The following is a 56,053-nucleotide window of genomic DNA, read 5'->3' as shown; positions in this document are numbered from 1 at the left end:
CGGGGTCGCGCGCGTCCCTCGTTCAGGATGCGGCGGATGCCCGTGAGGCGCTTCGTCGTGCCGCCGTCGAGGAGGCCAAGCGCGAGCGTGCGGAGCAGGCTGCACCGCCGTCGATCGACACCGCGCGGGTCGCCAAGGTACCCGAGGAGTCGCCCTTCGCGCGGATGGGATACGTCGACGATGCGGAGATCGAGGATCACGTTCGCCGGCTGCTTTCCACCCGCCGCGCAGCGGGCTGACGAGGTTCATTCGCCTCTTCGGGCCGTGATAGGCTCGTTGAGTTCCGGGCCTGTGGCGCAGTTGGTAGCGCGCTTCGTTCGCAATGAAGAGGTCAGGGGTTCGAATCCCCTCAGGTCCACCGGAAAGGCCCCCGCTCAGCGGGGGCCTTCGTCGTTCTCGGCGTTGTCGAGAGGATGCGGGAGGAGCCTCAGCGGTCGGCGCCAACCGGGGCGGTGGGCAGGGCGCGGGAGGGCGTGGAGCGTGACGCATCCGTCGCACTCGCTCCGGGCCGCCGCAGCCGGTCGGCGAGAACGTACCCCGGCACCGCGCACCCGACCACGGCGAGGTGCATCAGCATCAGTGCGACGACCGCGGGCGTGTTCGTCCCGGGGATGACCGGGGCGATCAGCAGTAGCGCATCCGGAACGAGCGTCAGGACGGTGACGAGGGGCACGAGCAGCAGGAGGAGGCGGCGGGGGTCGCGGGCGCGGTGGGAGATCGCGCGCCAGCACAGCCACCCGACCACGATCCCAGCCACGGTGAAGATGCCTTGCGCCGGGAGGGACAGGGGACCGTAGCCGGCGGGCGCTCCCCAGGAGACGGCGGCCCAGGCGATGGCTGCGTTGATGGCGATGGAAACCGCCGCCGCCGCACCCAGCGCCAGGGTGATTCGGGCGATGTGCTGTCGTCGGGATTGCGTCTGTTCGGTCATGGTCACTGCTCCCATCGAAGACGTGAGCCAGCTTTTACGGTTCTAGCTGGTCCCGTTATTGGGGATACGGTACTGCCGAGACCCGATACATACAATGGCTGCATGCTCGAGGAAGCAGCCGCTGTCAGGTCGGGTCGACCGCGCGACCCCGAAGTGGAGCGGAGCATTCTCGCGGCGACCCAGGACCTGCTCATTGAGGGTGGCTACAGCGCGACGACGATCGCAGCCGTGGCGGCTCGCGCGCGCTGCGGAAAGTCGGCGATCTACCGGCGCTGGAGCACGAAGCCCGATCTCGTCGTCGCCGCGGTGCGCGCGGCGCAGCGCTCACACGATGCGCCCGACACGGGCAGTCTCCGAGGCGACTTCCTCGCTGCGGCCCTGCACTTCGCGGATGCGGGGGACCGGGCCGCCGACCTGCTCGCGCGCGTGCTGAGCGAGATCGGGCGGGATTCGGAGCTCTACCGCGCGGCGCGCGAGAGAATCGGCGCACCGCCGGTGGCGATGCTGGTAGAGGTCATCGAGCGCTGGATTCGCCGCGGTGTCGTGTCCGCGGATGTCCCGGTCGCACTGATCGCCGACATCGTGCCGACGGCGGCGTTCGGGAGCGTGGTGCTGCAACAGCGCGGGCTCCCGCGGCAGAGCGTCGTCGATCTCGTAGACCACGTGGTGCTTCCCGCGCTCATGGTCGGGGCGAAGCAGCGACCCATCTGACGCGATGCCGCACGTCGGTGCTCCTCGTTCTGGTCGTTCACCCTCCCCGCCACCCGCGAGACTGCATCTCTCGCACGAGATCACTGTCATTACCCGTGATCTCGTCACGCACATGCAGTCTCGTGGCCGTGGCCGTGGCCGTGGCCGTGGCCGTGGCCGTGGTGGTGGCGGCGGTGGGAGTGGCGGTGGGAGGCGCGGGGAGGGGCGGGGAGGAGCGGGACGTCATCGGCCGGAAACATGCGCGACACGCCCGGGGTGTGCGCTCGAGTTGGCAGACGCCCGGAACCCACGTAACTTATTACTTGTTCGCCCCACAGGGAAGAACGGAGAGGCTGAAGCCCCGTTCCCCTCAAGCGGAGAACACACTCCCACACAAGCGAGAAGATCTCGGATCCGACGTGCGTGTGGGGTGCCGATCGTTCCGTCGATCGCCGCCTCGGCGGTGAGAACGATCCGCCCCGGCGGATTTGACACGGCGAGCGAAATGGCTAAGATGGAGAAGTTGCCCTGCGGGCGAGGCTGAGAGGCCGAGCGGCAGGAGCATCCGTTCCTTGAGAACTCAACAGCGTGCACTTGTCAAATGCCAAATAACCTCGTTCCAGCTTCGGCTGGGTGAGATTCCTTTGGATCAAGTCCAACCCTTTGGGGTTGGCGTTATGGATTGTCAGTATTGACATCTTTTTGGTCAGTTCAAACTCGCTGCGCACTTCTTTTTCCGTTGTGTGTATGCATTTTTCTTTTACGGAGAGTTTGATCCTGGCTCAGGATGAACGCTGGCGGCGTGCTTAACACATGCAAGTCGAACGGTGAAGCAGAGCTTGCTCTGTGGATCAGTGGCGAACGGGTGAGTAACACGTGAGCAACCTGCCCTGGACTCTGGGATAAGCGCTGGAAACGGCGTCTAATACTGGATACGAGACGTGGCCGCATGGTCAACGTTTGGAAAGATTTTTTGGTTCAGGATGGGCTCGCGGCCTATCAGCTTGTTGGTGAGGTAATGGCTCACCAAGGCGTCGACGGGTAGCCGGCCTGAGAGGGTGACCGGCCACACTGGGACTGAGACACGGCCCAGACTCCTACGGGAGGCAGCAGTGGGGAATATTGCACAATGGGCGAAAGCCTGATGCAGCAACGCCGCGTGAGGGATGACGGCCTTCGGGTTGTAAACCTCTTTTAGCAAGGAAGAAGCGAAAGTGACGGTACTTGCAGAAAAAGCGCCGGCTAACTACGTGCCAGCAGCCGCGGTAATACGTAGGGCGCAAGCGTTATCCGGAATTATTGGGCGTAAAGAGCTCGTAGGCGGTTTGTCGCGTCTGCTGTGAAAACTGGAGGCTCAACCTCCAGCCTGCAGTGGGTACGGGCAGACTAGAGTGCGGTAGGGGAGATTGGAATTCCTGGTGTAGCGGTGGAATGCGCAGATATCAGGAGGAACACCGATGGCGAAGGCAGATCTCTGGGCCGTAACTGACGCTGAGGAGCGAAAGGGTGGGGAGCAAACAGGCTTAGATACCCTGGTAGTCCACCCCGTAAACGTTGGGAACTAGTTGTGGGGACCATTCCACGGTTTCCGTGACGCAGCTAACGCATTAAGTTCCCCGCCTGGGGAGTACGGCCGCAAGGCTAAAACTCAAAGGAATTGACGGGGACCCGCACAAGCGGCGGAGCATGCGGATTAATTCGATGCAACGCGAAGAACCTTACCAAGGCTTGACATATACGAGAACGCTGCAGAAATGTAGAACTCTTTGGACACTCGTATACAGGTGGTGCATGGTTGTCGTCAGCTCGTGTCGTGAGATGTTGGGTTAAGTCCCGCAACGAGCGCAACCCTCGTTCTATGTTGCCAGCACGTAATGGTGGGAACTCATGGGATACTGCCGGGGTCAACTCGGAGGAAGGTGGGGATGACGTCAAATCATCATGCCCCTTATGTCTTGGGCTTCACGCATGCTACAATGGCCGGTACAAAGGGCTGCAATACCGTGAGGTGGAGCGAATCCCAAAAAGCCGGTCCCAGTTCGGATTGAGGTCTGCAACTCGACCTCATGAAGTCGGAGTCGCTAGTAATCGCAGATCAGCAACGCTGCGGTGAATACGTTCCCGGGTCTTGTACACACCGCCCGTCAAGTCATGAAAGTCGGTAACACCTGAAGCCGGTGGCCTAACCCTTGTGGAGGGAGCCGTCGAAGGTGGGATCGGTAATTAGGACTAAGTCGTAACAAGGTAGCCGTACCGGAAGGTGCGGCTGGATCACCTCCTTTCTAAGGAGCATCTGGCACTTCGGTGTCCAGGCCCCTGATCAGAGCGAATGTCTCTGCAGGGTGCTCATGGGTGGAACATTTGACGAGGCATCAGGGTCTGAGGATTCTGCTGAGTACGCCGCTTACGGTTGGAAAGGTGGGGTTGGAGGGTTCTGGTGCATGCACGCTGTTGGGTCCTGAGGGACCGGGTGTGACTCCTTTGGGGGTTGCGGCTGTACCTCTGGGCCTTCTTCTGCTGCCTTTGGTGGTGGGGGTTGGTACCGCCCGTACTTTGAGAACTACACAGTGGACGCGAGCATCTTAGAGATGAATCTTCGGATTCATTTCACAGGTGATCTTTTTTTAGATCATTTAGTCAATTTTCGAGTTGACGATTCAAACTCATGTGATTTCAAGTCTTTAAGAGCAAACGGTGGATGCCTTGGCATCTGGAGCCGAAGAAGGACGTAGCAATCTGCGATAAGCCTCGGGGAGTGGATAAGCACACTTTGATCCGAGGGTCTCCGAATGGGGAAACCCCGCTGGGCGGCGTGCCGACCTAGTGACTCCCGCCTGAATATATAGGGCGGGTAGAGGGAACGTGGGGAAGTGAAACATCTCAGTACCCACAGGAAGAGAAAACAACCGTGATTCCGTGAGTAGTGGCGAGCGAAATCGGAAGAGGCTAAACCTAGCGTGTGTGATAGCCGGCAGGCGTTGCACGTTGGGGGTTGTGGGACTTTCTTGATCATCCTGCCGGGTGATCGACGTGACAGAAGCGTATAGACGAATGGTCTTGAAAGGCCAGCCATAGTGGGTGCCAGCCCCGTAGTCGAAATGCGTGTTCTGGCGTGGAGAGTATCCCAAGTAGCACGGGGCCCGAGAAATCCCGTGTGAATCTGTCAGGACCACCTGATAAGCCTAAATACTCCCAGATGACCGATAGCGGACAAGTACCGTGAGGGAAAGGTGAAAAGTACCCCGGGAGGGGAGTGAAATAGTACCTGAAACCGTTTGCTTACAAACCGTTGGAGCCTCCTTAGTAGGGGTGACAGCGTGCCTTTTGAAGAATGAGCCTGCGAGTTAGCGATACGTGGCGAGGTTAACCCGTGTGGGGTAGCCGTAGCGAAAGCGAGTCTGAATAGGGCGATTCAGTCGCGTGTCCTAGACCCGAAGCGAAGTGATCTATCCATGGCCAGGTTGAAGCGACGGTAAGACGTCGTGGAGGACCGAACCCACTTAGGTTGAAAACTGAGGGGATGAGCTGTGGATAGGGGTGAAAGGCCAATCAAACTTCGTGATAGCTGGTTCTCTCCGAAATGCATTTAGGTGCAGCGTTGCGTGTTTCTTGCCGGAGGTAGAGCTACTGGATGGCCGATGGGCCCTACAAGGTTACTGACGTCAGCCAAACTCCGAATGCCGGTAAGTGAGAGCGCAGCAGTGAGACTGTGGGGGATAAGCTTCATAGTCGAGAGGGAAACAACCCAGACCACCAACTAAGGTCCCTAAGCGCGTGCTAAGTGGGAAAGGATGTGGAGTTGCTGTGACAACCAGGAGGTTGGCTTAGAAGCAGCCACCCTTGAAAGAGTGCGTAATAGCTCACTGGTCAAGTGATTCCGCGCCGACAATGTAACGGGGCTCAAGCACGCCACCGAAGTTGTGGCATTGACATTATTGGTAGGCCTTCGTGGTCCAGCCGTGTTGATGGGTAGGAGAGCGTCGTGTGGCCAGCGAAGCGGCGGTGTGAACCAGCCGTGGAGGCTACACGAGTGAGAATGCAGGCATGAGTAGCGAAAGACGTGTGAGAAACACGTCCTCCGAAAGACCAAGGGTTCCAGGGTCAAGCTAATCTTCCCTGGGTAAGTCGGGACCTAAGGCGAGGCCGACAGGCGTAGTCGATGGACAACGGGTTGATATTCCCGTACCGGCGAAGAACCGCCCAAGCTAATCCAGTGGTGCTAAGAGTCCTAGCCAGGAATGTGTGGATCCCTTCGGGGTGATGCCGTCTTGGTGAACGCTCGACCCCATGCTGGTGCGGTTAGCGTATTAACAGGTGTGACGCAGGAAGGTAGCCCAACCCGGGCGATGGTTGTCCCGGGGCAAGTGCGTAGGCTGAGTCGTAGGCAAATCCGCGACTCGTTCGGCTGAGACACGATGCGGATAAAAAGTGGGTGATCCTATGCTGCCGAGAAAAGCATCGACGCGAGGTTCTAGCTGCCCGTACCCCAAACCGACTCAGGTGGTCAGGTAGAGAATACCAAGGAGATCGAGAGAATCGTGGTTAAGGAACTCGGCAAAATGCCCCCGTAACTTCGGGAGAAGGGGGGCCATCCGCTTATACCAGCTTGCCTGGAAAAGGGTGTGGTGGCCGCAGAGACTAGTGGGTAGCGACTGTTTACTAAAAACACAGGTCCGTGCCAAGTCGCAAGACGATGTATACGGACTGACGCCTGCCCGGTGCTGGAAGGTTAAGAGGAGCGGTTAGCGTAAGCGAAGCTGCGAATTTAAGCCCCAGTAAACGGCGGTGGTAACTATAACCATCCTAAGGTAGCGAAATTCCTTGTCGGGTAAGTTCCGACCTGCACGAATGGCGTAACGACTTCCCAACTGTCTCAACCGCGAACTCGGCGAAATTGCATTACGAGTAAAGATGCTCGTTACGCGCAGCAGGACGGAAAGACCCCGTGACCTTTACTACAGCTTGGTATTGGTGTTCGGTGTGGCTTGTGTAGGATAGGTGGGAGACTGTGAAGCAGACACGCCAGTGTTTGTGGAGTCATTGTTGAAATACCACTCTGGTCACTCTGGATATCTAACTTCGAACCGTAATCCGGTTCAGGGACAGTGCCTGGTGGGTAGTTTAACTGGGGCGGTTGCCTCCCAAAAAGTAACGGAGGCGCCCAAAGGTTCCCTCAACCTGGTTGGCAATCAGGTGGCGAGTGTAAGTGCACAAGGGAGCTTGACTGTGAGACTGACAGGTCGAGCAGGGACGAAAGTCGGGACTAGTGATCCGGCAGTGGCTTGTGGAAGCGCTGTCGCTCAACGGATAAAAGGTACCTCGGGGATAACAGGCTGATCTTGCCCAAGAGTCCATATCGACGGCATGGTTTGGCACCTCGATGTCGGCTCGTCGCATCCTGGGGCTGGAGTAGGTCCCAAGGGTTGGGCTGTTCGCCCATTAAAGCGGTACGCGAGCTGGGTTTAGAACGTCGTGAGACAGTTCGGTCCCTATCCGCTGCGCGCGTAGGAAGTTTGAGAGGATCTGACCCTAGTACGAGAGGACCGGGTTGGACGAACCTCTGGTGTGTCAGTTGTTCCGCCAGGAGCACCGCTGATTAGCTACGTTCGGGATGGATAACCGCTGAAAGCATCTAAGCGGGAAGCCGGCCTCAAGATGAGACTTCCATACCTTCGGGTGAGAGGCTCCCAGCCAGACTACTGGGTTGATAGGCCAGATGTGGAAGCGCAGTAATGCGTGTAGCTGACTGGTACTAATAAGCCGATGACTTGATAACACTTCGTTTGAACTGAAGCTGTTCGCGTCCACTGAGTGGTTCTCGATGTACGGTCGAGAACCGCAGACAACATTCTTTTGTTGTGTGCATGACTTGAAACATCAATAGTGTTTCGGCGGCCATAGCGAGAGGGAAACGCCCGGTCCCATTCCGAACCCGGAAGCTAAGCCTCTCAGCGCCGATGGTACTGCAGGGGGGACCCTGTGGGAGAGTAGGACACCGCCGGACTCCTTTTAGAAAGGGCCACCCAACGCTGGGTGGCCCTTTCGTGTTTCTGGAGCCAAGTGCCGTCGCCGAACGCGCCTCTGATCGTGACACACGGTGCGGTCGGGTTGCGAAGCTGGACATCTTCTAGCGAGGAGCGAGGAGTTCCCACTCGTCGACGACGGGCACGGCCGAGGGCCAGTGATCTCCTGCGATGGGGAACGTGGCCACGGCGCAGGTCGTCATCGTCACCTCGCGCCCGGCAAGCGTGGTCGCGAGGTCGCTCAGTCCTGGGTCGTGCGCGATGATGAGGACGTTCTGAGCCCCTGTCGTGGCAGCGGAACACCAGATGTCGCGGGCCGACGCGGCGTAGAGATCGCTCTCGGTCTCCAGCGGAACGTCGAGTGCGCGTGCGAACGCTTCCGCCGTCGTGCGTGCGCGGACCGCAGTGCTGCTGAGCAGGCGATCGGGGCGGAAGCCCGTGCGCGCGAGGACCCCGGCCATCAGGGGAGCGTCGCGTTGACCGCGGTCGTTCAGGGGGCGTTCGTGATCGCTGAGACCCGCTGCGGCCCAATCGGACTTGGCGTGGCGGACCAGGACGAGAGTGACCATGTCTTTCGCGTCCTATCCCACGTAGACCCAGGCGTCGCGCCCACTCTGCAGCACGACGGCCACCCGCGTGTACAGCGAGACTTCGTATTCGTCGGCCGCGTCGAGCTCGTCCAGTGTCAGCTCCAAGACCTGTCCGGAGACCTTGTCGCTCCTGCTCCCGGTACGTCGCAGCACAGGGTGCGTGGCGAGACCCGAGAGGGCTACGACACGGGTGTCCTCGATGTCGGCTTGCTGCACGTGGTAGCCCGCGAGCACGTCGTCCGTCGATTCGACACGGCGGCCGAAGACGTCCAGCTGTACTTGCGGCAGCAGGAGAGTCCCATAGGAGAACAGGCGCTCGGTCGTCGCCGTGCTGCTCATCCCGCCCCCTAGGCTCCGAAGATCGCGTGTGCGACCGCGAAGATCGTCAGCCCCGCGAGAGAGCCGACGATCGTGCCATTGAGGCGAATGTACTGCAGATCGCGGCCGACCATGAGTTCGATCTTCTCGGTGGTCTCCTCAGGATCCCAGCGCTCCACTGTGTCGGTGATGACGGAGGCGATGTCGTGCCGGTAACGCTCGATGACGAACACCGCCGCATCCGTCACCCAGCCATCGACGCGGGCGCGCAGGGTCTCATCGCGCTCGAGGCGCCGGCCGACGTCCGTCAACGTCTCGACCAGGCGTCGGCGCAGCCCGCTCTCCGGGTCGCGCAGACCGCGTGTCAGGCCGTTCTTGGCCGTGCGCCAGGCTTCACCTGCCAGCTCGCGGACCCGGGGCGAGTCGAACACCGTCGTCTTCGCGTCTTCGAATCGTCCGATGGTCGCGGGGTCGTGCTGCAGGTTGTCCGCGAGGCGTGCGAGGTAGCCGTCCACCGCGTGCCGCGCCGGGTGATCGGGATCCGCGCGGACGGCGGCGACGAACTTGACCGCCTCGTGGTAGGCGGCCTCATCGATCAGCGTGTGCACCATCGACGGAACCCACGAGGGGAGGCGCCGGGAGATGAGGCCCGTGAAAGCCGAGCGGTTCGCTCGCAGCCAGGCGGCCATACTGTCGGCTGCGAGATCCACGGCGCCATGGTGTGCGCCGGTGTCGACCATGCGCTCGAGCCAGCCGCCGAGCGGTGGGCCCCACTCGGGCATGACCAGGTGTTCGCGGGCCAAGTCGCCCAGCAGCTGTTGCACGTCGTCGTCGCTCAACGCCTCGATGACATTCGTCGCGATCGTCGCTCCCTCCGAAGCGACCCGCTCGGCATGGGTGGGCTGCGCCAGCCAGGCACCGAGGCGGGCAGAAAGCGAGAAGGATTCGAGTTTGCCGCGGATGACGGGAGCCGCGAGGAAGTTCGTCTCGACGAACTCGCCGAGGGTGCGTCCGATCTCGTCCTTGCGCGTCGGGATGATCGCGGTGTGCGGGATAGGGAGTCCGAGCGGGCGACGGAACAGTGCGGTCACCGCGAACCAATCCGCGAGCGCTCCGACCATGCCTCCCTCCGCCGCGGCACGCACGTACGAGAGCCACGGATAGCGGCTCTGCAGAGCGAACGCGATCACGAAGACGACGGCGAGCACGATGAGGGCGCCGAGCGCGATCCCCTTCATCAGTCGCAGCCCGCGCAACCGCTCTCGATCGGCGTCGCTCAGCAGTGCTGTCGGGGTGCGGGGCATGTCGTCATCCTTCCACGGCGTACTCTGTCAGCGTGATCGACGACATCAAGAAGCGCGCCCTGCACCGCACGAGCATCCTGGAAGGGCAGCTGCGCGGGGTGACCAAGATGATCGAGTCCGAGGAGTACTGCATGGACATCATCACGCAGTCTCGTGCGATCCAGCGCTCCCTGGAGTCGTTGAACCGTCTTCTTCTCGAGAACCATCTGCGCACTCATGTGGCCCACATGTTCGAGGAGGGCGGCGAGGACCGCGAGCGTGCCGTCGAGGAGCTGCTGCGCGCCTTCGATTTCTCCGGTAAATGATCCCGCCGGTCAGCTCGCAAGATCCTCGCGCTGACTCGTCCAACCGATATCGAAGCTCCGATTGCCGCTGATCGCCGTCGCGAACGGCTCGAGAGCGGCCATCGTGTCCGCGTCCAGCACGAGGCCGGATGCGGGCAGCCACTCGTCCACGTGCCGCGCGAAGCGCGAGCCGGGGATGGGAGCAGAGGCGATCCCCAACTGCGCGGCACGCGTGAACAGCCAGCCGAGCGCGAGCTGCGCACCCGTCAGGCCGCGCTGGTGCGCGAGGGCGAGGTAATCGGCGCGGAGACCGGCGTTGGCGGCCAGGTTCTCTGCGGAGAACCTCGGGAACCGCGGCCGACCGTCGCCGGCGCCGATGTGCGCGGGGGAGAACTCGTCCGTCAACCAGGCGCGGCTGAGCGGCGAGTACGGCACGAAGCCGATCCCGAGCTCGGCCGCCGTCGGCACCACGGCGCGCTCCACGTCACGGCTGACGACGCTCCACTCCGTCTGCACGGCGGCGATCGGATGCACCGCGTGCGCGCGACGGATCTCATCCGCGGTGGCCTCAGACAACCCGATGTGCCGCACTTTGCCCGCGGTCACGAGCTCTGACATCGCACCGACCGTCTCCTCGATGGGAACGTGCGGATCGACGCGGTGCTGGTAGTACAGGTCGACGTGATCGGTGCCCAGCCGGGACAGGCTCTCATCGATCTGCTCGCGCACGTAGGCGGCATCGCCGCGGATGCCGCGCGAGCCGATCGCGCCGCCGGAGATGCCGAACTTGGTCGCCAGCGTGATCTCGTCGCGCCGGGCGGCGAGCAGCCGTGCGATCGTGCGCTCACTGCGCCCCGCGCCGTAGATGTTGGCCGTGTCGACGAACGTGAGTCCCGCATCCACCGCGTGCGTCAACGTTGCCAGCGCCGCCTCGTCGTCAACCGGACCATACACGTCGCTGAGGCTCATCCCGCCGAAGCCGAGCGCGCTGACGTCGAGACCGTCGCCGAGGAGGACGCGACCCACGGCACTCATTCCGGCGCTCCCTGTTCGATGGGGCCGAGCCATGCGGAGGCGACGGTCGCGTGCGCGGACTCGGGGTCGGAAGGGTGGAACTGTCCGGCGAGCACGTCGCGATACAGCCGGCCCAGTTCGCTGGACGAGAAGTACGAAGAGCCGCCGGCCACGAGGATCGCCTCGTCGACGATCCGCTTGGCCCCCACGGCGGCGCGGTGCTTCAGCCCGGACAGCAAGGAGAACCACCGCGCGCCGTGATCGACTCCGGCGTCCACGTCGTGAGCGAGCGTGGCGATCTGGGGGACGAGCGCGTCGTAGGCCAGCGCCATCTCGGCCACGCGCCAGCGGATGTCAGGGTCCTGGCTGTAGGCCAGACCGGTCTTGCGCGAGCGTCGCCGTGCGGCCGTCGAGACGGCGACATCCAGGGCGCGTCGACCGATGCCGGTGTACACCGAGGCGAGCAGGATCTCGAAGACGCTGAAGATGCCGAACACGATCGGATCGGGCTGCGGGCCGGGGGCGACCCTGCGCACGATCCGGTCGGCCGGAGCGACGGCGCCGTGGAGTTCCGTGGTGCGAGACTGCGTCCCCCTCATGCCCACCGTGTCCCAGTCGTCTCGGGTGTGCACCGCATCCGAGCGGGGCACGAAGCCGTAGACGAGTCGGGGCGCGTCGGGGGAAGTGGTGTCGAGACCGTGCACGCCGAGGTGCGTCCACACCGGGGCGAGCGAGGTGAAGATCTTCGTGCCGGTGAACGTGTACCCGCCGTCCGGAAGCGGCACGGCCTCGGTCGCACTGTCGAAGAGCACGAGGTCGTTGCCGACCTCGCTGATCCCGAAGGCGAAGACCTCCCCGGACGCGGCACCGGTCTGAACGAACGCGAGGTCGTCGATACCCCGGTCGCGCAGCACTTTGGCGACACCCGTCCAGACGAGATGCATGTTGACGGCGAGGGCCGTCGCGGGCGCGGCGGTCGCAAGACGCTGCTGCAGGATCGAGGCCTCGGCGAGCGTCAGCCCCGCGCCTCCCCGATCTGCGGGCACGAGGATGCCGAGGTATCCGGCCGCACGCAGCTCGGTGAGATCCTCGTCCGGGAAGACGTTCTCGCGGTCGATGTCCGCTGCGCGCCCGCGGATGCGCTCGATCAGGTCATCGGGCAGATAGATGCTCGGATCGAAGGTCATGCCAGTGCCTCGCGCAGCGCCGCTACCGTGGCTTCCGGGCGATCGCGATGCGGCGAGTGCCCCGCTCCGGCCACGATCGAACGTGTGATGCGGGCGTTGCCGGCGAGCACCTCGTCGGCGCGAGGGCCGGTGAACAGGCTGTAGACGGCGGGGTCGGAGGCGATGACATGCGTGGGCACCGTGAGGCGTGCGGCCGCATCCGTCACATCCCAGTCGGGGTTCTGCTCCAGAGTCTGCTCGATGGCCCAGGGGCTCGCGAGCTGCGCCGCCTGCGCCTTCAGCTCGACGTCCTGCGGGTGCCAGTGGGGATGCGCGGCGCGCACCTCCTCGATCGTCGGCGAGTCGAACGCATCCTGCTGACTGCGTTCGACGACCGCGCGGTCGGCGGGCAGGAGGTACAGCGCGGGGTCGACGAGGACGAGCCGTTTCGCCCACTGCGGATGATCCGCGGAGGCGAGCGTGGCCGACGCACCGCCGAGCGAGTGGCCGATGACGAGGTCCCAGGCGCCGCCGGGGTCGGGAGTCGTCTGGCTCAGATCGGCGGCGTAGGCGGCGATCGTGTAGTCGAGCGCTCGCGGTGCCAGGCCGTGACCGCGCAGGTCGACGGCGACGGTTCGCCATCCCGCCTCGGCCAGGGCCGTCCCGAAGCGCCACATCAGAGCGCCGGACGATCCCAGCCCGTGCACAAGGAGGGCATGATGAGCGGATGCGGGGGAGCCCCACGCGAGGGTGGGAAGCGCGACGGATGCGGGCATGTGTACGAGCGTAGAACCCCTGCCGCTCACCTCGCCCGTCTGCGTCCGCTTATGGCGCTGTGCGAACGCCGAACGGCGCTCAGGTGATGATCGGCGTGGGCTCGGTGTCGGGGATGGGACTCGGGTCGCGGTGGCGCAGATCCGGGAAGGCGCGCACGCACACGATGGCGACGATCGCGCCGGCGGCGGCGAAGCCCGCGGCCGCGATGAAGGCGCCGGGCGCCTCGACCGCGTCGATGAGGAAGCCGGCGACGGCGGAGCCCGCAGCGGCGCCGATCAGCTGACCGGTCCCGATCCATCCGTAGGCCTCGGCGGTGTCGGAGAACTTGACGCTCACGGAGGTGATCGCGAACAGCACGGCGAGGGCGGGGGCGATGCCGATCCCGGCGAGGAACAGGGTGCCCGAGAGCCACCAGATGTTGAGGGAGAACATCGTCAGCACCAGGCCCACGGCGACGATGCCCATGCGTCGCGCCATCGCCCAGGGGCCCATGGGCACATGACCGAAGGAGAGGCCTCCGGTGAGGCTGCCGATCGAGAAGACGGCGAGCACGATGCCCGCCTCGAGCCCGCCGTGGTCGAAGGTCGCGACGACACCCGCCTCGACCGCCGCACAGGCGCCGATGAGCAGGAATCCGATGATCGTGGCCAGCAGCACGGTGGGGCGGGTCAGAACCTTGCCGAAGCGCCGCTTGCTGCGGGGGATGCGCACCCGGCCGACCTCGGGGGAGAGGATGAACCAGGTTCCACCGCCGACGAGGATGACCGCGATCAGCACGAGCGCTTCCCAGGTGCCGATCTGCGTCGCGATGAACGTGATGACCACGGGGGCGATGATCCAGATGATCTCCTGCAGCGATGCATCCAGCGAGTAGAGCGGGGTGAGCTGGCGGGAGTTGACCATCTTGGGATAGATCGTGCGCACCGCGGACTGCACCGGCGGGGTGGACAGGCCCGCGATGAGCCCGAACGCCATGAAGCCGGCGACCGGCAGATCCAGCAGGCCGATGGCGAGGATCGCCAGCGCACAGACGATCATCGTCAGGCTCAGCACGCGCCGCATCCCCCACCGACCCATCCACCGACTGGTGACGGGGCCCGAGACCGCCTGCCCCACGGATGCGGCCGCGAGAACGAGGCCCGCGTATCCGTAGGAGCCGGTCACGTGCTCGACGTGGAGCAGGATCGCCAGGCTCGTCATCCCGTTCGGGAAGCGCGCCGTGAGCTGTGCGGCGATGATGCGCGCCACCCCCGGGGTGCGCAGCAATTCCTGGTATCCGGCCATCCCTTCAGGATATCCCGGAGAGCGCTTCGGCCGCCGAGTGGATGCGGCGGCGCGACACGCCGCGACACGCCGAAGACGGTTATCCACCGAGCGGGATCGAGCGGACGACGCCCCGGTGTGGATGGTTGCGTCGTTCATCCAGGATTCGCCCGCGATTCAGGGTTTTTTCAGGTCCGGCGACGCGCCGCAGCTGTGGATGAAACGGTGGACAACCTGTGTTGTATCTGGGGAGAGCGGCACGAAAATCACACGGATGTAACTACTACCCCTTGTGGTGCTATCCGATGTCCGTACCCATATGTAGTATTGAGGTCCCGGCGACGAGAAGTGCTGGGAACAGGTCCGTCCGAGGGGAGAAAGAGGTCGAAATGGCGATCACCGTCTACACCAAGCCGTCGTGCGTGCAGTGCAATGCCACCTACCGTGCGCTGGATTCAAAGGGCATCGAGTACGAGGTCCTCGACGTCTCGCAGGACCCCGCGGCCCTCGAGCAGGTCAAGGCCCTCGGCTACCTGCAGGCTCCCGTCGTGATCACCGACGAGGACCACTGGTCGGGCTTCCGTCCCGACAAGATCGACGAGCTGGCCGCGCGCCTGGCTTGACCGATGGCAACCGCTGTCGCAGATCACGTCGGCGCGGTTGCCCACTCCCTCCGTGAGCCCGCCCCGTCGGCTCCGCTCCTCGTCTACTTCTCGAGCGTCTCAGGTAACACCGCGCGTTTCATCGAGAAGCTCGGGATGCGGGCCGTGCGGATTCCGCTGCGGCCCACGGACCCGACCCCCCTCGTCGACGAACCTTTCGTCCTGATCACCCCCACCTACGGGGGAGGCCAGGGAAGGGGCGAGGAGCGGGGCGCGGTTCCCAAGCAGGTGATCCGGTTCCTCAACGACGAGGCCAACCGTTCCCTGCTTCGCGGCGTGATCGCCGCGGGCAACACCAACTTCGGTGAGCACTACGGGCTCGCCGGAGAGATCATCAGCCGAAAGTGTCGTGTGCCGCACTTGGATCGGTTCGAATTGTTCGGCACGCCAGAGGACGTCGAGCGCATCGGCGAAGGATTGGAACGATGGTGGAAGCAGCACTGAAGGACTTGAGCTTCAAGACCGAGGCGCGTTTCGAGGGACTGGACTATCACGCCCTCAACGCGATGCTCAATCTGTACGACGCGAACGGGCAGATCCAGTTCGACGCCGACAAGCGTGCTGCGCGGGAGTACTTCCTGCAGCACGTGAACCAGAACACGGTGTTCTTCCACTCGCTCAAGGAGCGTCTCGACTATCTGGTCGAGAAGGAGTACTACGAGCCCGGTGTGCTCGCGAAGTACCCGCACGAGTTCATCCAGGAGCTCAACGACCGGGCCTACGGCAAGAAGTTCCGCTTCGAGACCTTCCTCGGAGCCTTCAAGTACTACACGAGCTACACGCTGAAGACCTTCGACGGCAAGCGCTACCTCGAGCGCTTCGAGGACCGCGTCGTGATGACCGCCCTGGCACTCGCCGACGGCGACCAGAAGCTCGCCGTGCAGCTGGTCGACGAGATCATCTCCGGCCGCTTCCAGCCTGCGACTCCGACGTTCCTCAACGCAGGCAAGGCGCAGCGGGGCGAGCTCGTCTCGTGCTTCCTGCTGCGCATCGAAGACAACATGGAGTCGATCGCCCGTGGCATCAACTCCGCTCTTCAGCTGTCCAAGCGCGGCGGCGGCGTGGCGCTGCTGCTGTCCAACATCCGCGAGTCGGGTGCGCCGATCAAGCAGATCGAGAACCAGTCCAGCGGCATCATCCCCGTCATGAAGCTGCTCGAAGACAGCTTCAGCTACGCGAACCAGCTCGGTGCGCGTCAGGGCGCCGGTGCCGTCTACCTGTCGGCGCACCACCCCGACATCATGCGTTTCCTCGACACGAAGCGTGAGAACGCCGACGAGAAGATCCGCATCAAGACGCTCTCGCTCGGTGTCGTCGTTCCCGACATCACCTTCGAGCTCGCCAAGAACGGTGAGGACATGTACCTGTTCTCGCCGTACGACGTGGAGAAGGTCTACGGCGTGCCCTTCGGCGATATCTCGGTCACCGAGAAGTACCGCGAGATGGTCGACGACCCGCGCATCAAGAAGACGAAGATCAACGCGCGCGACTTCTTCCAGACCCTCGCCGAGATCCAGTTCGAGTCGGGTTATCCGTACATCATGTTCGAGGACACGGTGAACCGGGCGAACCCGATCAAGGGTCGCATCAACATGTCCAACCTCTGCAGCGAGATCCTGCAGGTGAATACGCCGACGACGTTCAACGAGGACCTCTCGTACGACCAGATCGGCAAGGACATCTCCTGCAACCTGGGCTCGATGAACATCGCTCTGGCGATGGACGGTGGCGACCTCGGTGAGACGGTCGAGGCCGCGATCCGTGCGCTGAGCGCGGTGAGCGACCAGAGCCACATCCGCTCGGTGCGCTCGATCGAGGACGGCAACGACCGCTCCCACGCGATCGGCCTCGGCCAGATGAACCTGCACGGATACCTGGCGCGCGAGCACGTGCACTACGGCTCCGAAGAGGGTCTCGACTTCACCAACATCTACTTCTACACGGTGCTGTTCCACGCGCTGCGCGCCTCCAACGCGCTCGCGATCGAGCGTGGTCACGCGTTCGACGGCTTCGAGGACTCGACGTACGCGTCGGGCGCGTTCTTCGACAAGTACCTCGAGCAGGAGTGGGTGCCGCAGACGGAGAAGGTCAAGGAGCTGTTCGCCGGGCACCACATCCCCACGCAGGGCGACTGGGCCGAGCTGAAGGCGTCGATCCAGAAGCACGGCATCTACAACCAGAACCTGCAGGCGGTTCCGCCGACCGGTTCGATTTCCTACATCAACAACTCGACGTCGTCGATCCACCCGATCGCGTCGAAGATCGAGATCCGCAAGGAAGGCAAGCTCGGCCGCGTCTACTACCCGGCGCCGTTCATGACGAACGACAACCTGGAGTACTACCAGGACGCGTACGAGATCGGCTACGAGAAGGTCATCGACACGTACGCCGCCGCGACCCAGCACGTCGACCAGGGCCTGTCGCTGACGCTGTTCTTCAAGGACACCGCCACCACGCGCGACATCAACAAGGCGCAGATCTACGCATGGCGCAAGGGCATCAAGACGATCTACTACATCCGCCTGCGGCAGATGGCGCTCGAGGGCACCGACATGTCCGAGTGCGTCAGTTGCATGCTCTGACGCCCAGCGCGTTTCGACTCGCTCCGCTCGCTCAACGACCGATCTCTGCAAGGACACTGATATGACTCCCGAGAAGCTGAAGCTGATCGACCACGTCCAGGCGATCAACTGGAACCGCATCCAGGACGACAAGGACCTCGAGGTCTGGAATCGCCTCGTGAACAACTTCTGGCTGCCCGAGAAGGTGCCGCTGTCCAACGACATCCAGTCGTGGAACACGCTGACGCCCGATGAGCAGACGCTCACGATGCGCGTGTTCACCGGCCTTACCCTGCTCGACACGATCCAAGGCACGGTCGGCGCGGTCTCGCTCATCCCGGACGCGCTGACCCCGCACGAGGAGGCGGTGTACACCAACATCGCGTTCATGGAGTCGGTTCACGCCAAGAGCTACTCGTCGATCTTCTCGACTCTCGCGTCGACGCCGGAGATCGACGACGCGTTCCGGTGGTCGGTGGAGAACGAGAACCTTCAGAAGAAGGCCCACATCGTCATGGACTACTACCGTGGCGACGAGCCCCTCAAGCGCAAGGTCGCCTCGACCCTGCTCGAGTCGTTCCTGTTCTACTCGGGCTTCTACCTGCCGCTGCACTGGTCGGCCAAGGCGAAGCTCACGAACACCGCCGACATCATCCGCCTCATCATCCGCGACGAGGCCGTGCACGGCTACTACATCGGCTACAAGTTCCAGAAGGGCATGGAGCTGATCACGCAGACCGAGCGCGACGAGATCAAGGACTACACGTTCTCGCTGCTCTACGAGCTCTACGACAACGAGGTGCAGTACACGCAGGACCTCTACGACGCCGTCGGCCTCACCGAGGACGTCAAAAAGTTCCTGCACTACAACGCGAACAAGGCGCTCATGAACCTCGGCTTCGAGGCCATGTTCCCCTCGACGGTCACGAACGTGAACCCGGCGATCCTGTCGGCGCTCTCGCCCAACGCGGACGAGAACCACGACTTCTTCTCGGGGTCTGGCTCCTCCTACGTCATCGGCAAGGCCGAGGCCACCGAGGACGAGGACTGGGACTTCTGATCTCTGCGTAACTCCGCGGATCTGCCGCACCGACAAGGCCCCGGCCGGTCGCCCTCTCGGGCGATGTGCCGGGGCCTTCTCGTTGTCGGGGCGCCGCTCCGCCGTCGTTGTCTCTGCAGAAAAAGTCCCGGCCAGCGATGATTTGACTTCCCTCAGAAGCGGGCTATGGTCGAAGGTCATCCGCCAGCCAGTCAGGGGAAGCGAGACCACATGTCCAAGAAGACGCCGAACACGCGAGGTGCCAAGAAAGCCCCGCAGCTTCTCGATCAAGCAGAAGCGAGCAGCGAAGCGTGAGAAGCGCGAGCCCGACCTGTTCCTCAAGCCGCGTAAGGATGCCGGCCGCTGATCGAAGGGCGCGTGAGAAAGGGGCGGGTGTTCATCATCCGCCCCTTTCGCGTCTCCCGCCTGGGTTCTACCGTGGTCGTGTGGACAGGGAAACGCTGGACGTCGTGTACTTCCTGGTCGGCATCATCAGCCTGTTCGTCTTCGCCTGCGCGGTGGGGGTGGCGGCGGCGCTGCGGCGGCGCTGAGCGGGGCTGCTGGGGTCCCGCCGCTGATCGACTGAGCGTGGGAAGGGGGCGGTGTTCGCGTCCGCCTCTTCTTCTTGCACAGGCGCTGAGCGACTGTGATCCAACGTCCCGCGGCGACCCGTCATCATGGATCGATGCGATCGCCCGCTCCTGCCGTCTTCGTCCACGGGCTGTTCGGTCCTTTCGCGGAACCTGCCGCATTCCGTCAGCTCAGCGAGAGGGAGTGCACGGCGCCGGATCTCGACCGCTACGGCGCATTCGCCGGACGCAGGGTGAGCCTCGAAGGACAGGTTCGAGCGCTTCGCGAACACGTCGTGACCCGCCATTCCGGGGCACCCGTGCACCTCGTCGCGCATTCGATCGGCGCCGTCTACGCCTTTGCAGTGGCCGATCGGGCGCCCGAGCTGGTCCAGTCGGTCACGACGGTCGGGGGGAACTTCTCGCTGGCGGATGCCTTCTGGTCCCGATCCATCGCGGCTCTCGGCGAGAGGGAGGCGCAGCGCGTGATCACGCAGAGACTCAGCGACCCCGAGGCCCTCCTCGCCGCCGACGGAGTACCCGTCACCGTCGGGAACCTCGCCAAAGCGGAGGAAGCGCTCGCTTACCAGCCCTGGCGGACGGTGTGGGACTCGGCGTCCGTGATCGTGGAGGTGACCGGCCGAGCTGACTACGACGCGCTACTGAAGCGGGTCTTCGCCAGCAAGCCGGTGCACTTGGTCGCGGGTGAGCGCAGCATCGGTGGATGGGATGTCCCCGACTGGGCTCGGCGCGAAGCCGCCTCATCCACGGTCATCCCGGAGGCCGGCCACATGATGACGCTGGAGCGACCCGAAGCGGTCGGTCTCGCGATCAGGGAGCTCCTGGCCGGTTGACTGGACGTTGCCGTCAGGCGCCCTACGACGCGCGGATCGGGCGCAGGATGCGGGCGGGGTTCCCCGCCGCGAGCACGCCGGCGGGGATGTCATGGGTGACGACGGAGCCCGCTCCGATGATGCTGTTGTCGCCGATCGTGACGCCCGGGGTGAGCGTCACCGACCCGCCCAGCCAGACGTTGGAGCCGATCGTCACGGGTTGGGGGAGCTCCCACCCGGCGAGGCGCCGTTCGATGTCCTCGGCGTGGTTCGGGGTGTAGATGCTGCAACGCGGTCCGATGAGGCAGTCCTCGCCGATCGTGACGGCGCCGCCGCCGATCACCATGAAGTCGGCGTTGATGAAGGTACGGTCGCCGATCGTCAGCCGCGCCCCGTAGTCGATCGTGACCGGCGGCCGCACGTCGACGCCGGCACCCGCACCGGGGACGAGCTGAGCGAACAGTGCGCGCGCTTCGTCGGGTGAGGTGTTGTACAGGAGGTTGAAGCGCGCGCAGGCGGCGTGCGCATCCCGCGTCAGCGTCTGGAGCGCGGGGGATGTGCGGTACCGCAGCCAGTCGTGCGCGAGAAGGGCGCGCAGATCGTCGTCGTCCTCCGCCAGCCGGGTGAGGTCGTCGAGCGCTTCCTGCAGGGCGGGGGTCATACCGTCTCCTCATTTGTTGTCAGTCACAACTTATCTGCTGAGGGAGGTCGCGTCAACGCGCACGGGCACGGCCCGCGGACGATGTTTCCGCGAACAGATGGAGCTAGCTTTGATGCCGATGGATGAATCATCGCGACACCAATCCGCCGCGCGCACGACGCTGGGCGGATTCTTGCGCGCGCGGCGGGAGGAGCGTCAGCCCGAGCAAGTCGGGCTGGTACGTCAGGTCGGCCGGCGCGTGCCGGGCCTGCGTCGCGACGAGGTCGCGACCCTCGCTGGCGTCAGCAGCGAGTACTACCTCCGACTCGAACAGGGCCGTGGCAGCGCGCCGTCCATGCAGGTGCTCGCGGGGCTCGCTCGCGCGCTGCGGCTGAGTGCCGCGGAGTCGGACTACCTCCACCGACTCGCGGGGCATGCGTCACCGCGTCGGGTCGCGTCGTTCGAACGCCCGCGCGCGGAGATCGAGGCGATCCTGCGCTGGTGGCCGGGCATCCCGGCCTACATCTCCGACGCGAACCTCGACGTCGTGGCCGCCAACGATCTCATGGTCGCGATCACCGACGGCCGCTTCAGGCCGGGTGCGAATGTGCTGGAGGAGACCTTCAACGCCTCGGGACGGGGAAGGCTCGAGACCTGGGAGTCGCAGGCCCGCGACGCCGTCGCGCTCTTTCGCTACTCGGGTGACGAGACGTCGGCGCGCTACGAGGCCATCCTGCGACGGCTGAGCGCGGATGCGGACTTCCGCCGCTTCTGGAACCTGCTGGAGGTCGCGCTGCCGGATCCGTCGGAGATCACCGCGACGATCGACGGCGTCGGGCAGCTCTCGATCTCGGTCCGGGACTTCTTCGTTCCCGAGCTCCACGGCTACATGGTCACCGTCTTCGACGCCTTGCCGGGCTCCACGGCGGACGTCTTCTTCCGCCGGCTCTCCGATACCCTCCGGGCATCAGCCGATGCGACTCACGCACCAAGCGATGACGAGCTGACGGACCCGCAGTGAACCACTCGGTACTCACTCGTCGAAGATGAACGACTCCCAGTTCGCAGGCACACGGGCGGAGGGGCCGGGAACGCTCTGCGCCTCGGGGTGGCTCGTCGGCTCAGGCAGCTGCCCGCCGTCGACCTCGCGCTCCTCGACGTAGTCCCACCACCAGCTTCTCCTGCGGCTCGAAGCTCTGCACGAATCGGTGCCCGGTGAGCTCGAAGTGCTGCGCCGCATGGTGGTGGGGAGAGACCTCGCAGCAGCCGATGTGCCCGCAGGTGATGCAACGGCGCAGATGCAGCCACCACGATCCCGAGGCGAGACAGTCCTCGCATCCGGCTGCGCTCGGCGGTGGTGCGAGAAGTGCGGCGGCGTGAGGTGCGTCCATCATGCCCTTCCGATCCGTGGTGTCTGATCCCTCGCCACGCTACGCCGTGCACCACCGGCCGATTCGGACGCCTGACGAGGATGTGTTCGTCTGCCGTTCTCCTCTCCGCTGCGTGTCGATGTGCGTTCCGACACGCAGACGAGTGCGGGCGGGCGCGCTGACCGTACGTTCGCCTCAATCCCGGAGGAGGCGGACATGGACGACACCCAGAGGACGGCGATGGCCGGCATCCACACACTCGAGCGCGAACTCATCGTGCGCGACTTCATCACGGTGGTGAACGAGGGGCAACTCTGCGACATGCAGGCGTTCCTCACCGAGAACGTGCGGTATCAGCCGTCGGCTCGCATGGTGGTCGAGGGGAGGGAGGCGGTGATGTCGATGCTCCGCGACCTCAAGGGCGCCTTCGAGTCCTGGAGCCTTTCGCTCGTGCACGTGGCGGTGTGCGGCGAGACCGTGCTGACCGAGCAACGCCTCGACGTCGCGCTGCCCGGAACGAGGGCTCGCTGTCTTACGGGCTTCGGGAGCTTTCGTCTCGACGAGTTCCGTATCGCCGCCTGGCATCAGGTGTTCGCCTGATCGCGTGCTCGCGTGCTCGCGTCAAGCCCTGCGCTCTCGCGCGCCACGGCTCATACAGTGCTCGCATGGAAATGAGCGACGAAGAGAAGCGGCGCGATCAGCTGACGAGTGCGCCCAACGCCACGGAAGAGGACGCGAAGCCTCGCATCGTCGTGTCGGAGCACGACGGCGTGACCCGCATCGACATCGCCGAGGATGCTCCCGTGCGCCCGAGCGATCCTCGCGACTGACGGGCGCGGTGTGATGGGTGTCAACCCCGTCGGTGACTCGGTCTGACACGCGTGTACTGGGACGCATGAACAACGACAAGCAGAACGCGCCTGGCGCGGACGACGCGGACACCGCATCCGGAGTCTCGCCCGTCGAGCAGGATGCCGGCGAGGACATCACGACCGACGAAGACGGCACCCCCGTCGACAACCCGTCGGGAGGCTGACGATGTCGATCCCTGAAGATCGCGCAGACGTGACCCCGGGACCTGAGCCCGACACGACCACCGCGGCTGAGCCCGACGATCCGCAATCGGACGGGGCGGAGTCGGTCATCGACGGCAGCGGCGAGGACTCCTGAGGCCGACTACTTCGCGAGCTCGGCCTTTGCGTAGGCGACGATCGCGTTCGCGTGACCGTGGCCCATCCCGTGGGCGCTCTTGAGCTCCGACACGACGGCCATGTGCGTCTCGCCCGCCGTCAGTCCCGCCACGGCAACATCCAGCCACTCCTGAATGGGGCGTCCATACGTCTTCTCGATGCTCGGGAAGTAGGAGGCCGGACCTTTGGGCTTGCTGTCCGGGTTCAGAGACGGGGCGACGACGCGCTTCGCGGGCATGCGCCCAGCGTAGGCCCGGGCCCACCGTGTCACGAAGCGTCACCCGAATTTGCCGGTCGCCGAGCGCGCGGGATGCTGGGAGCTCCACCGATCCGGAAGAGTCATGAGCACGCCCACCACCGCATCCGCGCACGACGACACCATCCGCAGTCTGCTCGAGGAGCACCGTACCTTCGCGCCGCGGGCCGCGTTCGCTGAGCGCGCGAACGTGACCGAGGAGTGGATCCGGCGCGAGTGGGTCGAGCGCGCGGGTCAGGATCCCGAGACCTTCTGGGCGCACCGGGCCGAGATCCTCGACTGGGCCGAGCCCTGGCACACCGCGCATCGCTGGCAGCCCACGGACGGTGAGAGCATCCCGTCTGCGGAGTGGTTCGTCGGCGGACGCCTGAACGCCTCGGTCAATGCCGTGGACCGGCACGTCTCCGCCGGGCACGGTGACCGGGTCGCCTTCCATTTCGAGGGCGAACCCGGCGATCGGCGGACGATCACGTATGCCGAACTGCAGCGCGAGGTCGCGAAAGCGGCGAACGCGCTGACCGCGATGGGGGTCGGCAAGGGAGATCGGGTCGTGGTCTATCTCCCGGTGCTGGTGGAGACGGTGATCATCCAGCTCGCCGTGGCGCGCATCGGCGCCATCCATTCGCTCGTGTTCGGCGGCTTCTCCGCGGAGGCCGTCCGTTTCCGCGTCGAGGACACGGGCGCCAAGCTCCTCGTCACGACCGACGGCCAGTATCGCCGCGGAGCCGCCGTGCCCGTCAAGCACCAGGCGGATGCGGCGGTCGCCGGCGTCGCCTCGATCGAGCACGTGCTCGTCATCCGCCGCACCGGCGACGAGGTCGCCTGGACCGAGGGGCGCGATCTCTGGTGGCATGAGACGGTCGACACCGCGCCGGACACGCACGAGCCGGAGTTCTTCGACGCCGAGACGCCGCTGTTCATCATCTACACGAGCGGAACCACCGGCAAGCCCAAGGGACTGGTGCACACGACCGGCGGCTGGCTGACGCACGTCGCGTGGACGTACTGGGCGGTGTTCGACGCGAAGCCCGAGACCGACGTCTACTGGTGCACCGCCGACCTCGCCTGGGTCACCGCGCACAGCTACGAGACGTACGGCCCCCTGCTCAACGGGGTCACGAGCATCCTCTACGAGGGCACGCCGAACACCCCCGACTGGGAGCGGCACTTCCAGATCCTGGAACGTTACGCGGTGACGACCTACTACACGGCGCCGACTCTCATCCGTTCGCTCATGAGCAGGTTCCCCGACGGCCCGCCGGCGCGTTACGAGCTCTCCGCGCTGCGGCTGCTGGGCACGGTGGGCGAGGCGATCAACCCGGAGGCGTGGATCTGGTTCCATCGCCACCTCGGCCGCGGCGAGACGCCCGTGGTCGACACGTGGTGGCAGTCGGAGACGGGCGGCGCGATCGCGGCCCCGCTGCCGGGCGTCTCCACCCTCAAGCCGGGTTCGGCGCTCACGGCGCTTCCGGGATTGCGCGTGCGTGTGGTCGACGCCGACGGCGTTGATGTGGGTCCCGGCGGCGGCGGGCTGCTCGTCGTGGACGGGACCTGGCCGGGGATGTCGCGCACCGTGTGGGGTAACCCCGAGCGGTACCGGGACTCCTACTGGAAGCGTTTCGCGGCGCACGGGTACTTCCTCGCCGGAGACGGCGCGAAGCTCGACGCCGACGGCGATCTGTGGGTGCTGGGTCGGGTGGACGACGTGATCAATGTCTCGGGACACCGGCTGTCGACGATCGAGATCGAGTCCGCACTCGTCGCGCACCCCGCCGTCGGGGAGGCCGCGGTCGTGGGCGTCGCCGACGAGCTCACCGGGCAGGCCATCGCCGCCTTCGTCACCAATGCGCAGGATGCGGCGGCGCTCCGCAAGCATGTGCGCACCGCGATCGGGCCGGTAGCGCAGCCGACCTACGTCTTCACGGTGCCCGATCTCCCCAAGACGCGCAGCGGAAAGATCATGCGTCGCCTGCTTGTGGACCTCGTCGACGGACGGCCGTTGGGCGACACGACGTCGCTGCAGGATGAGACGGTCCCGCCGCGGATCGAGGCGATCGTCCGCGAGGCACTCGGTCGCTGACCGGTTGCCGGTGCCGGTCCTGCGCAGCATCCTGCCGGGTTGCTGAGCGCGCCAGAACCCCGGTTCGCCTGTCACAGATCGGCGCTGGCGCTGCGATCTGTGACAGGCGAACCGAGAAGGCGACTATTCCCCTGTCACAGATCGGCGCTGGCGCTGCGATCTGTGACAGGCGAGCCGAGAAGGCGAAGAAGGCCGGGGCCGCCGAAGGCGGAGGTCAGGGGCGGGTGGAGACCGTGACGGTGAACTTCGTGTTGCGGGCGACTTGCCGCGTCGGGCCGACGAGGCGCTCGAGCGCCGGACGATAGCGCAGTGCCGAGTTCCACACGGTCCACAGCTCGCCGCCGGAGCGGAGGGTCCGCGCCGCATCCTGGAACAGGGGCGCGGCGAGGTCCGTCGTGACAGCGGCGCCCGAGTGGAAGGGCGGGTTCAGGGCGATGAAGGAGACGCTGGCGTCCGGGACGGCGCCGAGACGGTCATCCCGCACGACGCGGACGCGGTCCGAAACGCCGTTCGCCTCGGCCGTCGCCCGCGCCGAGGCGACGGCGGCCGCGGAGCGATCGGACGCGTAGACCTCGCGATCGGGATGCCGCAGCGCGAGGAATGCGGCGACCACGCCTGTTCCGCACGCGAGGTCGACGAGCGGGCCGCCCTCGGGGACGCGGGCGGGAAGGTGCGCGAGCAGGAACCGGGTGCCGATATCGATCGACGTTCCGGCGAACGCTCCTCCGTAGGCGCACACCGTGATGCCGTCGTGCACGGCGCGTCGAGGCTCGGGATCGTGGCCGTCGAGAGGGTCGCGGGCGATCAGGACACGCGATTTCTGGCGGGCGTGGGTCACATCGAGCGTGCCGAAGAAGCGGCGGAGTACCTCGTTCATCGCCGTCGACATGTGCTTGATGCGTCCACCGGCGAACACGACGACATCCGGTGCCGCGTGCGCGGCGATCAGGGCCGCAGCATCCTCCAAGGCGTCGAGCGAGCGGGGGAGTCGAAGAAGGACCACCCGCGCGCCCGCCACGAGCGCACCCGTCAGCTCCATCGACCGGTAGCGATCGGTGAGGCCCACTCGTGGCGCGTTGGCGGCGAGGGCCAGCTCGCCGGTGAGCGCGTCCTGATGCACCCGGACGACGCCGGAGGAGGCGGCCGCTGCGCCGAGCGTGAGCGCGCCGTACTCGTCGCCGATGACCGCGACGTCATCCGCGCTCAGTCCGGCGCGGCAGACGGCGGACTCGTCCAGCAGGAGCCGGTCGGCCGCATCGACCGCCACGAGATCGGGCGACTCGACATCGGGCCAGCGTCGCAGCGCGTCGAACCGGAACTCCACCCCCTTCACGCTACCGGCCGCGGTGGGGTGACGACGGATACGATGATCAGATGGCCGATAAGACGCACGGGGCGACGCAGCCCTCCGGGCAGCGCCCGCCGTTCAGTCCGGTCATCGCGCTTCTGACGGTCTCCGCCGTGTGGGACGCTCGCTTGAACGCGGCCCTGAAGGACCTCGGGCTCACGACCCGCAAGTACGGTCTTCTCGCCCACGTGCAGGCGACACCGGGCATCTCGTTCTCCGAACTCGCCCGCCGCTCCCAGATCACGGTGCAGACGGCGCACACCGCCGTCAAGACGCTCGCCGGCGAGGGACTGGTCGAGGACGCCACCGCGCACGCGGGCGCCGCATCCGATCTGCGTGTGACGACGAAGGGCGCGGCTGCGCTCGCCGAGGCGGATGCGCGTCTCGCGGCACTCGATGAGGTGTTCGGCGCGGGTGTTCCCGCGCTCTCATCCGCCCTGCACGGACTTCATGAGCAGCCGTTCGGAGAGATCCTTCAGCAAGACTGAAGATTTTCGGTCTAGGCTGCGGAGAGCGCCGACTCGAGCGCGCAGATCCACCTCCGGAGTCGCCCGTGTTCCGCACGCCCTACGCCCTGTTCCGCACTCTCGCCATCGCCGAGATGGTCTCGTGGACCCTGCTCATCGGAGGGCTCATCGTCCGCGCCGTCACGGGCTTCGCGCCCGCCGTGACGATCGGCGGCGGCATCCACGGGTTCATCTTCCTGTCGTACGGCGCGACGGTGATCCTGGTCGCGAAGAACCAGCGATGGAGCGGCGGGGTGACCATCCTGGCACTCGTCAGTGCGGTCGTGCCCTACGCGACGCTGCCGGTCGAGCTGTGGCTGTCGAGAACCGGTCGACTGCTCGGCGTATGGCGAATGCACGCGGGCTCCGACCCGCGTGATGCGGTATGGCACGACCGTCTGCTGCGTTCCGTGCTGCGTCGACCGGTGCTGTCGGCCGTGGTGATCGCCGCCGCCGTGGTGGTGACCTTCGCGGCGCTGCTCGTGATCGGCCCTCCCGGCGGTCGGGCCTGAGCGGACTTACTTCGCGCGAGCCCGCAGATGGATCGGCAGCGCCATCGCGGCCGAGATGAGCAGGATGCCGGCGACGAAGATGACGGCCTGGAAGCCGGGCACCGAGAACGAGATGCCGAACGCGAACATCCCGAGCAGGAACAGCAGCAGGGACACGATGTACATGGCACTCCTTCGGAAGACTCCCACCAGAGTACCGGGTCGCCTGCGCGCGGACCGACCGCATCCGCGCGGCTGAGCGGGTCTACGCCTCGGTCTCCCGCACGCTCGCGGCGAGGCGGGTCGCCCCCACGACGGCCGCGGGCATCGTGAACACCGCGCCGAGGGGGATCAGGAAGCACAGCTGCGTCATGATGCCGAAGCCCAATGCCCGGCCGCGGGCCGCTCGCAGCAGGCGGCGCCGGCTGCGGCGATCGATGCCGCGCGCGGTCAATGCGCGTCCCGAGAGCTCGTCCGCGAGGATCCAGCCCGATAGCAAGACGCCGGTCACCGTGCCGACCAGGCCGCCGATGAGAGGGATGAAGCCGAGTGCGAAAGCGAGCATGGCCGCGAGCGCGCCGCGCACGATGAGGCTCGTCGCATCTGCCAGGGCTGCTCGCCAGCCTGGGTCGTGTTCGGGCACGGTGCCCGTGTCGGCGATCTCGACGCTGCGCCAGATCCTGTCGTAGAACGGTTCGCCGACGATCAAGGTCAGTGCGGTGAAGGTCGTCGCTGCCAGCAGGAGTGCTCCGGTGAACACCGCCAGGCCGAGCGCGACGCGCAACACCACGGTCCAGACCGCCGGCCAGTCATCAGCGAACGGGGTGATGGCCTCCGTGAGCGGCGCCAGGACCGATGCGAGTGCCACAAGGGCCACCGTGAGGGCGGCGCTCACGATGAGTGCGGGCACGAGGCCGAGGAGCATCAGCCCCGGGCGTCGCGTGAACCACCCGAATCCGCCGAGCAGCAGACGCGCGCCGCGCAGCATCTCGTTCACCCGATCTCCTTCCCGCTCGCGCTGGGACGAGCGTAACGGGAATACCGTCGCCCTCCGGGTGTTGAAGTTGATGTGTCGCCGCTCAACTCCGTTTTGCAGAGCGGCACCCCGAACCCGATCAGGAGAACAGATGCCTGAAGATTTCACCCCCGACGAAGGCCGCGACGCCTTCGACGACTTCCTCTCGCGCTACCTCGCAGGTGAGCGCGGGCGTGCGGCGCGGTCGATCGACCTGTCGCGCTACCTCAGCGCGCGCACGCAGGAGACGCTGCAGGATGCCGGGCGCTTCGCGCTCGCGCGTGGACAGCACGAACTCGACGCGTTGCACGTGCTCCGCGAGATCGTACGCGTCGACCAGGTGCGCGATGCGATCGCGCGCCTCGGCGTCGACCCGGAGAACATCGTGCGCGAGTCCGAGCAGCGCCTGCCGGCCAGTGCCGACGTCGCCGACGTCGACAGCGCGGTGGTGACCACCTCCGTGCAGCGCGCGCTGTTCCACGCGTTCCAGGTGGCGCGCTCCTCCGGATCGACCTACATCGACCCGGAGCACCTGTTCTTCGCGCTCGTGCTCGCGCAGGACACGCCCGCCGGGCAGATCCTCGCCCGTGCCGGAGTCACGGCGGAGGCGCTCACGCAGAGCGTGCGCGAGACCGTCACCGGCACCGAGCGCTCTCCTGAGCAGGCGGCCGCATCCGAGCCCGCGACCATGCTGGAGCGGTACGGGCGTGACCTCACCTCGCTCGCCGAGGCGGGAGAGCTGGACCCGGTGATCGGCCGTGCGGACGAGATCGAGCAGACCATCGAGATCCTCAGCCGCCGCACGAAGAACAACCCCGTGCTGATCGGTGAAGCAGGCGTCGGAAAGACCGCCATCGTCGAGGGGCTCGCCCAGGCGATCGTGTCGGGTGAGGTGCCCGAGCAGCTGCGCGGCAGCCGCGTCGTGTCGCTGGATCTTCCGGCGATGCTCGCGGGCGCCCGCTACCGTGGCGATTTCGAGGAGCGGTTGACCGCGACCATGAGCGAGATCGCCGAGCGCAAGGGCGAGCTGATCGTCTTCATCGACGAGGTGCACACCGTCGTCGGCGCGGGCGCCGGCAGCGACGGCGCCATGGACGCCGGCAACATCCTGAAGCCGCGCCTGGCTCGTGGCGACCTGCACCTGGTGGGTGCGACGACGCTGGCCGAGTACCGCACCATCGAGAAGGACCCGGCGCTCGAGCGCCGGTTCCAGCCGGTGAAGGTGGGGGAGCCGTCGATCGAGGATGCGGTGCGGATCCTGCATGGGCTGCGTCCCGCCTACGAGCAGCACCACGCCATCACCTACACCGACGACGCGCTGCGCGCCGCGGTCGAGTTGAGCGATCGCTACCTGAGCGACCGTGTCCTTCCGGACAAGGCGATCGATCTCATCGACCAGGCCGGAGCACGACTCCGCCTGCGCTTGGGTGTCGCGGTCGACGTGTCCGACCTGATGGCTCAGCTGGCCACGCTCGAAGCCGACAAGAACGCCGCCGTGGCGGCCGAGCGCTACGAGGACGCGATGCGTCTGCGCGACGAGATCGCCGATGTGCAGCGTCGTATCGACGACGCGACGCGACGCGACGCGGTGCGGGGGGAGCAGGTCGTGGACGCCGAGCACATCGCCGCCGTCATCAGCCGCAGCACCGGCATCCCGGTGTCGCGTCTGACCGAGAGCGAGCGTGGACGCCTGGCGGGACTCGAGTCCGAGCTGCACGCCCGGGTGATCGGTCAGGATGCGGCGGTCACCGCCGTCGCGACGGCCGTCCGGCGTAACCGCACCGGGATGGGCGACAGTCGCCGACCGGTGGGGTCGTTCCTGTTCCTCGGCCCCACGGGCGTCGGTAAGACCGAGCTCGCGAAGACTCTGGCATCCTCCCTCTTCGAGGACGAGAACGCCGTGATCCGCTTCGACATGAGCGAGTTCGGCGAGCGTCACACCGTCTCGCGTCTCGTGGGTGCCCCTCCCGGGTACGTCGGATACGACGAGGCGGGGCAGCTGACCGAGCGGGTGCGTCGCGCACCGTACTCCGTGGTGCTGTTCGACGAGATCGAGAAGGCGCACCCCGACGTGTTCAACCTGCTGCTGCAGGTGCTCGACGACGGACGCCTGACCGACGGTCAGGGTCGCACGGTCGACTTCCGCAACACCGTCGTCATCATGACCTCGAACATCGGCAGCGAGTTCCTCGCATCGCGCTCCGGTGCGATCGGGTTCATCGCCGACGGCGGCGGAGCCACCGGCTTCGGCGACGAGAGCGAGCTGCGCGCCCGTGTCATGGGCAAGCTCCGCGAAGCGATGCGTCCCGAGTTCTTGAACCGCATCGACGAGATCGTCCTGTTCCGCAAGCTCGAGAAGGCCCAGCTGCGCAGCATCGTTTCGCTCCTGCTCGAGCAGAGCGCGTCCCGCCTGGCGCGGCGCGAGATCTCGTTCGAGGCGACGGATGCCGTCGTGGACTGGCTGGCCGAGCACGGGTACGAGCCCGAGTACGGAGCGCGCCCGCTGCGCCGGCTCATCCAGCGGGAGATCGATGACCGCATCGCCGACCTGCTCGTCTCCGGCGAACTGACCGACCAGGGTGGCGTGCGTATCGACGTCGTCGACGGTCGGCCGGTCGCCGCTGCCCTCAGCCGCAGCGCCGTCGCCGCCTGATTCGACCAGACCGCCACTCCCTGCCGTGCGCAGGGGGTGGCGGTCGTCGCATGCGCGGGGCAGGCTGGAGGGATGGTGGCTCCCGCTCGACTCTCCCTCGGACTGGCAGGGGCCCTCGGTCCCGATCTCATCGCTCGTCTGGCTCCCGCCGCAGAGCAGGCCGGCTTTGCGACGCTCTGGGTCAACGACACTCCGGGCGGCGACGCGGTGGCAGCGCTCGCGGCTGCGGCGAGGATGACCGAGCGGATCGCGCTGGCCACCGGGGTGGTGCCGCTGGATCGCCGGGGACCGGATACGCTCGTGTCCGCACTGCAGGCCGCGGACCTTCCCGTGGACAGGCTCACCGTGGGCATCGGCTCCGGGTCGGCGCGCGCGCATCAACTCGCACTCGTGGAGCGGGGGATCGCGGCGCTGCGCGTGGGCGTTCCCGGCGTACAGGTCGTGGTGGGCGCCCTCGGCCCGCGGATGCGGAGTCTCGCCGTCTCGGTCGGCGACGGTCAGCTGCTGAACTGGTTGACCCCCGCCGCCGCAGCCGCGCAACGCGAGTCGGATGCCCGCACCATCCTCTACGTGAGAACGGCGCTGGATGCGGCGGCGCAGCCACGGTTGTCGGCCGAGGCCGACGCGTATGCCGGTTACCCCGCGTACGCCGCGAACTTCGCCCGCCTCGGCTTCAGCGCGCCCGACACGGTGATCACGTCGCGCGACGACACGGCGCGCGTGACGGCGTACCGGGCCGCCGTCGACGAGGTCGTCCTGCGGGCGATCGTCGAAAAGGACGACCCGGAGCACTATCTCGACTTCATCCGGAACGCAGCGGGCTTCATCGACGCTGACGCGTGATGCGGGCGGTGCGCGATCGAGGATCCGGGCTGACCGGCAGGGGCTCGACAGGGGCTCCGGAGCGAGGTGGAATCAGATCATGAGGACATTCGCACGCTGGGCGCTGGGCGCCGCCATGGTGTTCGCCGGTATCAGCCACCTGTTCTGGGCGCGGAAGGAGTTCCGCGCGCAGGTGCCCGATTGGGTCGTGGACGCCACGCCCCTCGACGAGGACGCGGTCGTGCTCGCCTCGGGCGCCGTCGAGATCGCGCTCGGCACCGCACTGGTGGCACTGCCGTCCCAACGCCGGCGCATGGGGGCACTGCTGGCGGCGTTCTTCGTCGCCGTCCTTCCCGGCAACTGGGCTCAGTTCACGCACCGCCGCGACGGCTTCGGTCTCGACACCGACGTCAAGCGACTGGTCCGGCTCTTCTTCCAGCCGGCGCTCGTCGCCTGGGCGCTGTGGAGCACGCGCACCCCGCGCGACTGAACGCGGACCGGATGCGGCCGGTCAGCGCTTTGCTTCGACCAGCCGCATCCGCACGATGTTGTCGGTCTCGTCCATCTCGGCGATGTCGGGATGTGCGGCGACGAACTCGGTGAAGCTGCGGTGACCCAGCGCCTTCTCGCTGAACGAGGAGTCCAAGCGTGTGATCAGGCTCTTCACGGCAGACGCATGCTGCCACTGCGACGGATCCTTGTCGTTCTCCAGACGCAGGGCGCGCTCGAGCAGGTCGGCCGCGGGATCCACGGACCGCTTGCGGGAGCGCGGCGCGTTCGAGGCCGCATCCTTCTTCGCGGGCTCCGGCACCTGCACGCCGGGAAGCGAGTCGTAGGCGTCGAAACGGTCGCACGCCGCCGCGAGGGACTTGGCGGTGGAGCCGGCCACGCCCACACCGACGACGAATCGTCCGAGGCGCTTGCACCGCTGCGCGAGGGGGACGTAGTCCGAATCGCCCGCGACGATCACGACGTGCGTCAGATCCGGCAGGCGGAACATGTCTTCCACGGTGTCGACCGCGAGGCGGATGTCGGCGCCGTTCTTGGCGTAGGCGGCGGCGGGGAAGAGCTGCACGAGGTCGACCGCCCGCGCCACGAGCTGCGACCGGTACTCGGCGTTGACCGGCGACGACCAGTCGGCGTAGGCCCGCGTGAGCACGAGCGTGCCGAAGGACGCGGCGTAATCGATGATCGCGCCCACGTCGACCGTGGCACGTGCCAGCTTCTCTGTGATCTCCGCATCGTGCGGCTGCTCCGCGATGCGTGACCGATCGCGTGAATAGGCGTTGCGGCCGTGCACGCGGTCGTACCAGCTCATGACGATGTTGTCGAAGTCCAGATAGACGGCCACGCGGCTCGTAGACAGATCAGCCATGTCAGTGCTCGCTCGGGTAGCGCACGCCGATCTGCGCGCGGATGTCGTCGAGCTGGCGCATGATCGCGACCGTCTCGGCGATGGGCAGGCGGTCGCTGTCACGACGACCCTCCGCGATGATCTGCTCGGCGGCCAGCGCCTGGTACTGCATACCGCGACCGACATCCGGGCAATGGAACGTCTCGACGACATCGCCGGAACGGTCGGTCAGCGTGAAGCCCGTCGCGTTGTACCAGGTCGGGTCGATCTCGATGCGGGCATCCGTGCCGATGATGGCCGCACGGTTCGGACCGACCCCCTGGGCGGAGGACACCGTGGTCGCCAGCGCGCCGTTCGCATACGAGGCGACGGTGGCGACATCGATGTCGGCACCGGTCTCACCCAGCCGCGCGCTCGCCGTGAGCGAGACGGGCGCCCCCAGCACATCCCAGGCGAAGGACAGCGGGTAGATCCCGAGATCGAGCAGGGCGCCCCCGCCGAGCTCGAGCGCGTTCAGACGGTGCGTGGGATCGGTCGAGATGAACTGGGTGTGATCCGCGGTGACGGCGCGCACCTCGCCCAGCGCACCGGCGGCGAGCAGCTCCTGAATGCGCATCATGTGCGGCAGGTAGCGCGTCCACATGGCCTCCATGGCCAACAGCCCCGCCTCCTCGGCGGCGACCCGCACGCGTTCGGCCTCCTCGCCCGTCAGCGTGAACGGCTTCTCGACGAGCACGTGCTTGCCCGCGGCGAGGGCCTCGAGCGCGTTCTCGGCGTGCATCGGATGCGGCGTCGCGATGTAGACGATGTCGATGTCATCGTCGGCGAGCAGAGATGCGTAGTCACCGTGTGCGCGCGGGATGTCGAACTGCGTCGCGAAGCGCTGGGCGCTTTCGAGCGAGCGCGAACCGACGGCGCGGACGTCGAGCCCGGCGGTGCGCAGGTCGCTCGTGAACATGTGGGCGATACCGCCCGTGGCGAGGATGCCCCAACGCAGGCGAGAACTCGAGTCAGTGGTCATGCGACCACCGTACCCAAGGGGTGCCGCACTAGGCTCGGGGCGTGGCGACGGCACTGGACAGACTGCGTGAGCTCCTCAGAATCGCGACGGTCTCCTACGCGGACGAGTCACGAGTGGACACGTCGGCGTTCGACGAGTTCCACGCGGCACTCGAGCGCCTGTACCCGCTCGTCCACTCCCGGTTGGAGCGGGAAGTCGTCGTCGGTCACGCGCTCCTTCTCCGATGGCCGGGGCGTACCGCGGAGCGCCCGCTCGTCCTCATGGCGCATCAGGACGTGGTCCCCGTGGTCGAGGAGGACTGGGATCGCGATCCGTTCGGTGCCGAACTGGTCGGCGCGGGCGCCGACCAAGCCGTCTACGCGCGGGGCGCGATCGACGACAAGGGCGCGCTCGTGGCCATCTTGGAGGCCGTCGAAGAACTGCTGATGCGCGAGGTCGTGCCCGAGAACGACGTGTACCTGGCTTTCGGACACAACGAGGAGACGGCAGGCGACGGTGCACGCGCGATCGCGGAGGCGCTGCGCTCGCGCGGTGTTCGGCCGGCGCTCGTCGTCGACGAGGGCGGCGCCGTCGTCGACGGGGTGCTTCCGGGGATCGCGCGTCCGACGGCGATGATCGGCGTCGCCGAGCGGGGCACGATGACGGTCTGGCTCACGGCGCGCGAGCAGGGCGGCCACGCATCCACGCCGCCGGCGCGTCCGGCGACGGCGCGGCTGGCGCGCGCGGTGGACAGGCTGGCTCGGCATCCGTTCCCGGTACGGCTCGTGCCGCCGGTGCGCGCGATGCTCCGCACCCTGGCACCGCACGCCCCGAGGCCGCTCGGCGCCGCCCTGCGCTCCGTCGCGTTCACGCGGCCCCTGATCGCGAACGTGCTGGCGAGGCTCGGCCCCGAGACGAACGCGCTCGTGCGCACGACCGCCGTGGCGACCGAGCTGAAGGGGGCGCCGGGGGAGAACGTGCTGGCGGCGACCGCGCAGGCGGCGATCAACGTGCGCCTGCTCACCGGAGACACGGCCGCCTCCGCCGTCGCGCGGATCCGCCGCGTCATCGCCGACGAGACGATCGAGATCGAGGTGCGCGCGGCGAGCGAGCCCTCGCCCGTCTCGCCGTGGCGCGGCGAACCATGGCGCCGCATCGCACGCGCGATCGACTCGTCACTCGGCAGCGAGATCGTGGCCACGCCCTACATCCAGTTGGGCGCGAGCGACAGCCGCTGGTTCACGGGCATCTGCGACAACGTCTACCGCTTCACGCCCTTCCACCTCACCCGCGCCGAGCGCGAGGCGTTGCATGCGCACAACGAACGCATCCGCGTTCAGGTGTGGCTGCGGGGGATCGGCTTCTACCGCGACCTGATCACCGGGGACTGACGGGGCGCGGCGCCACGTCGTCGAGCGCCAGCACGAAGCGCAGGATGGCGCGACCCGTATCGGTGATCACGGGGCCGCGTCCGAACTCCCACTCCTCGTCGCTCGCGCGCACCGTGTGGCCGCGCAGAGCCGCGCGGCGGTCGAACGGCGCCGTGGTCGCGGCGTAGAGGGCTACGGCTCCCGACACTCCCGCCGCCACGTGCGGCGTGACCGCGAGCGCGTCACCGAGCACCAGAAGCGCCCGGATGACGCGGGTGAGCATCCGGATGCTGCGCTTGCGTCCCTGGCGGACCGCGGCCGCGAGAGCACGGAGCTCGTCCGGATTTCCCCCCGCGGCCCCCGTGCCGAGCCCTGCTTCCTCCAAGAACCGGCGCGCCTTGGCGCAGTGCTCCGCGTCGTCGGCTGTGGTCTCGCCCAGCAGGCGTGCGGCCTCGTCCAGCGCATCGCCGATGGCTGCACGCCGGTCACCGGTCACGGCGGACTCGTCCCGGCGCTCCCTGTTGCTCAGGGGGAGACGTCCGAGGAAATCCGCCATGCGTCCACAGTAGACCGTGCTCCTCGGCCCGTGTCGATGCGTCGTCCGATGGGGCGATGTGACTGTCACACGGCTGCAGAAAAGGGGTGGAACCGGGCGCGGCGTGCATAATGGCAACGGGCGTGTGACCGTGCGCACGGCCCAGGAGATCCAATGAGCGACGATGCGACGGGGCGACGGCCCAGTATCCGAGATGTGGCGCGCTTGGCCGAGGTCTCCCATCAGACCGTCTCCCGGGTGATCAACAACCACCCCAGCATCCGCCCGGAGACGCGCGAACGGGTGCTCGCCGTCATGGCGCAGGTGCAGTACCGGCCCAATCGGGCGGCGCGGGCGCTGGTGACCAGCCGTTCGCAGACCATCGGGATCCTGTCCGCCTCCAGCACGCAGTACGGGCCCGCCTCCAGCATCGCGGCCATCGAATCCGCCGCCCGTGAGCGCGGCTACTGGGTGAGCACCGCGAACATCTCGCCCCACGACCCCGATTCGATCCCCGACGGCATCGCGCACCTGATGGCCCAGTCGGTCGAGGGACTGGTCGTCATCGCGCCGCAGGTCCGCGTCTTCCGCGCGCTCGCCGAGCAGCAGCTCGACGTGCCCTACGTCACGCTGCAGTCGACCGAGCTCGACCCGCAGCACGCGCTGTCCGTCGACCAGATCGCGGGCGCCCGGCTCGCCACGCGGCATCTCATCCAGCTCGGCCATCGCTGGATCTACCACCTCGCGGGTCCGCAGGACTGGATCGAGGCGGAGGCGCGGATGCGAGGCTTCCTCGAGGAGATGAGTGCGAACGACGTGCCCACCACCGCCCCCATCCTGGGGGACTGGACTGCGGAGTTCGGCTATTACGCGGGTCGGGAGCTGCTCCGGGTGCGCGACTTCACCGCGGTCTTCGCCTCCAACGATCAGATGGCTCTGGGCCTGATGCACGCGATCCGCGACGAGGGCCTCGACGTCCCGGGTGACATCAGCGTGGTCGGCTTCGACGACATCCCCGAATCGGCGCACTTCTGGCCGCCGTTGACCACGGTTCGCCAGGACTTCGCCGATCTCGGACGGCGCTGCGTCGACATCCTGCTGGGCCCGGCAGACGGCTCGGATGCGGTCGTCGCGCCGATTGTGCCCGAGCTCATCGTCCGGGATTCCTCGGGGGCGGTCAGTCCCATCTGACGGGCGTTACCAACCCGAGATCTCTCAGCGGGTTGACAGGAAGCCGATCGGTGGCGTTACACTTGCGCAGCAATGTGAACGGTCACATCGATCGTCACAACGGGGTTTCGAGAGACGAAGGAGTCGAGGCGTGTCCGCAATCGATGCCGCTCGAGGCGAGGGCTATGCCACGGGGGTGAAGACCGAGGTCGTGATCGCACGCGTGCGTGCCGAGGTCGCAGCCCTTCACGGCGAGCTCGTTCGCAACGGGCTGGTCGTGTGGACCGGCGGCAACATCTCGGAGCGTGTACCCGGGGCGGATCTGTTCGTCATCAAGCCGTCGGGGGTCGCCTACGACGATCTGGCGCCCGAGAACATGATCCTCTGCCACCTCGACGGCACCGTCGTCGCCGACACCCCCGGCAGCGACCGGCAGCCCTCCAGCGACACCGCCGCGCACGCATACGTCTACCGGAACATGCCGGCGGTCGGCGGCATCGTGCACACGCACTCCGACTACGCGACGGCCTGGGCCGCACGCGGCGAAGAGATCCCGTGCGTCATCACGGCGATGGCAGATGAGTTCGGCGGTCCGATCCCTGTCGGGCCGTTCGCGATCATCGGCGACGACTCGATCGGCCGGGGCATCGTCGACACGCTCACCGATCATCGCTCGCCGGCGGTGCTGATGGCGGGCCACGGCCCGTTCACGATCGGAGCGACGGCGCGGGATGCGGTCAAGGCCGCCGTCATGCTCGAAGACGTCGCGCGCACCGTGCACATCGCCGGCCAGCGCGGTCCGCTCACGCCGCTGCCGCAACAGGCGATCGATCGCCTCTACGAGCGCTACCAGCACGTGTACGGCCAGCACGGCGATCCTCGCCGGACGCCTCGCTCGGCCGCCTGAAGACTTCCCCCTACGTACAACTGAACACAGCAGACAGAGACGTCTTACGAAAGGACACACTGTGAAGAGCACCAAGTTCCTGTTCGCCGCGGCAACCGTTGCCGCCGGCGCGCTCATGCTCTCGGGCTGCGGCAGCAGCGCGGGCGGCAGCGGCGGGGACAGCGGCGGAGACGGCGGACTCATCGGCGTCGCCATGCCCACCAAGAGCTCCGAGCGCTGGATTCAGGACGGCAACGCCGTCAAGAAGCAGCTCGAGGACCAGGGCTACACCGTCGACCTGCAGTACGCAGAGGACGACATCCCCACGCAGGTCTCGCAGATCGAGAACATGATCACCAAGGGTGCCAAGGCCCTGATCATCGCCTCGATCGACGGCACGACGCTCACCAGCGTCCTGCAGGAGGCCGCCGACGGCGACATCCCCGTCATCGCGTACGACCGCCTCATCCGCGACAGCGAGAACGTCAACTACTACGCGTCGTTCGACAACTACAAGGTCGGCGTGCAGCAGGCCAACTCGCTGCTGAACGGTCTGGGTCTCACCGACCTCGACGGCAAGGCCGCGGCGTCGGCTCCGGCCGGCCCGTTCAACATCGAACTGTTCGCCGGTTCGCCCGACGACAACAACGCGACGTTCTTCTGGAACGGCGCGATCGACACGCTCCAGCCGTACATCGACAAGAAGATCCTGGTCGTCAAGAGCGGCCAGACCGAGTTCCAGCAGGCGGCGACGCTGCGCTGGGACGGCGAGACGGCGCAGAAGCGCATGGAGAACATCCTGACCTCGACGTACTCCGACGGCTCGAAGGTCAACGCGGTGCTCTCGCCCTACGACGGCATCTCGCGCGGCATCATCTCGGCTCTCACCGACGCGGGCTACTCGGTCGGTGCCGAGTGGCCGATCATCTCGGGTCAGGACGCCGAGATCGACTCCGTGAAGGCCATCGTCGCCGGTGAGCAGTACGCGACCATCTTCAAGGACACCCGCAAGCTCGCCGAGGTCGCCGTCAAGATGGCCTCCGCTCTGCTGAAGGGCGAGGAGCCCGAGGTGAACAACACCGAGGACTACGACAACGGCAAGAAGGTCGTCCCGTCCTACCTGCTCGAATCGCAGATCGTGGTCAAGGACAACATCAAGGAGGTCCTGGTCGACAGCGGCTACTGGACCGAAGACGAGATCAACGGCTGACACCCGCGGATCCGTGCCGGGCGGCCCCGTGCCGCCCGGCACACTCCCGTCGGCGACAGGAAAGAGGAGCAACGATGTCCCAGAACATCCTCGAGATGCGTGGGATCACCAAGACATTCCCGGGAGTCAAGGCACTCTCGAACGTGAATCTCGCCGTTCAGCGCGGTGAGGTGCACGCCATCTGCGGTGAGAACGGCGCCGGTAAGTCGACGCTCATGAAGGTGCTGTCGGGTGTGTACCCCCACGGCACGTACGACGGACAGATCGTCTACAACGGCGAGGAGGTCGCGTTCCGCAACCTTCGCGACAGCGAGGCCAAGGGCATCGTGATCATCCACCAGGAGCTGGCCCTGAGCCCGTACCTGTCGATCGCCGAGAACATCTTCCTCAACAACGAGCAGCGCGGCCCGCTCGGTCTCATCGACTGGAACGCGACGAACTTCGAGGCGGGCAAGCTCCTCGCCCGGGTCGGTCTGCGGGAGAACCCCACGACGAAGATCAACCAGATCGGCGTGGGCAAGCAGCAGCTCGTCGAGATCGCGAAGGCGCTCTCGAAGGAGGTCAAGCTGCTGATCCTCGACGAGCCGACCGCCGCACTGAACGACGAGGACTCGGCCCACCTGCTGGATCTGATCCTGCACCTGAAGGGTCAGGGGATCACGTCGATCATCATCAGCCACAAGCTCAACGAGATCAAGAAGGTCGCCGACACCGTCACGGTCATCCGCGACGGCAAGACGATCGAGACGATCGCGAAGAACGACGTCACCGAGGACCGCATCATCAAGGACATGGTGGGTCGAGACCTCGAGCACCGCTACCCGGACCACGAGCCCCACATTGGCGAAGAGCTGCTACGGGTCGAGAACTGGACGGCTCACCATCCCGTCGACACCTCCCGCGTCGTCGTCGATGACGTGTCGATCACGGTGCGTGCGGGGGAGATCGTCGGAATCGCCGGCCTCATGGGAGCCGGTCGCACCGAGTTCGCGATGAGCCTGTTCGGCCACAGCTACGGGACGCGGATCTCGGGCCGGGTGTTCATGCGCGGCAAGGAGATCAAGACGCGCACCGTCTCGGAGGCCATCGACAACGGCCTCGCCTACGCGACCGAGGACCGCAAGACGTACGGTCTGAACCTCATCGAGGACATCAAGCGCAACGTCTCCATGGCGTCGCTCAAGAAGCTCGAGAAGGCCGGCCTCGTCAACGACAACGAGGAGTACCGGGTCGCGAACGAGTACCGCCGCGACATGAATATCAAGGCGCCGAGCGTGCTGGTCAAGACCGGGAAGCTCTCCGGCGGCAACCAGCAGAAGGTCGTGCTGTCGAAGTGGATCTACTCGGATCCCGAGGTGCTGATCCTCGACGAGCCGACCCGCGGCATCGACGTGGGGGCGAAGTACGAGATCTACACGATCATCAACAAGCTCGCCGCATCGGGCAAGGGCATCATCGTCATCTCGTCCGAGCTGCCCGAACTGCTCGGCATCTCCGACCGCGTCTACGCGCTGTCGGAGGGTCGCATCACGGGAGAGCTGCCGATCGCCGAGGCGAGCCCCGAATCCGTTCTCAAGCTCATGACCATGGAGAAGCCCCGCTGACGGGGCTCGCAGGAGACAACGACATGTCGAACAACGACACCGCTGCCGGGGCGACGATCAACCCGGTCGACAACAAGGCCACCCGCTGGATCACGCACGTGCTGACGGATCTCGGCAAGAACGGCATCTTCATCGCGCTGCTCGCGGTCGTGGTGCTGTTCGCCGTCCTGACCGACGGCATCCTGCTGCGTCCGCAGAACATCTCGAATCTGGTCGTGCAGAACGGCTACATCCTCGTCCTCGCGATCGGCATGGTGATGGTCATCATCGCCGGCCACATCGACCTGTCCGTCGGATCCGTGGCCGCCTTCATCGGCGCGGTCTCGGGCGTCTTCGCGGTGCAGGGGGGACTTCCCTGGTGGCTCGCGATCGTCCTGTCGCTCGCGATCGGCGCGCTCGTGGGCGCGTGGCAGGGCTTCTGGGTCGCCTTCGTCGGCATCCCCGCCTTCATCGTGACCCTCGCGGGCATGCTCATCTTCCGCGGACTCGCGCTCGTCGTGCTGGGCAACGCGAACATCGGCTCCTTCCCCGACGAGTACCGGGCCCTCGGCAACGGCTTCCTCGACGGCATCTTCGGGGGCGACCCCGACGTGTTCACGCTGCTCATCGGCGCGGTCGGCATCATCGCCCTCGTCGTTCAGCAGTGGCGCACCCGTGCCGGACGTCGCAAGTACGGACAGGATGTCGAGCCGATCGTCTGGTTCATCGCCAAGCTCGTGCTGATCTCCGCCGCGATCGCGTTCTTCACGTACTCCCTCGCCGCATACAAGGGCATCCCGGTCACGCTCATCGTGCTCGCCGTGCTCGTGCTGGTCTACGGCATCGTCATGAACCGTTCCGTGTTCGGCCGTCACATCTACGCGATCGGCGGCAACCGCCACGCGGCGGAGCTGTCGGGCATCAAGACGCGACGGGTCGATTTCTGGCTGTTCGTGAACATGGGACTGCTCGCCGCGCTGGCCGGCCTCATCTTCACCGCTCGCCTGAACCTCGCCGGGCCCAAGGCCGGTGACGGCTTCGAGCTCGAGGCCATCTCTGCCGCCTTCATCGGCGGAGCGGCGGTGCAGGGCGGCGTCGGAACCATCGGCGGCGCGATCATCGGTGGTCTGATCATCGGTGTGTTGAACAACGGTATGTCGATCATGGGTATCGGCATCGAGTGGCAGCAGGCCGTGAAGGGCCTCGTGCTTCTTCTCGCCGTCGCCTTCGATGTGTACAACAAGCGGCGCTCCGGCAACTGAGCGCAGCAGCAGAAGAAGGGCCTCGCCGATCGGCGGGGCCCTTCTTCGTGCGCTCGTCAGCGAACAGCGAGCCGCTCGGCGATGCGCGAGGGCAGGGTGCCGTCCGCGGCGCTCGCGCCGTCGGCGAACGCCCCGCGGTAACGCGCGGCCGGATGCGTGTCCGCGACCCGCGCGTGGCCGGCGCCGTAGAGCGACTCGCGCAGCGTCGAGCCCGCGTACTCGGTCTGCGCCCGCCCGCGGCGCTGGAGCTCGGGCACGACGAACTCCACCAGATCCTCGAAGGAGCCGGGGGTGATCGCGTAGGCGAAGTTGAAGCCGTCGATCTCACCCTCGTCGACCCATCGCTCCAGCTCGTCGGCGACGGTTTCGGGGCCGCCCACGATCACCGGCCCCATCCCGCCGATCGAACGCTGCGCGACGATGTCCGCCGGAGTCCACCGGCGTTCGGGATCGATCTTCGCAAGGGAGGAGAGCACCGAGCGCAGGCTGTCGTTCTCCACCTCTTCGAGCGGCTGATCCGGGTCCCACTGCCCGAAGTCGATGCCGGTCCAGCCGCCGTAGAAGGCGAGCATCCCCTCACCCGAGGCGTAGGACAGATAGTCCTCGTACTTGGCATGAGCCGCCTCATCAGACTCGGCCGTGATGACGGTCACCAGCGCGAAGGTCTTCACGTCGTCGGGGTCACGCCCCTCCGCCGCGGCGCGAGAGCGGATGTCGCGGACGATCTCGCGAGCCTGCGCGGGGTTCGCGGGGCTGATGAAGACACCCTCGCCGTGCCGGGCGGCGAAGGCGCGCCCGCGCGGAGAGGCGCCGGCCTGGAAGATCACCGGAGTGCGCTGCGGCGAGGGCTCGCTCAGGTGGATGCCGGGGACGGAGTAGTACGTGCCCTGGTGGCCGATCGGATGCACCTTCGCGGCGTCGGTGTACACCCCGCGTTCCCGGTCGGCCACGACGGCGTCCTCCTCCCACGAACTCTCCCAGAGCTTGTAGGTGACGTCGACGAACTCCTCCGCGATCTCGTACCGGTCGTCGTGGGCGATCTGCTTGCTCAGGCCAAGGTTGATCGCGGCGCTGTTCAGGTAGCTCGTCACGACGTTCCAGGCGACGCGCCCCTTGGTCAGATGATCGAGCGTCGAGAACTTGCGCGCGAGCGCGTACGGCTGCTCGTACGTCAGCGCCGCCGTGACGCCGAAGCCGAGGTGCTCCGTGACGAGCGCCATCGCCGGCACCTGGAGGAACGGGTCGTTCACCGGTACCTGGTCGGCATCGCCGAGCGCCGTGGCCGCGGAGCCCCGGTACACGTCGTACGTGCCCAGCACGTCCGCGATGAACAACGAGTCGAACCGGCCGCGTTCCAGGAGCTTCGCGAGCTCGGTCCAGTACTCGAGGTCCTTGTAGGTCGTGGCCCGGCTGTCGGGGTGGCGCCAGGTGCCGGCGGATTGGTGACTGACGCACGTCATGTCGAAGGCGTTCAGGATGATGCGCTTTGCCATGCGGCGAGTCTCACACCGCGATCCGCCCGCATCCAGCACGCCGACATTCGGCGTCATGGACGCGGGGACGTCAGGGCACCAGTGTGATCTTGCCCGGCGAATGGGCCTCGACGAGACGGTGCGCCTGCGGTGCTTCGGCCAGCGGAAGCTGCGCGCCGAGCTCGACCGAGAAGTGACCCGTCGACAGCAGCGCCAGCACGACCGGCACGGCCTCGGCCCGCCACGCGAGTTGCTGGTCGGTGAGCGGCTCGGGGGAGCCGCCGGAGAACGCCCGGATGCCGAATCCCGCCGCATCCGCGCCGCGCACGATCGTGGCGATACGCGAACGATCGTCGACGAGAGCGAGCGAGGCGGCGATCGCCTCATCCGTGCCCGCCGCGTCGAACGCGGCCGTGTAGCCCTGGGGTGCAGCCTCGCGCAGGCGCTGTTCGAGTCCTTCGCCATAGGCCACAGGGATCGCGCCGAGTTCGCGGAGACGATCGAAGCGCGACGGCGACGAGGTGGCCACGACTGTGGCGCCCCACAGCACGGCGAACTGCACCGCGGCCTGGCCGACGGCGCCCGAGCCCGCGTGCACGACGAGGGTGCCACCGCTGCGCACGTCGAGCGAGCGCAGCACCTGGTACGCCGTGCCGACCGGGATGCCGAGGGCGGCTCCCGTCGCCGCGTCCACCTGCGGCGGTCGCGGCTGGATCGAGCCGACTTTGACGATCGCCTGCTCGGCGTAGAGACCACCGGCGGAGAAGATCACGACGGGGTCGCCGACGCGGAACCCGTCGACCCCTTCGCCAACGGCCGTCACCACACCGGCGCCGTCGCTGCCGATGCGGCGGGGATGGGTCATCGGGACGGGGCCGCGCAGACCCGCGCGCAGCTTCGCATCGATTGGATTGACGCCGGCCGCTTCGATCCGCACCGCCACCTGGCCCGCCTCCGGGGAGGGGACATCGATGTCGGTGAGCGTGAGGACGTCGGGGCCGCCGTGTTCGGAGTAGACGATCGCGTGTGTCATGGTGCTCGCCACTCTGCCCGGTGTCGCGGCCCGGCGCAATGCGCCCCGCGGCGGACGGGCGATCGACTCGCCGGTCCGCCACGGGGCGGGAGGTGACAACTCAGCCGCAGGCGAGCGATGCGTACGGTGCGGTGAGGCTCGCGCTCGCACCCGCCTGGGTCACCGAGACCGTGGCCGTTCCCGCGGGCATCGCGCCGAGCCGCGTCGTGAAGGCGGTCGACGCGCTCGCGCCCGCGGCGACCGTGACGGTCTTCGCGCCGTACACCGTCGTGATCGTCGCCACCGCGGGGCCGTCGCCCGTGTTGCTGAGAGCGACCGAGATCACGGCCTTGCCGGCCAGGCACCGTGCGCTGGTCGTGGCCTGCACGGACACCGCGGGGGTGACGGTGACGGTCGCCTCCACCGGCATGCGCGAGTCGTCCTGCGCGATGCCGGCAACCGTGAACTCTCCCGCGGTGGCGTAGGCGGCCGGAGGGACGGCGTCCCAGGCGACGTCGACGCTCTGCTGGGAACCGTCCGCCTTCGTCAGGTGCGCCTGAGGCAGCGTCGGAGCGACGCCCGCCCGCGTCGTCACCGCGATCTCATCGACCGAGGCGACCGCGATGTCCGCCGCGTAGGCCTCGAGCACGCGCTGGTACTCGGAGCGCGTGATCGGGATCACCGTGCCGTGGCGCGGCTTGCCGCCGTCGGCGTTCTGGGGGAGCGACTGGCGCAGTTTCGCGCCGAGCGGCTGCCACGCGTTCCCGTCCTCGAGGTTCGTCGTGCCGAACGGGACGTAGTGGTTGGGCCCGCCGTGGTAGTTGGGCTGGTCGATGAAGAGGAACCAGTCCAGCCCGTTCACATCGCCCGCGTTGGCGGGGAAGATGTTGGCGCCCTCGCCGCTGGTGAACGTGCCCCCGGGCTCACCGTTGGGCAGACCGCTGGCGACGCGCTCCTTCACGAGCGTCCACTCGTCCGCCGGCCCGGTGGCGCCGGGGAGCGTGCCCGTGACCGTGGCCAGCAGATCGGCCGACTTCTCGTGGCGGATCGTCATGCTCGCCTCGTCCTTCGTGAAGCGGTGGTAGACGCCGTCGACCTTCGCGACGGTGGAGTCGATGAGGCCGAGTCCCGCACCCCGGCGCACGTCGCTCCAGATCCGCGGTTCTGAGAAGGTCACGAAGTCATCGGTCGTCGCGTACATCATCCGGTTATAGGTGACGGCCGTACGGTCGGCGGCGTTCGTGGTCGGGTAGAGGTTGGACGCCCAGAAGACGACGAACGTGTCCAGCTCGTCATCCCAGTAGGCCTCGGGCGCCCACGTGTTCCCCGCGTAGTCGCTCGACACCTTCACGTGACGCTGCTCGGACCAGTTCACCAGGTCGTTCGACTCCCAGACCTCGATGTAGCGCGAGCCGGAGATCTGCGCGGTCGTGAATCCACCGGCCAGGCCGTCGATCTTCAGATCCGTGGCGATCATGTAGAACTTGTCGCCCTCGGGCGCGCGGATGATGAACGGATCGCGCAATCCCTCGGTGCCGACGGTGGAGGTGAACACCGGCTGTCCGTCGTTCAGGGTGTTCCAGCTCAGCGCGTCGTTGCCCTTCGATGCGGCGATGCTCACGCGCTCGGCGCCCTCGCCCTCGCCCGTGAAGAACGTCCAGAAGTACGCCTCGGTCTCCTCGTCGCCTGCCGGCAGCGGCTGGATGCGGGCGGAGAAGGTGCGGCTGGCGGTCGCCTGGCCGTGCGTGACGACCGCGGTCAGCTGCGCCACGATCTCGGGGGACCCGTGTGCGGGCCGCGTCACCTCGATGGTGCGCGAGTCGTCGCGCACGCCCGCCCGAAGCGCCGCGGACGCCGCGTGCGCCGCATCCACCGTCCACGTGATCGTGGATCCCTGCGCGCCGGCGGCGGGCACGGAGAAGTTGGTGCGGATGTCGTCGAGATTCGCGATCTGGATCGCCGCGAGGTCTGCTGCCACGCGTTCGGCGTCCGAGAGAAGCTGGGGCACCCGCGCCGAGTAGGTCTGGACGCGGGTCGCTCCGCCGACGGTGAAGGTGGCGGTCAGAGTGACGTTCGCGTCGCCCGCGCCCGCCGTGGGCCGGGTGACGGTTGCCGTGCCGTTGCTGACGGCGATCGCCGGGTTGTTCGATCCCCAGCTCACGGCGACGCCCGCGCTTGCGGTGGGTACGGCGAAGTCGGCATCCGCGGTCGCAGGGACCGACACGGAGGCGACGGCGCGATCGAGAGCCTCCGCGTGGTAGAGCGCCAGCACGTCGGCGTCACTGAGCGCCTGTCCGTAGATCGCGAAGTCGTCGACCAATCCACTCCAGCTCGCGTCGTTGTACGTCGAGCGGCCGAGGGCCGCCACGAGGTTCGAGCCGAACGCGGCGACGTCGCGGGCGATCGCGTTCTGCGAGATACGGGCGCCGTTCACGTAGACGCGCAACTGGCCCGTCGTTCCGTCGATGACCGTCGTGTAGTGACTGAGGCCGGCGGGCGTTCGGATGCCGGAGGCGGCGGCATTGGTGGCGCCGGGCCCGACCTCGGTGCTCCAGGGCGAGCCGGGGGAGACCGCGTTGGTGACGACCGACTTGACGTAGCCGTTGGGGTTGGCGGGGTTGAGCAGCCAGTACCCCGACGAATAGGAGGCGCCGGACGCGACAGGCGCTCCGATGAAGGCGGCGGCGGTGTTGCCTGCTCCCGAGCGCGGCGAGAGCCACGTGGAGATGGTCAGGTCCTTCTTGCCGACGAGGCCCGTCGTGGGGATGTCGAGGTAGGCGGCCGTGCCGCGGGCTCCTCCGGGCAGCGAGAGGCTGCCGTCGGCGACGGCACCGCCGCTCTGCTGCAGCGTCGCGTCGAACCCGTTGCCGCTCGTGTCCGGGATCGTCGTGCTCGTGGCGCTGTCGAAGGTGTAGTGCAAGAGAGGTGCAGGAGTCGCGGCCTGCGCCGCGGAGGGGACGACCGCTCCGGCGACGGCGAGCGCGAGAGCGGTCCATACCGCTCCGCCCCTGGTCAGCATTCGGGATCTGTGGCGCGTGCTCACGCGGAGGCTCCTCGCTCTCATCGATGGGCGAGACACGGCGGAGCGTGCGCGGGGACGTCACGGTCCCCGCGGCGATCGGTTGAGCGTCTTCGCGCAATCGTGTGCCGCGGATGCGGCGGTCGGCAGTCGTTGTTACCGAGAACATTCTCGGCCTTCGATCACCGTATTAGCTGCACGGAGACGTTGTCAACGTCGTGCTACGCACCGGGAGCATCGCGTACGGGCGGCCGCCCCCGGACGAGGATCAGCCGCGCAGCGTCTTCAGGATGCGCTGGGCGGAGACCGGCTCGGCGGTGCCCCACCGTTGTGCGAACAGGCTCACCCGGTACTCCTCCAGCAGCCATCGGGCATGCGCGAGGGACGCGGACGCGCCTTCGGCGAGAGGGATCGTGCCGCCGGCATCCGTGTACGCCGCGGCGGAGCGCTCGTACTCGGTGAGGCGTTGCCGATCGCGCCCGGGCTGATCGGCCAGCTGAGACAGCCGCTCGGCGACCGCAGCGAGGTAGCGCGGCAGATGTGCGAGGCGAGCCGGCCCGGTCCGCGAGATGAAACCGGGATAGACGAGGCCGGCCAGCTGGGCTCGGATGTCGCCGAGGGCGCCGAGCAGGGTCAGCGAGTTCTGCCGCTTCATGGCGCGTTCGATCTCCCGCAGCGACAGCAGGATCCGGGCGACGAGGCTCGTGGCGGCGAACAGCTCGTCCGTGACCGCCGCGCTGAACGCGTCCCTGAGGGCCTCGAAGCCGGCGCGGTCCCGCACGATGCCGTCCGGGGCCGTGCGCGCGATGACCGCATCTGCGACCGCGACCCGCGCGTCTTCGACGAGGGCCTTCGCCGAGGGATAGGGCGAGGCGGCGAGGGCGAGCTTTTCGTTCGGGGTCAGATGATCGAGCACGTAGGAGACGGGGGAGGGCACCGCCTGGAGCACCAGACGGCGGATACCCGCGCGCGTCGCGCGCGCTGCGGCCTCCGGCGTCGCCTCGATGCGCAGCGACACGCTCGCCCCGTCGTCGACGATCGCCGGGTAGCCGCGCACCACACCGCCCGCCACACGCGTGTCGACCTGCTCGGGGAGAGTCCCGAAATCCCAGTCGCTCACCCCGGTGCGTTCGGTGAAGCCCTCGGCGCTCGCCGCGACGCGCGGTCCGGGGGTGCCGGGAGCAGCGGTGACGCTGGATGCGGCCGGGCCCCGACGTAGCGAGCGAGCGACGGACGAGCGCGCGCGATCGGCGAAACGCTCCTGCAGGGCGACCAGGTCGCGTCCGGAACCGGCCGCACGGCCGCGCTCGTCGACCGCGCGGAACGAGATCAGCAGATGGTCGGGCACCCGATCCATTTCGAAGTCGGACGCGCTCACGGGCTGGTTCGCGACGCGTTGGATGCGGGAGGCGAGGGCGTCGCGCAGGGGAAGCGGTGGAAGCCCGGCATGATCCTCGGGACCTGCGCCGGCGAGCTCCTCGGCGAGGCGGGCCGCCCAATCCGCTGCCGGCACGACATGGCGCCGGATGGACTTGGGCAGCGCCCGCAGGAGTGCGGTGATGAGCTCGTCGCGCAGTCCCGGTACCTGCCAGTCGAACCCCTGGGGTGACAGCTGCGCCAGGAGTGCGAGCGGGACGACCGCGGTCACACCGTCATCCGCGGCCCCCGGTTCGAACCGGTACGCGAGTGAGAGCACCTGATCGCCCTGCCTCCAGCGGGTCGGGAAGGCGCGTTCGTCCGCGCGTTCCGCGCCCTCCAACAGATCCGCCTCGCTCAGATCGAGCAGACGCGGGGTGCGCCCGACCGTGTCCTTCCACCAGGCCTCGAACGAGCGGGCATCGAACACGTCCGCGGGGATGCGGGAGTCGTAGAAGGCGTAGACGGCCTCGTCTCCGGCCAGGATGTCGCGGCGACGCTCGCGCTCCTCGACCTTCTCCAGGCGTCGGCGCAGCTCGAGATTGCGCCTGGCGAAGGCGGTGAGCGGCTTCGCCAGGCGCGACAGATCCCACTCCTCGTCGACGAGGGCGTGGCGCACGAACATCTCGCGCGCGAGGGGACGATCGAATCGGGCCAGCTGCACGCGCCGACGCGGGATGATCTCGACGCCGAACAGGGTGACCTTCTCGTACGCGGTGGCGGCCCCGGCATCCTTCGACCAGTGCGGCTCGCTCAGTTGCCGTTTGGCGAGCTCGCCCGCGAGCGGCTCGGCCCAGGCGGGATCGATCGCCGCGACGGTGCGTGCGAAGAGGCGGCTCGTCTCGACGAGCTCCGCGGCCATGACCGCGGTCGGCCGCTTCTTGCGCAGGCCGGAGCCGGGAAACAGCGCGAAACGCGTGCCGCGGGCCCCGCGGTACTCCGGCCGCGTGCCTTTGCCCTCTCTGCCCTTCTCGCGCTCGTCGAGGATGCCGATGTGCGAGAGCAGCCCGGACAGCAGAGCGCGATGCACTGCAGCGGGGTCCGCCGCGCCCGGCGTGCGCTCGGCGTCGCGACGAAGACCCAGCAGCTGCGAGAGCTGCCGGTGCACGTCGAACCACTCGCGCACGCGCACGTAGTTGAGCATCTCCGCCCGGCACAACCGGCGAAACGCGCTCGAACCGAGCTCGTCCTGCTGTTCGCGCAGGTGGTTCCAGAGGTTCAGGAGGGTGAGGAAGTCGCTCGTGGGGTCGACGAAGCGTGCGTGCAGCCGGTCGGCTTCCTCGCGGCGTTCCTCGGGACGCTCGCGCACGTCCTGGATCGACATTCCGGCTACGATCGCGAGCACGTCGGGCAGCACGTCGGTGCGCCGCGCCTCGACGAGCATGCGTGCGAAGCGCGGGTCGATCGGCAGCCGGGAGATCTCCCGTCCGAGCTGCGTGAGCGAGGACCCCTGCCGACTCTGGCGCACGGCCTGCAGCTCGAGGAGCAGGTCGAACGCCGACTGGACGCCTCGGGAGTCGGGAGGGGTGAGGAACGGGAAGGCGGAGATGTCGCCGAATCCGAGCGCGAGCATCTGCAGGATGACGGCGGCGAGAGAAGTCCGCAGGATCTCCGGCTCCGTGAAGACGGGGCGCCGCTCGAAGTCGCCCTCCCCGTACAGGCGGATCGCGATGCCCGGCGCCGTTCGCCCGGCACGTCCGGAGCGCTGCTGCGCGGAGGCTTGCGAGATGGCCTCGATCGGCAGTCGCTGCACCTTCGACCGGTTGCTGTAGCGGGAGATGCGGGCGGTTCCGGTGTCGATCACGTAGCGGATGCCCGGAACCGTCAGACTCGTCTCGGCGACGTTGGTCGCGAGGATCACCCGGCGCCGCACTCCCGGGATGCGTGACCGCTCGAACACCCGATGCTGTTCCGCCGCGGACAGCCGACCGTAGAGAGGGAGCACCTCGGTGGGGGCCGCGGACGAGGTGTAGGCGGCGCGCACCGCATCCGTCGCATCGCGGATCTCGGCCTCGCCGGGCAGGAAGACGAGGACGTCGCCCGGCGCCTCGGCGTCGAGTTCCCGTAGCGCCTGAACGATGGCGGTCACCTCGTCCTCGGCTTCGAGGGCGGGGGCATCCTCGGCCTCATCGTCCGTCTCCGGGACGAGCGGTCGGTAGCGGATCTCGACGGGGTAGGTGCGTCCGGAGACTTCGATGACGGGGGCAGGGGCACCGTCGGCATCGGCGAAGTGGCGTGCGAAGCTCTCGGGATCGATCGTGGCGGAGGTCACGATGACCTTCAGATCCGGGCGCTCGGGGAGGATGCGGCGCAGGTACCCCAGCAGGAAGTCGATGTTGAGGGAACGCTCGTGCGCCTCGTCGATGATGATCGTGTCGTACCGGCGCAGGAGCCGGTCGCGGTGGATCTCGTTGAGCAGGATGCCGTCGGTCACGAGGGCGACGCGGGTGTCGGCGGACACCTTGTCGGTGAATCGCACCTTGTAGCCGACGGTCGAACCGAGGGGTACCTGCAGCTCTTCGGCGATGCGCTCGGCGATCGTCCGTGCGGCGATGCGGCGCGGCTGCGTGTGCGCGATGCGGGTGCGCCCCAACTCCAGGCAGATCTTCGGCAGCTGCGTCGTCTTGCCGGATCCCGTCGCACCCGCGACGATCACGACCTGGTGATCCTCGATGGCGCGCGCGATTTCCTCCCGGGCCGCGCTGACGGGCAGCTCGGGCGGGAAGGAGATGACGGGTTCGGGCGTTGACACAGCCTTCGATGCTAACCCGAGCCGGGACTCAGATGCTCAGCAGCGTCGCAAGACCCACGATCGATCCGAGGAACACGACCGCGGAGACGCTCGCGAGCACCGTCAGGCGGGTCCGTGTGGCACGTCGCCGGGCGATCCGCGCGGCGAGCCCGCCGTCGCCGATGTCGACGACCGGGGATGCGGAGGCGGTGCTCTTCGGCGCGGCGGTGATCGTGGGCGTGCGGATCGCGTACCGCTCGCGGGCGGGCGTGCGGTCGGTCTCGGCATCGGGCGCGAACGATGCGGTCTGAGCCGCGCCGCCTCGGCGTGCGCGCGTGAGGCGCGGCGATGCGGCCGCCTTCGTCCCCCGGGGTGACAGGCTCGTCGCGTCGTCGGCCACGGCGTCACGTGGACGCAGCACCGTGTCGTCCGCGTCCGCGTCCGCGTCCGCGTCCGCGTCCGCGTTCGCCGGTCGGTCGCGGCGGCGCAGCAGCGTCGCGTCCTGCGGCTCGTCCCGGGGACGCAGCACCGTGTCGTCCGTGTCGAGCGCATCGATCGCCGCGGGCGAGCGCGGTGTGAGGATCGTGTGCTCGTCCTCGTCATCGTCGTCGACCGCGGTCACTGGCGTCGCACGGGGGACGACCACCGTCGCATCCGTCGTCGGGGTAGCCCTGCGCACCAGCAGGGTGCCGTCCTCCGGTTCGTCAGCGGGCGGCGCCTTCTCGGGCGACGGTGCCGGGGCATCGACCGGACGCCGCACCAGCGCGGTGCGGTCGTCCACGTCCTCCGGTGCTACGGCCGGCGCGGCGGACGCGCGGTCGACGATCACGGTCTCGTCGACGGGCGCAGCCGGCGTCTCGCGGGACACGATGGCCGTCGCGTCGGTCGCCGCCGAGGCGGACGCATTGCGTCGATCGCGCCGACTCACGAGCTGGGTACTGTCCTCGGGCTGCTGGCCCTGATCCGGCCCTCGGCGCGAGAGGCGGGTGCTGTCGTCTGCGTCGGTCATGCGTCCCCCACGAAGCGGATGCGGGCGCCGCCGGCGAGCTCCGCGCTCGCACCCTCACGCACCTCTACCGCGCGGTCGGGGACGAGCAGTCTGGCGACACCGTCGGCGTCGATGACAGCCGTCCCGCCCGGCGTGGCGAGGTCTTCGATCTGCACCCGTGTGCCGTCGGTCCAGATTTTCACGTGCGCACGCGAGACATCGCGCGAGACGTCGCCGAGTGCCACCAGCGTCGGCAGGTCGTCGCCCTCGACGCGGGAGCTGCGCGGCCCCCGCCCGACCAGCAGCGTGCCGTGGATCGGCACGATGTCTCCTCCAGGCAGTTGGATGGCGCGCGGGGCCCGCGGGGTGCGAGGTGCGGGCTTGGGCGCGAGCGCGCTCGAACTCGTCACGACGGTCTCGTCATCGGCCGGCTCAGCGAGGGCCGAGCCCGCCGCAGCGACCGGCGCGGAGGTCGGAGCGGAGGTACGCGGGACGAGGGTGGGAACCGGAGGGCGCGACACGGCGGGCCGTCCGCGGAGCATGACGCCCGCAGCGGTCGTCGGCCCGACGCGCACAGGGCGCTCCGGGGTCGGGCCCAGATCGAACAGCTTCGGCTCCGCGTCGGGGGCGCCTGCCCAGGCCCGCACCACCGATGCCGCCTCCACCTCGCGCCACGTGTGCGCGCCGACGCCGTCGACGCGCCAGACCCGGCGGGAGCGGTCCTCGAAGCGAAGTACGAACTCGCCGCGGACGAAGGCGGTCAGACGGTCGTCGTCCAGCGCGACCACGGCGAATGCCGGCACCGCGGCGATGCCGTCGGCGAGCAGGGCGTCCAGGATCTCGGGTGTCCCGGGCATGCTGCCCGTGGACAGCACGCGTCGCGCGGCCGCCACCGCGGCCTCGCCTCCGACGATCACGGCGAGCGTATCGGTGGCGATGGCGGGCAGGGGCCCCTCGAACCAGGTCCGCTCAGCCACGGATCGGCCGCTCTCTTCGCGAGGTGATGGTGTCCACCTCGATCGGCTGCACCGCGGCCTGCTCGCTCGTCGCGAAGCCGCCCGTCACCTCGTCGGCGCGGGGAGCGAGGCCCCCGGAGCGTACGTCCACCACGACGGCGCTGATGTTGTCACGGCCGCCGCGGGCGAGAGCCTGATCCACCAGCGCGTACGCGGTCTGCTCGGCCGAGCCGCCGAGGCTGAGCCCGGCCAGTACCGCCTCGTCGCTCAGATCGTTCGACAGTCCGTCCGAGCACAGCAGCATGCGTTCCCCGGTGACGATGGGGGAGAGCCAGTAGTCGGCGGGGCTCTGACTGTCGCCCACGGCGCGTGTGATGACGTTGCGACCGGGATAGGTGGACATCTCGGAGCGGCTGATCTTGCCCGCGTCCACGAGCTCCTGCACGACCGAGTGATCGACCGTGAGCTGTTCGAGTGAGCTGCCCACGAGCCGATACACCCGGGAGTCGCCGATGTTCACCACGAGCCACGCGTGCGATCCGTTCTGCACCACGGCGACCAGGGCCGCGAGAGTGGAGCCTGCGCCCCGGGCATGACGCCCCGCGACCTGCGACACGGCGGCATGGGCCGACTCGACCGCGGTGACGACTTCCTCCGGCTGCACGTCGTCGCGACCGACGAGGTGACGGAAGGCGTCCACGACCGCGGCACTGGCAAGATCGCCCGCTGCGTGGCCTCCCATGCCGTCGGCGACGAGGAACACGGGGTACTGCGCGAGCACCGCATCCTCGTTCAGCTTGCGTACGCGGCCGACGTCGGAGCGCGCTCCGGCCATGACGACGATCCCGCTCATGGTCGTCCCCTTCCATCTCGCGACGCAGCCTCGCGCAATCCGCGTGCGAACGAGCGTAGCGACAGCCGAGCCTTCCAGCGCGCCCACAGGCCGCCTGTGGACGCGAAACGTCGCCGTTCCTCGTCGATGAGCTCCCAGAACCGTGCCGATTCCTCTTCGGTGGTGGTGCCCGGGGCGAACACCGCGCGGTCGGCGAGTGCCGCCAGCGTGGCCGGGTCGGCCGTCTCGGCGTCGCCGACGGCGGCCGCGGTCTCCGACCGGGTGGCGGCGGGCGGGATGCGGTGGCCGTGATCGACGGCGGTATCGAGGTATTCCTCCCAGCCGCCGACGACGCGGTCGACCGGATCAGCTGAGGAGCGCCGGGCCCGCCGCCGCATGACCTTCGCCCAGAGAACGGCGATCGCGGGCATCAGGAGGATGAGGAGCGCGAAGATCGCGATGCCGGAGATCCGCAGCGTGGCCCACAACCAGGCGAGATCGACCGGATCGCTCGGCTCGTCGCTCTGCGGCGGGCTGGCGTCGGCCGGGTCGGCTTCGGGCGGGAGGACCGTGTCCGCCTGCTCCGGCTCCACGGGGGTCATGTTCTGCGGGTCGCGACGCTGCTGGACGTCGGGCGAGAGCGGCACACGGTGCTGCGGGGTCGTATCGATCGCCGTCCAGGTGCCGTCCGCGTCGCGGACCTCGATCCACGCGGCCAGGTCACCGCTCGTGCACGTGCCGTCCTCGCAGACCGGTAGATCCGCGTCGTCGCTGCTCAGACGCGTGCCGAGCACCACCCGTGCGGGAAAGCCCAGGTGATCCGCGATGAGGGCGCCGGCGACGGCGAACTGCTCGTCGTCGC

The 56,053-nt window shown here is 67.5% G+C and carries 49 protein-coding genes, 1 tRNA gene, 3 rRNA genes and 1 pseudogene (2 of these 54 cut by a window edge); 28 read left to right on the top strand and 26 right to left on the bottom strand.

The genetic code is table 11. The features are described 5' to 3' along the window. Both AC1VNH_RS05645 and AC1VNH_RS05640 read left to right on the top strand, forming a co-directional pair. Positions 1 to 239, top strand: partial view of a large exoprotein gene (locus AC1VNH_RS05645; protein WP_483110269.1) — the end only. 661 nt of this gene lie to the left of the window's left edge; 239 of the gene's 900 nt are visible here — the last part of the coding sequence; its start codon lies off the left edge, out of view; the stop codon is at positions 237 to 239. A 46-nt stretch (positions 240 to 285) separates the two neighbouring features. Continuing rightward, positions 286 to 358: transfer RNA gene (locus AC1VNH_RS05640), tRNA-Ala, on the top strand. A gap of 69 nt (positions 359 to 427) precedes the next feature. Here the strand turns inward: AC1VNH_RS05640 and AC1VNH_RS05635 are convergent. Then, positions 428 to 931, bottom strand: a complete 504-nt coding sequence (locus tag AC1VNH_RS05635) for a DUF6069 family protein (RefSeq protein WP_483110268.1) — start codon at positions 929 to 931, stop codon at positions 428 to 430. Between the two features lie 102 nt (positions 932 to 1,033). On the opposite strand from AC1VNH_RS05635, the gene AC1VNH_RS05630 reads away from it, so the two are divergent. From AC1VNH_RS05630 to rrf, 4 genes are all read left to right on the top strand, one after another. Next, positions 1,034 to 1,642, top strand: a complete 609-nt coding sequence (locus AC1VNH_RS05630) for a TetR/AcrR family transcriptional regulator (RefSeq protein WP_483110267.1) — start codon at positions 1,034 to 1,036, stop codon at positions 1,640 to 1,642. 738 nt (positions 1,643 to 2,380) lie between these two features. Then, positions 2,381 to 3,903, top strand: a 16S ribosomal RNA gene (locus tag AC1VNH_RS05625). 389 nt (positions 3,904 to 4,292) lie between these two features. Beyond that, positions 4,293 to 7,397, top strand: a 23S ribosomal RNA gene (locus AC1VNH_RS05620). Positions 7,398 to 7,508: 111 nt separating this feature from the next. Further along, a 5S ribosomal RNA gene (gene rrf / locus AC1VNH_RS05615) occupies positions 7,509 to 7,625 on the top strand. The 16S, 23S and 5S rRNA genes sit together here, the layout of an rRNA operon. Positions 7,626 to 7,748: 123 nt before the next feature. Here the strand turns inward: rrf and AC1VNH_RS05610 are convergent. From AC1VNH_RS05610 to AC1VNH_RS05600, 3 genes are read right to left on the bottom strand one after another with little or no spacing between them, the layout of a single operon-like run. Then, a complete protein-coding gene (locus AC1VNH_RS05610) occupies positions 7,749 to 8,213 on the bottom strand; it encodes a SixA phosphatase family protein (RefSeq protein ID WP_483110266.1) in 465 nt (154 codons plus the stop codon). 12 nt (positions 8,214 to 8,225) lie between these two features. Then, entirely contained in the window at positions 8,226 to 8,573 is a 348-nt protein-coding gene (locus AC1VNH_RS05605) for a gamma-glutamylcyclotransferase family protein (protein WP_483110265.1), read from the bottom strand. Positions 8,574 to 8,581: 8 nt separating this feature from the next. Then, positions 8,582 to 9,856 (bottom strand): DUF445 domain-containing protein, encoded by a 1,275-nt coding sequence (locus AC1VNH_RS05600; RefSeq protein WP_483110264.1) that lies wholly within the window; start codon positions 9,854 to 9,856, stop codon positions 8,582 to 8,584. A 32-nt stretch (positions 9,857 to 9,888) separates the two neighbouring features. Here AC1VNH_RS05600 and AC1VNH_RS05595 point away from each other — a divergent pair, with 32 nt between their 5' ends. Next, positions 9,889 to 10,161 (top strand): metal-sensitive transcriptional regulator, encoded by a 273-nt coding sequence (locus tag AC1VNH_RS05595; RefSeq protein WP_243233686.1) that lies wholly within the window; start codon positions 9,889 to 9,891, stop codon positions 10,159 to 10,161. Positions 10,162 to 10,170: 9 nt separating this feature from the next. Here AC1VNH_RS05595 and AC1VNH_RS05590 read toward each other — a convergent pair whose 3' ends face one another. From AC1VNH_RS05590 to AC1VNH_RS05575, 4 genes are all read right to left on the bottom strand, one after another. After that, entirely contained in the window at positions 10,171 to 11,175 is a 1,005-nt protein-coding gene (locus tag AC1VNH_RS05590; RefSeq protein ID WP_483110263.1) for an aldo/keto reductase, read from the bottom strand. After that, positions 11,172 to 12,341 (bottom strand): acyl-CoA dehydrogenase family protein, encoded by a 1,170-nt coding sequence (locus AC1VNH_RS05585; protein ID WP_483110262.1) that lies wholly within the window; start codon positions 12,339 to 12,341, stop codon positions 11,172 to 11,174. Before AC1VNH_RS05585 ends, AC1VNH_RS05590 begins: the two co-directional genes overlap by 4 nt. Beyond that, the gene (locus tag AC1VNH_RS05580; protein ID WP_483110261.1) at positions 12,338 to 13,096 is read right to left on the bottom strand and encodes an alpha/beta fold hydrolase; all 759 of its coding nucleotides are present in this window, start codon (positions 13,094 to 13,096) and stop codon (positions 12,338 to 12,340) included. Before AC1VNH_RS05580 ends, AC1VNH_RS05585 begins: the two co-directional genes overlap by 4 nt. A 79-nt stretch (positions 13,097 to 13,175) precedes the next feature. After that, a complete protein-coding gene (locus tag AC1VNH_RS05575) occupies positions 13,176 to 14,381 on the bottom strand; it encodes an MFS transporter (protein ID WP_483110260.1) in 1,206 nt (401 codons plus the stop codon). A gap of 368 nt (positions 14,382 to 14,749) precedes the next feature. On the opposite strand from AC1VNH_RS05575, the gene nrdH reads away from it, so the two are divergent. The 5 genes from nrdH (at position 14,750) to AC1VNH_RS05550 (ending at position 20,045) form a co-directional block, all read left to right on the top strand. After that, positions 14,750 to 14,983 carry a glutaredoxin-like protein NrdH gene (gene nrdH, locus AC1VNH_RS05570; RefSeq protein ID WP_137417590.1) on the top strand — a complete coding sequence of 78 codons (234 nt, stop codon included), beginning with the start codon at positions 14,750 to 14,752 and terminating at the stop codon, positions 14,981 to 14,983. Positions 14,984 to 14,986: 3 nt separating this feature from the next. Further along, entirely contained in the window at positions 14,987 to 15,466 is a 480-nt protein-coding gene (gene nrdI, locus AC1VNH_RS05565) for a class Ib ribonucleoside-diphosphate reductase assembly flavoprotein NrdI (protein ID WP_483110259.1), read from the top strand. Next, complete coding sequence (gene nrdE / locus AC1VNH_RS05560) at positions 15,448 to 17,604, top strand: class 1b ribonucleoside-diphosphate reductase subunit alpha (RefSeq protein WP_137417588.1); 2,157 nt, start codon at positions 15,448 to 15,450, stop codon at positions 17,602 to 17,604. The genes nrdI and nrdE overlap by 19 nt, the downstream gene beginning before the upstream one ends. 61 nt (positions 17,605 to 17,665) lie before the next feature. Beyond that, entirely contained in the window at positions 17,666 to 18,643 is a 978-nt protein-coding gene (gene nrdF, locus AC1VNH_RS05555) for a class 1b ribonucleoside-diphosphate reductase subunit beta (RefSeq protein WP_483110258.1), read from the top strand. A 664-nt stretch (positions 18,644 to 19,307) separates the two neighbouring features. After that, positions 19,308 to 20,045: an alpha/beta fold hydrolase gene (locus tag AC1VNH_RS05550; RefSeq protein WP_483110257.1), complete on the top strand. Its 738-nt coding sequence runs from the start codon at positions 19,308 to 19,310 to the stop codon at positions 20,043 to 20,045. Positions 20,046 to 20,067: 22 nt separating this feature from the next. Here AC1VNH_RS05550 and AC1VNH_RS05545 read toward each other — a convergent pair whose 3' ends face one another. Continuing rightward, on the bottom strand, positions 20,068 to 20,685 hold the full coding sequence (locus tag AC1VNH_RS05545; RefSeq protein ID WP_483110256.1) for a sugar O-acetyltransferase: 618 nt from the start codon (positions 20,683 to 20,685) through the stop codon (positions 20,068 to 20,070). 118 nt (positions 20,686 to 20,803) lie between these two features. Between AC1VNH_RS05545 and AC1VNH_RS05540 the strand changes: the two genes are divergently transcribed. After that, positions 20,804 to 21,685 (top strand): helix-turn-helix transcriptional regulator, encoded by an 882-nt coding sequence (locus AC1VNH_RS05540; RefSeq protein WP_483110255.1) that lies wholly within the window; start codon positions 20,804 to 20,806, stop codon positions 21,683 to 21,685. A gap of 12 nt (positions 21,686 to 21,697) precedes the next feature. Here AC1VNH_RS05540 and AC1VNH_RS05535 read toward each other — a convergent pair whose 3' ends face one another. Continuing rightward, positions 21,698 to 21,904 carry a hypothetical protein gene (locus AC1VNH_RS05535; RefSeq protein ID WP_483112743.1) on the bottom strand — a complete coding sequence of 69 codons (207 nt, stop codon included), beginning with the start codon at positions 21,902 to 21,904 and terminating at the stop codon, positions 21,698 to 21,700. Position 21,905: 1 nt separating this feature from the next. After that, positions 21,906 to 22,055 (bottom strand): annotated as a pseudogene (locus tag AC1VNH_RS05530) (ubiquitin carboxyl-terminal hydrolase family protein); the annotation flags it as partial. A gap of 195 nt (positions 22,056 to 22,250) precedes the next feature. On the opposite strand from AC1VNH_RS05530, the gene AC1VNH_RS05525 reads away from it, so the two are divergent. The 3 genes from AC1VNH_RS05525 (at position 22,251) to AC1VNH_RS05515 (ending at position 23,070) form a co-directional block, all read left to right on the top strand. Next, positions 22,251 to 22,634: a nuclear transport factor 2 family protein gene (locus tag AC1VNH_RS05525; protein WP_483110254.1), complete on the top strand. Its 384-nt coding sequence runs from the start codon at positions 22,251 to 22,253 to the stop codon at positions 22,632 to 22,634. A 65-nt stretch (positions 22,635 to 22,699) separates the two neighbouring features. Then, positions 22,700 to 22,864: a hypothetical protein gene (locus AC1VNH_RS05520; RefSeq protein WP_344229937.1), complete on the top strand. Its 165-nt coding sequence runs from the start codon at positions 22,700 to 22,702 to the stop codon at positions 22,862 to 22,864. 65 nt (positions 22,865 to 22,929) lie between these two features. Beyond that, complete coding sequence (locus AC1VNH_RS05515) at positions 22,930 to 23,070, top strand: hypothetical protein (RefSeq protein WP_483110253.1); 141 nt, start codon at positions 22,930 to 22,932, stop codon at positions 23,068 to 23,070. 140 nt (positions 23,071 to 23,210) lie between these two features. On the opposite strand, the gene AC1VNH_RS05510 is transcribed toward AC1VNH_RS05515, so the two are convergent. Then, positions 23,211 to 23,462 carry a DUF4287 domain-containing protein gene (locus AC1VNH_RS05510; protein ID WP_243227319.1) on the bottom strand — a complete coding sequence of 84 codons (252 nt, stop codon included), beginning with the start codon at positions 23,460 to 23,462 and terminating at the stop codon, positions 23,211 to 23,213. Between the two features lie 103 nt (positions 23,463 to 23,565). On the opposite strand from AC1VNH_RS05510, the gene acs reads away from it, so the two are divergent. Then, positions 23,566 to 25,560, top strand: coding sequence for an acetate--CoA ligase (gene acs, locus AC1VNH_RS05505; protein ID WP_483110252.1), 1,995 nt, complete (start codon positions 23,566 to 23,568; stop codon positions 25,558 to 25,560). 214 nt (positions 25,561 to 25,774) lie between these two features. On the opposite strand, the gene AC1VNH_RS05500 is transcribed toward acs, so the two are convergent. Then, entirely contained in the window at positions 25,775 to 26,884 is a 1,110-nt protein-coding gene (locus tag AC1VNH_RS05500) for a class I SAM-dependent methyltransferase (RefSeq protein WP_483110251.1), read from the bottom strand. A gap of 50 nt (positions 26,885 to 26,934) precedes the next feature. Here AC1VNH_RS05500 and AC1VNH_RS05495 point away from each other — a divergent pair, with 50 nt between their 5' ends. Both AC1VNH_RS05495 and AC1VNH_RS05490 read left to right on the top strand, forming a co-directional pair. After that, the gene (locus AC1VNH_RS05495; protein WP_243227322.1) at positions 26,935 to 27,396 is read left to right on the top strand and encodes a MarR family winged helix-turn-helix transcriptional regulator; all 462 of its coding nucleotides are present in this window, start codon (positions 26,935 to 26,937) and stop codon (positions 27,394 to 27,396) included. Positions 27,397 to 27,461: 65 nt separating this feature from the next. After that, positions 27,462 to 27,926, top strand: coding sequence for a DUF3817 domain-containing protein (locus AC1VNH_RS05490; protein ID WP_483110250.1), 465 nt, complete (start codon positions 27,462 to 27,464; stop codon positions 27,924 to 27,926). 6 nt (positions 27,927 to 27,932) lie between these two features. Here the strand turns inward: AC1VNH_RS05490 and AC1VNH_RS05485 are convergent, their stop codons facing one another. Both AC1VNH_RS05485 and AC1VNH_RS05480 read right to left on the bottom strand, forming a co-directional pair. Next, entirely contained in the window at positions 27,933 to 28,091 is a 159-nt protein-coding gene (locus tag AC1VNH_RS05485) for a hypothetical protein (RefSeq protein ID WP_243227324.1), read from the bottom strand. Between the two features lie 79 nt (positions 28,092 to 28,170). Continuing rightward, positions 28,171 to 28,893, bottom strand: a complete 723-nt coding sequence (locus AC1VNH_RS05480) for an EI24 domain-containing protein (RefSeq protein WP_483112698.1) — start codon at positions 28,891 to 28,893, stop codon at positions 28,171 to 28,173. Positions 28,894 to 29,032: 139 nt separating this feature from the next. Here AC1VNH_RS05480 and AC1VNH_RS05475 point away from each other — a divergent pair, with 139 nt between their 5' ends. The 3 genes from AC1VNH_RS05475 to AC1VNH_RS05465 all read left to right on the top strand — a co-directional run bounded on the left by AC1VNH_RS05475 (position 29,033) and on the right by AC1VNH_RS05465 (position 32,885). Continuing rightward, on the top strand, positions 29,033 to 31,573 hold the full coding sequence (locus AC1VNH_RS05475) for an ATP-dependent Clp protease ATP-binding subunit (protein ID WP_483110249.1): 2,541 nt from the start codon (positions 29,033 to 29,035) through the stop codon (positions 31,571 to 31,573). A 72-nt stretch (positions 31,574 to 31,645) separates the two neighbouring features. Beyond that, entirely contained in the window at positions 31,646 to 32,416 is a 771-nt protein-coding gene (locus tag AC1VNH_RS05470) for an LLM class flavin-dependent oxidoreductase (RefSeq protein WP_483110248.1), read from the top strand. 79 nt (positions 32,417 to 32,495) lie between these two features. Further along, positions 32,496 to 32,885, top strand: a complete 390-nt coding sequence (locus AC1VNH_RS05465) for a DoxX family protein (protein WP_243227327.1) — start codon at positions 32,496 to 32,498, stop codon at positions 32,883 to 32,885. 21 nt (positions 32,886 to 32,906) lie between these two features. Here the strand turns inward: AC1VNH_RS05465 and AC1VNH_RS05460 are convergent, their stop codons facing one another. Together AC1VNH_RS05460 and AC1VNH_RS05455 are read right to left on the bottom strand one after the other, a co-directional pair. Continuing rightward, on the bottom strand, positions 32,907 to 33,770 hold the full coding sequence (locus AC1VNH_RS05460) for an NYN domain-containing protein (protein WP_344229922.1): 864 nt from the start codon (positions 33,768 to 33,770) through the stop codon (positions 32,907 to 32,909). Between the two features lies 1 nt (position 33,771). Further along, the gene (locus AC1VNH_RS05455; protein ID WP_483110247.1) at positions 33,772 to 34,770 is read right to left on the bottom strand and encodes a Gfo/Idh/MocA family protein; all 999 of its coding nucleotides are present in this window, start codon (positions 34,768 to 34,770) and stop codon (positions 33,772 to 33,774) included. Positions 34,771 to 34,811: 41 nt separating this feature from the next. Here AC1VNH_RS05455 and AC1VNH_RS05450 point away from each other — a divergent pair, with 41 nt between their 5' ends. After that, the gene (locus tag AC1VNH_RS05450) at positions 34,812 to 36,140 is read left to right on the top strand and encodes a M20/M25/M40 family metallo-hydrolase (RefSeq protein WP_483110246.1); all 1,329 of its coding nucleotides are present in this window, start codon (positions 34,812 to 34,814) and stop codon (positions 36,138 to 36,140) included. On the opposite strand, the gene AC1VNH_RS05445 is transcribed toward AC1VNH_RS05450, so the two are convergent. Beyond that, positions 36,127 to 36,675, bottom strand: coding sequence for a hypothetical protein (locus AC1VNH_RS05445; protein WP_483110245.1), 549 nt, complete (start codon positions 36,673 to 36,675; stop codon positions 36,127 to 36,129). The genes AC1VNH_RS05450 and AC1VNH_RS05445 overlap by 14 nt on opposite strands. A 153-nt stretch (positions 36,676 to 36,828) precedes the next feature. On the opposite strand from AC1VNH_RS05445, the gene AC1VNH_RS05440 reads away from it, so the two are divergent. The 5 genes from AC1VNH_RS05440 (at position 36,829) to mmsB (ending at position 42,765) form a co-directional block, all read left to right on the top strand. Next, positions 36,829 to 37,845 carry a LacI family DNA-binding transcriptional regulator gene (locus AC1VNH_RS05440; RefSeq protein ID WP_483110244.1) on the top strand — a complete coding sequence of 339 codons (1,017 nt, stop codon included), beginning with the start codon at positions 36,829 to 36,831 and terminating at the stop codon, positions 37,843 to 37,845. A gap of 175 nt (positions 37,846 to 38,020) precedes the next feature. Then, entirely contained in the window at positions 38,021 to 38,731 is a 711-nt protein-coding gene (locus AC1VNH_RS05435) for an L-ribulose-5-phosphate 4-epimerase (protein ID WP_483112697.1), read from the top strand. 61 nt (positions 38,732 to 38,792) lie between these two features. Further along, the gene (gene chvE / locus AC1VNH_RS05430) at positions 38,793 to 39,920 is read left to right on the top strand and encodes a multiple monosaccharide ABC transporter substrate-binding protein (protein WP_483110243.1); all 1,128 of its coding nucleotides are present in this window, start codon (positions 38,793 to 38,795) and stop codon (positions 39,918 to 39,920) included. 74 nt (positions 39,921 to 39,994) lie between these two features. Beyond that, entirely contained in the window at positions 39,995 to 41,524 is a 1,530-nt protein-coding gene (mmsA, locus tag AC1VNH_RS05425; protein WP_483110242.1) for a multiple monosaccharide ABC transporter ATP-binding protein, read from the top strand. A gap of 23 nt (positions 41,525 to 41,547) precedes the next feature. After that, on the top strand, positions 41,548 to 42,765 hold the full coding sequence (mmsB, locus tag AC1VNH_RS05420) for a multiple monosaccharide ABC transporter permease (protein ID WP_483110241.1): 1,218 nt from the start codon (positions 41,548 to 41,550) through the stop codon (positions 42,763 to 42,765). Between the two features lie 56 nt (positions 42,766 to 42,821). On the opposite strand, the gene AC1VNH_RS05415 is transcribed toward mmsB, so the two are convergent. The 8 genes from AC1VNH_RS05415 to AC1VNH_RS05380 form a co-directional block, all read right to left on the bottom strand. Beyond that, positions 42,822 to 44,258: an LLM class flavin-dependent oxidoreductase gene (locus AC1VNH_RS05415; protein WP_483110240.1), complete on the bottom strand. Its 1,437-nt coding sequence runs from the start codon at positions 44,256 to 44,258 to the stop codon at positions 42,822 to 42,824. Positions 44,259 to 44,328: 70 nt separating this feature from the next. Continuing rightward, the gene (locus tag AC1VNH_RS05410) at positions 44,329 to 45,270 is read right to left on the bottom strand and encodes a quinone oxidoreductase family protein (protein WP_483110239.1); all 942 of its coding nucleotides are present in this window, start codon (positions 45,268 to 45,270) and stop codon (positions 44,329 to 44,331) included. 100 nt (positions 45,271 to 45,370) lie between these two features. Then, positions 45,371 to 48,268, bottom strand: a complete 2,898-nt coding sequence (locus AC1VNH_RS05405; protein WP_483110238.1) for an immunoglobulin-like domain-containing protein — start codon at positions 48,266 to 48,268, stop codon at positions 45,371 to 45,373. Between the two features lie 268 nt (positions 48,269 to 48,536). Next, complete coding sequence (hrpA, locus tag AC1VNH_RS05400) at positions 48,537 to 52,436, bottom strand: ATP-dependent RNA helicase HrpA (protein ID WP_483110237.1); 3,900 nt, start codon at positions 52,434 to 52,436, stop codon at positions 48,537 to 48,539. 28 nt (positions 52,437 to 52,464) lie between these two features. Further along, complete coding sequence (locus AC1VNH_RS05395; RefSeq protein WP_483110236.1) at positions 52,465 to 53,424, bottom strand: hypothetical protein; 960 nt, start codon at positions 53,422 to 53,424, stop codon at positions 52,465 to 52,467. After that, positions 53,421 to 54,380: an FHA domain-containing protein gene (locus AC1VNH_RS05390; RefSeq protein ID WP_483110235.1), complete on the bottom strand. Its 960-nt coding sequence runs from the start codon at positions 54,378 to 54,380 to the stop codon at positions 53,421 to 53,423. Before AC1VNH_RS05390 ends, AC1VNH_RS05395 begins: the two co-directional genes overlap by 4 nt. Then, the gene (locus AC1VNH_RS05385; protein ID WP_243227340.1) at positions 54,373 to 55,212 is read right to left on the bottom strand and encodes a PP2C family protein-serine/threonine phosphatase; all 840 of its coding nucleotides are present in this window, start codon (positions 55,210 to 55,212) and stop codon (positions 54,373 to 54,375) included. The genes AC1VNH_RS05390 and AC1VNH_RS05385 overlap by 8 nt, the downstream gene beginning before the upstream one ends. Further along, a protein-coding gene (locus AC1VNH_RS05380) for a transglutaminase domain-containing protein (RefSeq protein WP_483110234.1) crosses the window boundary here: on the bottom strand, positions 55,209 to 56,053 show its final stretch. 1,657 nt of this gene lie beyond the right edge of the window; only the last 845 of its 2,502 coding nucleotides appear in the window; its start codon lies beyond the right edge, outside the window — the gene reads right to left on this strand; the stop codon is at positions 55,209 to 55,211. The genes AC1VNH_RS05385 and AC1VNH_RS05380 overlap by 4 nt, the downstream gene beginning before the upstream one ends.

The sequence above is a fragment of the Microbacterium sp. KU4F genome, from assembly GCF_056868075.1.
Note: the sequence above shows the minus strand (reverse complement) of the source record. Positions and strands in the feature narration are given on the sequence as shown.

What these genes read in the sequence shown, in the direction of transcription:
- AC1VNH_RS05635 (WP_483110268.1), bottom strand. Translation starts at nt 931, where the DNA reads ATGACCGAACAGACGCAATCCCGACGACAGCACATCGCCCGAATCACC.
- AC1VNH_RS05630 (WP_483110267.1), top strand. Translation starts at nt 1,034, where the DNA reads ATGCTCGAGGAAGCAGCCGCTGTCAGGTCGGGTCGACCGCGCGACCCC.
- AC1VNH_RS05610 (WP_483110266.1), bottom strand. Translation starts at nt 8,213, where the DNA reads ATGGTCACTCTCGTCCTGGTCCGCCACGCCAAGTCCGATTGGGCCGCA.
- AC1VNH_RS05605 (WP_483110265.1), bottom strand. Translation starts at nt 8,573, where the DNA reads ATGAGCAGCACGGCGACGACCGAGCGCCTGTTCTCCTATGGGACTCTC.
- AC1VNH_RS05600 (WP_483110264.1), bottom strand. Translation starts at nt 9,856, where the DNA reads ATGCCCCGCACCCCGACAGCACTGCTGAGCGACGCCGATCGAGAGCGG.
- AC1VNH_RS05590 (WP_483110263.1), bottom strand. Translation starts at nt 11,175, where the DNA reads ATGAGTGCCGTGGGTCGCGTCCTCCTCGGCGACGGTCTCGACGTCAGC.
- AC1VNH_RS05585 (WP_483110262.1), bottom strand. Translation starts at nt 12,341, where the DNA reads ATGACCTTCGATCCGAGCATCTATCTGCCCGATGACCTGATCGAGCGC.
- AC1VNH_RS05580 (WP_483110261.1), bottom strand. Translation starts at nt 13,096, where the DNA reads ATGCCCGCATCCGTCGCGCTTCCCACCCTCGCGTGGGGCTCCCCCGCA.
- AC1VNH_RS05575 (WP_483110260.1), bottom strand. Translation starts at nt 14,381, where the DNA reads ATGGCCGGATACCAGGAATTGCTGCGCACCCCGGGGGTGGCGCGCATC.
- nrdH (WP_137417590.1), top strand. Translation starts at nt 14,750, where the DNA reads ATGGCGATCACCGTCTACACCAAGCCGTCGTGCGTGCAGTGCAATGCC.
- nrdI (WP_483110259.1), top strand. Translation starts at nt 14,987, where the DNA reads ATGGCAACCGCTGTCGCAGATCACGTCGGCGCGGTTGCCCACTCCCTC.
- nrdE (WP_137417588.1), top strand. Translation starts at nt 15,448, where the DNA reads ATGGTGGAAGCAGCACTGAAGGACTTGAGCTTCAAGACCGAGGCGCGT.
- nrdF (WP_483110258.1), top strand. Translation starts at nt 17,666, where the DNA reads ATGACTCCCGAGAAGCTGAAGCTGATCGACCACGTCCAGGCGATCAAC.
- AC1VNH_RS05550 (WP_483110257.1), top strand. Translation starts at nt 19,308, where the DNA reads ATGCGATCGCCCGCTCCTGCCGTCTTCGTCCACGGGCTGTTCGGTCCT.
- AC1VNH_RS05545 (WP_483110256.1), bottom strand. Translation starts at nt 20,685, where the DNA reads ATGACCCCCGCCCTGCAGGAAGCGCTCGACGACCTCACCCGGCTGGCG.
- AC1VNH_RS05540 (WP_483110255.1), top strand. Translation starts at nt 20,804, where the DNA reads ATGGATGAATCATCGCGACACCAATCCGCCGCGCGCACGACGCTGGGC.
- AC1VNH_RS05535 (WP_483112743.1), bottom strand. Translation starts at nt 21,904, where the DNA reads ATGCGGCGCAGCACTTCGAGCTCACCGGGCACCGATTCGTGCAGAGCT.
- AC1VNH_RS05525 (WP_483110254.1), top strand. Translation starts at nt 22,251, where the DNA reads ATGGACGACACCCAGAGGACGGCGATGGCCGGCATCCACACACTCGAG.
- AC1VNH_RS05520 (WP_344229937.1), top strand. Translation starts at nt 22,700, where the DNA reads ATGGAAATGAGCGACGAAGAGAAGCGGCGCGATCAGCTGACGAGTGCG.
- AC1VNH_RS05515 (WP_483110253.1), top strand. Translation starts at nt 22,930, where the DNA reads ATGAACAACGACAAGCAGAACGCGCCTGGCGCGGACGACGCGGACACC.
- AC1VNH_RS05510 (WP_243227319.1), bottom strand. Translation starts at nt 23,462, where the DNA reads ATGCCCGCGAAGCGCGTCGTCGCCCCGTCTCTGAACCCGGACAGCAAG.
- acs (WP_483110252.1), top strand. Translation starts at nt 23,566, where the DNA reads ATGAGCACGCCCACCACCGCATCCGCGCACGACGACACCATCCGCAGT.
- AC1VNH_RS05495 (WP_243227322.1), top strand. Translation starts at nt 26,935, where the DNA reads ATGGCCGATAAGACGCACGGGGCGACGCAGCCCTCCGGGCAGCGCCCG.
- AC1VNH_RS05485 (WP_243227324.1), bottom strand. Translation starts at nt 28,091, where the DNA reads ATGTACATCGTGTCCCTGCTGCTGTTCCTGCTCGGGATGTTCGCGTTC.
- AC1VNH_RS05480 (WP_483112698.1), bottom strand. Translation starts at nt 28,893, where the DNA reads ATGCTGCGCGGCGCGCGTCTGCTGCTCGGCGGATTCGGGTGGTTCACG.
- AC1VNH_RS05475 (WP_483110249.1), top strand. Translation starts at nt 29,033, where the DNA reads ATGCCTGAAGATTTCACCCCCGACGAAGGCCGCGACGCCTTCGACGAC.
- AC1VNH_RS05470 (WP_483110248.1), top strand. Translation starts at nt 31,646, where the DNA reads ATGGTGGCTCCCGCTCGACTCTCCCTCGGACTGGCAGGGGCCCTCGGT.
- AC1VNH_RS05465 (WP_243227327.1), top strand. Translation starts at nt 32,496, where the DNA reads ATGAGGACATTCGCACGCTGGGCGCTGGGCGCCGCCATGGTGTTCGCC.
- AC1VNH_RS05460 (WP_344229922.1), bottom strand. Translation starts at nt 33,770, where the DNA reads ATGGCTGATCTGTCTACGAGCCGCGTGGCCGTCTATCTGGACTTCGAC.
- AC1VNH_RS05455 (WP_483110247.1), bottom strand. Translation starts at nt 34,770, where the DNA reads ATGACCACTGACTCGAGTTCTCGCCTGCGTTGGGGCATCCTCGCCACG.
- AC1VNH_RS05445 (WP_483110245.1), bottom strand. Translation starts at nt 36,675, where the DNA reads ATGGCGGATTTCCTCGGACGTCTCCCCCTGAGCAACAGGGAGCGCCGG.
- AC1VNH_RS05440 (WP_483110244.1), top strand. Translation starts at nt 36,829, where the DNA reads ATGAGCGACGATGCGACGGGGCGACGGCCCAGTATCCGAGATGTGGCG.
- mmsA (WP_483110242.1), top strand. Translation starts at nt 39,995, where the DNA reads ATGTCCCAGAACATCCTCGAGATGCGTGGGATCACCAAGACATTCCCG.
- mmsB (WP_483110241.1), top strand. Translation starts at nt 41,548, where the DNA reads ATGTCGAACAACGACACCGCTGCCGGGGCGACGATCAACCCGGTCGAC.
- AC1VNH_RS05415 (WP_483110240.1), bottom strand. Translation starts at nt 44,258, where the DNA reads ATGGCAAAGCGCATCATCCTGAACGCCTTCGACATGACGTGCGTCAGT.
- AC1VNH_RS05410 (WP_483110239.1), bottom strand. Translation starts at nt 45,270, where the DNA reads ATGACACACGCGATCGTCTACTCCGAACACGGCGGCCCCGACGTCCTC.
- AC1VNH_RS05405 (WP_483110238.1), bottom strand. Translation starts at nt 48,268, where the DNA reads ATGCTGACCAGGGGCGGAGCGGTATGGACCGCTCTCGCGCTCGCCGTC.
- AC1VNH_RS05395 (WP_483110236.1), bottom strand. Translation starts at nt 53,424, where the DNA reads ATGACCGACGCAGACGACAGCACCCGCCTCTCGCGCCGAGGGCCGGAT.
- AC1VNH_RS05385 (WP_243227340.1), bottom strand. Translation starts at nt 55,212, where the DNA reads ATGAGCGGGATCGTCGTCATGGCCGGAGCGCGCTCCGACGTCGGCCGC.